This is a genomic window from Rhodococcus sp. IEGM 1372, assembly GCF_030056835.1.
Lineage (GTDB): Bacteria > Actinomycetota > Actinomycetes > Mycobacteriales > Mycobacteriaceae > Rhodococcoides.
In genome coordinates this window covers 1-56649 of sequence record NZ_JASHKS010000004.1, presented here as the reverse complement: position 1 = coordinate 56649, position 56649 = coordinate 1, and the positions used below count along the sequence as shown (strand labels likewise).

Genomic DNA, 56649 nt, shown 5'->3' with positions numbered 1-56649 from the left:
GTCGGCTCGCGGTCTCGACCGCGCACTGGACGCAGCTCGCGCTACCCCGGACCGCCTCGCCGGGCTTCTGGGCCGCGGCGCGCACGCCGGTGACGTGGCAGTCAAGACGCTGACGGCAAGTCGCGATGCAGCACTCGAAGCAGCCGAGGACGTCACCCGCAGCGAGGGCGTCGATACCGTCGCCGACGCGATTCACACCGCGCGGTCGGCCAGCGGGACCCTGGACGCCGACGAGCTGCCGATCGCGGATTACGACGACCTGAACGTCTCGGACGCCGTCGCCGCCATCAAGGACCTCACGAACCCGACCGACGTTCGCACCGTCGTGACGTACGAAGAGGCACACAAGAACCGCCACGGAGTCGTGTCCGCAGGACAGACGCGCGTGGCAGCAATCGCCAAGGACGTCATCTCCATCGACTGACGAAGATGGATTGATCCTTCTGCGAATACCGATGCGGCCCGTGAACTTCCGGGCCGCATCGCTGTATTCGAAGGTGGTCTCTAGGGCTTCAGCAGCACCTTGATGGCACCGTCCTGCTTCTTCTGGAAGATGTCGTACGCATGCGGAGCCTCCTCGAGCGAAAGCTCGTGCGTGGCGAACGAGTCGACGCCGAGGGGATCGTCGTCACCGAGCAACGGCATGATGTCGTCGACCCATCTCTTGACGTTCGCCTGCCCCATCCGCAGCTGAATCTGCTTGTCGAACATGGTCATCAGCGGTAGCGGATCGGCCATACCGCCGTACACCCCGATGATCGAGATGGTTCCGCCGCGGCGGACTATGTCGATTGCCGAGTACAGCGCGCCGAGACGATCGACGCCGGCCTTCTGCATCATCGGCGCGGCCACGGCGTCCGGAAGCATTCCGACGATCTGCTGTGCGAGTTTGCCGACCGGCGATCCGTGCGCTTCCATACCCACCGCATCGATGACCGAGTCCGTGCCCCGGCCGTCGGTCATCTCGCGGATGACGTCGCCGACGCCACCGCTGTGCTCGGCAAGGTTCACCGTCTCGATTCCCCGTGCTGCGGCGCGGGCGAGTCGCTCGGGTACGAGGTCGACGGCGATCACTCGCGCGCCCTTGTGCTGTGCGATGCGCGCTGCCATGTCTCCGATGGGCCCGAGACCGAGGATCGTCACCGATCCCCCGTCCGGAATTGCCGCGTATTCGACGGACTGCCATGCGGTGGGCAACACATCGGAGAGGTAGACGAATCGCGAATCCGGCGGTCCCTCCGGAACTTTGATGTGAGTGAACTGCGCCTGCGGGACGCGGAGGTACTCGGCCTGACCGCCGGGAACTTGCCCGTAGAGCTTGGAGAAGCCGAACAGTGCTGCACCCGTTCCCTGATCGCGGACCTGCGTGGTCTCGCACTGGGTGTAGAGACTCGAATCGCACATGTAGCAGTGCCCGCAGGAGATCTGGAACGGGATGACCACTCGGTCTCCGACTGCCAGATCGCCGGTCTGCGAACCGACTTCCTCGACGATGCCCATCGGCTCGTGGCCAAGGATGTCACCTTCGTCCATGAAGGCACCGAGTGTTTCGTACAAATGCAGGTCCGAACCGCAGATGTTGGTCGTCGTGATCTTCACGATCGCGTCTGTCGGCAGTTCTATCCGCGGGTCGGGAACGGTGTCCACGCCGACTTTCCTCTTGCCTTGCCAGGTCACTGCGCGCATGTGGTCCTTCCGATGGAACGACCTCGAAGTTCGATGTCGTGCACTGCGCATTGCCTGTTGTGACAGGTCACAAACACAGAGGTCGTGAGTGGTTGGTACCGAGCGTCAGCGGGTAGCCACCACTATGACCGCGTTGTTCTCAGTCGATCCGTCCACCGCCCGCTCCCCTGCGCTGCCCACTCCCTGTGGGCCGATCTCCGATGCCATCACTCGGTGCCTGACCGCGGGTGAGCCGAACGGGACTGCGATCGTGCCGACACCGACCGAGGTCGATCCCACGTCACGAGACGTGCAACTGTCACTCCTGATCTGCTACGAACTGCACTACCGCGGATTCGAGGGTGTCGCCGACGCCTGGGAATGGGATCCCGAACTCCTTCGACTGCGAGGAGCTCTCGAATCCGCCTTCCTGGCCTACGTACGGGAGAACGTGGAACCCGGCACCGACGCGGTTGCAGAGATGGACGCACTGTCCATCGAGGCCACTTCGGGAACCGGCCCGTCCTGGTTTCTGCGCGACGAGGGGTCGTGGGAGCAGATGCGCGAATACTTCGTGCACCGATCCGTCTACCACCTGAAGGAAGCCGATCCGCATGCCTGGGCCATTCCCCGCTTGACGGGTCAGACCAAGGCTTCCTACGTAGCAGTGGAATTCGACGAGTACGGCGGCGGCAAGGGCGACCGCCTGCACCAGCATCTGTGGGCCGAATCGATGGTGGCCGCCGACCTCGATGCAACGTACCTCGGGTACGTCGACCGCGTCCCGGCGCAAACATTGGCGTGGGTCAATCTCATGTCGCTCTTCGGCCTGCACCGTGGTCTGCGCGGTGCCACCGTGGGCCACCTCGCGGCAACCGAGATCACCTCGTCTCCGGGCTCACAGCGTTACGTCCAGGGACTGCAGAGGCTCGATGCCCCCGCAGCATGCATCGCGTTCTACGCCGAGCACGTCGAGGCGGACGCCGTGCACGAGCAGGTACTACGTCACGATGTGGTCGGCACGCTCCTCCGCGACGAGCCCGAACTGGAGGCAGATGTGGTGTTCGGAATGCGTGCGCTCGATTTCGTCGAGAACGAGCTCGCCGACCACGTGATGAAGCGGTGGTCTGCCAGTCAGTCCTCGCTGGACTGAGAGGGTCGCCGCTTGGCGCGGTGGCTCGTGTCGCACAGGGGATAGTTCTTGCTGCGCCGACACGTGCACACTGCGACGACAAAGCGATCCGATTCCACCCGCGTACCGTCGTCGAGTTCGATGTCCACCGGTCCGTCGATCAGCATCGGTCCGCCGCGGACGATTCTCACCGTGGTGCGCGCACCTGCCGCGTCATCGCTTGTCGCCACGAACGACCACCAACTCCTCTGTTCGGCACCCCGGAGCCAATGCTCCGCGAGCTTCCAGCCATTCTGCGCGCCGGTGCATCACAGGCCCGAAATCGATGGTCTGCCGGCCCGCTTCCGTCACCGAGAATCCGTTGTCGGAGAGCATTCTCACGGTGCGGTGGGGGCCGGAGAACTCCGAATGGACGACGAGCAGCACGCCACCCGGCGCGAGCAGGTCGGCCGAGGCGCGACACAGCGGATCGAGCACCGTCCGGCCGTCCTCGCCCGCATCCCAGGCGCGGTGCAGGCCCATCCCCGTCGGAGGAAGCTCGGACGGCACGTACGGGGGATTGCACAGCAGTACGTCGAACGGTTCGAGCTCGGCGGCCTCTGCCAGGGAACCCAACCTGACGTCCACCTCGACGCCTACCGAGCGCGCGTTCCGCTCGGCGCAGTCGACAGCGCGGGGCGAGATGTCGAATGCCACCACTTCGCGCGCGCCCAACAGTGCGGCTGTGATCGCCACGGCACCACTGCCGGTGCACATGTCCAACACTCGCGCGCCGGGGACGATGCCCGTCGTGGCCGCGATGTCACACAGCAGAAGCGAATCCTCCTGCGGTTCGTACACCCCTGGATCGGCGTGCACGGATGTCAATGCTCGGATGGAATCGGATTCGGCTGTCGTCATCGGCGTGCCTCCCACGGTGTAGCGATCGTTGTCGTATTCCCGTCGGACCCGCAGTCAAACCCGTTGCCGTTTCGAGGCTTACGAACACCCCACCCCGGGTAGTCCTGTGAAGCGTGGTTGAGGAGTAGCCCGCGGTCCCCGAATGTCGACTGTCGATTCCCCCGTGCGCCGGGCGAGGAGTTCGGCTGCTCAGGAGTGTGTTCATGATCGTCGTACCGTCCATCACGCCCCCGCTCGCCGAAGTGATTCCGTCGCTGAACGCCTCGCGGAGCTTCGATACCGAGATGATGCTGTCGGTCGACGAGAGCGCGGGTTCAGACATCGTCGTCCGAGTGACCGGCACGATCGGCGACTCGGATGTCCCCCTCCTGGCCGAAACGCTCGGTGAGGCGGCCGAGCGAGGGCGCGCGTTGATACTCGACCTGTCGTCGGTGGCCGGAGCCTCGGCCGGTGTCCACTCCGTACTCGACGCCACCGCCATCCGACTCGGCCGGTGGAATCAGCAACTGTCAGTGGTACTTTCGCCGGCACTGCAGCAGTCCGGCATCGGTCTCGTACCCGATCGAGTCGAGGTACGAGGATCGACGACCGAATCCGTGCTCGCGCCGACAGCAGACACCCGGTGATCCGTTCGATGACGACGAGGGCACGCACCGAAGCACGGCAGGTGTCTCTGTGACCACTCCGAACACGACCTTCGACGTGCTCGTCGTCGGCGGCGGCAACGCGGGCATCAGCGCGGCAGCGCGACTGCTGAAGAAGGGCATCTCCGACGTCGCGGTGCTCGAACCCAAGAAGGTGCACACCTATCGCCCACTGCTCTCGTACGTGGGCTCCGGTCAAGCGGCGCTGACCGAGGCCGAGCGCACCCAGCGTTCGGTGATTCCTACCGGATGCGTCTGGCTGGAAGATTCGGCGACAGCGATCGACCCGGTGAATCGTCTGGTGCGCTGCGCGTCGGGCACCGAGTACGGCTACCGGGATCTCGTACTCGGACAGGGTCTCGTCGTCGACACCGACGCGCTGCCCGGAGTGTGGGCCGCGCTCCGATCCCCCGCCGTCACCAGCAATTACCTCGACCGAGCCGAACGCACCTGGCAGCTGGTACGCGATCTGCCAGCCCATAGCAGCGTGGTGTTCACCGTGCCGCGGCCACCGGTCGGGTGCACCGGCACCACCCTCAAGCCGCTGTTCCTCGCGGCAGACCATTGGACCCGCACCGGCCGCATGCCGGGAATGGACATCACGCTGGTGGTGGATCGACACCGACTACTGGGTGTGCCGCAACTCGACAGCATCGTGATCGCACGACTACGCGAGCTCGGCGTGCGCATTCTGACCCGCACTGCGGTGACGGCACTGCACCCGGAGAGCGGACACATCACCGTCACGGACCACGACGGCATCGACGAGCGGATCGGCTACGACATGCTGCACCTCGTACCGCCGTTCCGCGGTCCGAAGTGGCTGGAGGAATCGAACCTGACCGGGTCTGCCTCGCACGGTGTCGTCGACATCGACGGACGAACTCTGCGCCACCGGATCCATCCGGAGATCTGGGCCGCAGGTGACGGCGCAGCCATCGACACAGATTCCTCGGGTGGCGCACTGCGCAAACAGATTTCGATTCTCGTCGACAATGTGATCGCAGCGCGCAGCGGCACTCCGTTGTCGGAGTACGACGGCTACACCGTGGCCCCCATCCCGGTCGACGCACACCGCCTGATCGCTGCCGAGTTCGATCGCACCGGAACCCTGACGCCATCGTTGCCGTCGTTCGTCGATCCGCTGAAACCCCGGCGCTCCGCCTGGGCGTTCGACCGTTACGGCCTACCGCTGTCGTACTGGAACATGATTCTCGCCGGCCGACTCTGACCGATCGGGCGAGCCCATGAACCCGTCGGGGTCACGGGCGACCACCCGGTGACCGTCGTCCTCCAGGGCGCGAAACGCATCATGCAGGAGCCGTCGAGCCGTGCCGTCGATTGCCCGTACCTCACTGAAATCGACTGTCGTACTGTCATTTTCGCCGAAACCGTGGACCATCCGGGCGATGATCGCCTCGGCACCCGCGAACCGAAGATCACCCTGCAGCTCCACTGTGGTCACACCCTCCGCCTCGGTCACGCTGCGGATGGCCGATTCGCCGCTGGGTGCCACATGCATCATGTGCAGACCCAGATCGCGCGAGAGCCTCTCGAACACCGCCACCCCACGGACGCTGTTGCCGTGCTCGTTCAGCCTCGGAGACAGCACAGCAATCCCCACCTGACCGGGCAACACACCGATGATCGCCCCGGCAACCCCGCTCTTGGCCGGAATACCCACGGACGCGAGCCAGCTGCCGCTGCCGTCGTACATTCCACAGGTGGCCATGACCGCCAACACGTGTCGATCGATCGCCGGGTCGACCACCTGTTCGCCCGTGCCGGGATCCTTCCCACCGTTCGCCAACACCGCGGCGATCCGGGCCAGATCGTTGCAGGTCACGGTCACCGCGCACTGACGTGCATAACCGTCGACGACATCGGCGGGCTCGGCTCCGAGATGGCCGACCGACTTCAACAGGTGCGCGATCGCGGTGTTCCGGTCGTCGGATTCGAGTTCTGCCTCGTACACCTGACGGTCGACGGAGAGTCCGCGGCCGGCCATCCGGCTCAGAAGGTCCGTCAATCGCTCTGCACGCTCTTCGCTTCCCTGGCCTCGAATCATCGAATGCACCGCCAGCGCACCGGCATTGATCAACGGGTTCCGCGGTCTTCCGGTCTCCGCTTCGAGGGAGATCTCGTTGAACGAGTCTCCCGACGGCTCGACGTCGACGGCCTCGAGCACCGCCTCGATGCCGTTGTCCTCGATGGCCAGCGCGTACGCGACCGCTTTGGCGATCGATTGGATCGAGAATTCGGTGTCGGTGTCGCCCGCTCCGTGCAGCGATCCCCCGACGGTGGCGAGTGCGACCGCGAACGTGTCGGGATCCGCCGAGGCCACTACCGGGTTCCCCTCGGTCACCGTCCCTCCGTCGAACTGTCTGCAGTCCTCCAACACGGAGGCGAGGTATTCGGGAACAGGCGATCTCATGTGTCCACGCTAGTCCTCGGCGAACAGGTCTTGACATCACGGCCGTACTGCCGCTTACACTCCTGGTTCCTCAACCGTTGTAGGGCCCCCTCCCGCAAAGATCGGATTCCTGACGTGCGATTGCGACGCCTGATCGCTGCCGACTCGACAGATCGTCTGGCCGTGTACGCACCCGAGTCGGGATCGTGGGTCGACCTCGATACCGCCGTGTCGACATTGGGTGCCGACGAGTCTCTACGCCCGCTCACCCGCACCGTGCTCGGATTTCTCGATGCCGGCGAACGCGTGCGCGACGCGGCCTCTGCCGTGGTGCAGCGCGCCGTGTCCGAGGGAGTCGCGGTGATCGACCGACCGGCACCGACACTTCCGGTGATCCCGGCGTCGCTTCGCTGCTTCCTCGGCTGGGAGGCTCACTGGGATCTGGCCGCGCACAACCTGGTTCGCCGCAACCTGCCGAAAGCTCTCCCGTTCATCCGCGGATTCGAAGCCGTCACTCGATCGACGTTTCCGGCGCTCCGTCCGGGGCCTGGGTTCGACGACCATCCGGTCTACTACACCGGCAACCACCTCACCGTCGTAGCCGACGAAGCTCCGGTCGAATGGCCGTCCTACAGCCGGGCACTGGATTTCGAGCTCGAGTTCGGAGCCGTGGTGACCAGGCCCGTCCGCGACGTATCCGAGCGGCAGGCCACTGCTGCGATCGGTGGGTACGTGGTGTTCGACGACATCAGCGCCCGCGACACCCAGTGGGAGGAGCAGCGTCGCACCCCGTTCGGTCCGGTGGTCAAGACCAAGACATTTGCCAGCTCCATGGGAGCCGACATCGTGAGCGCCGACGAGATCACGCCGCATCTGGATTCGTTGACGGCCACCGTCACGGTCAACGAGGAATTGTGGTCGACGACCGGCACCGCCGGTATGCGGTACTCGGTCGGCGAATCGCTCGCATACGCCAGCCGCGGCGAAAACGTCTATCCCAGTGAATTGTTGACATCCGGCACGCTTCCGCGCGGATGCGGCCTGGAACTCGACCGATGGATAGCCCCGGGCGATCGCGTCGAACTGAGTATTCAACGGATCGGATCGGTCACCAACACGATCGGCACTCGCTGAACTCAGCGCTCGGTATCGGACTTGTCGGTGGAGGCATCCTGGAACATCTCCAGGAACGATCCGAAGCCGGATGCTCCCTTGCGTGGTTCGTCCATGTTGTGGTCGACGGCTCCCGCCGCCCCCTCGTCGTGTGTCATGTCTTGTAGCTTGCCGCTCGCAAATTTCAGCGAATCAGGGACCGAGGACACGAATCGGCAACGAAAGATAACGGACCGATAACGACGAACTCGAAGCTATGGATGGATCGAGCACGGTTTCCATCCATAGCTTCGAGTTCGGTGGAGAGAGTTAAGCCAGCTCGAAGCGATCGAGCATCATGACCTTGTCCCAGGCAGCGACGAAGTCCGCGACGAACTTGTCCTTGGCGTCGTCGCAGGCGTAAACCTCTGCGAGAGCGCGCAATTCGGAGTTCGATCCGAACACCAGGTCGTTGCGAGTTCCGGTCCACTTCTTCTCACCGGTCGCCGCATCCTTGGCTTCGTAGATGCCTTCCTCCGCGGCGGGGACCCATTCGGTGCCCATGTCGAGGAGGTTGACGAAGAAGTCGTTGGTGAGCGTTCCGACCTTGTCGGTCAGGACGCCGTGCGACGACTTTCCGAAGTTGGCTCCGAGCACACGCAGTCCGCCGACGAGCACGGTCATCTCGGGTGCACTGAGCGACAACAGGTTCGCCCGATCGACGAGGGAGTACTCGGCCGGAAGCTTCTGACCCTTGCCGAGGAAGTTGCGGAATCCATCGGCCTTCGGCTCGAGATCGGAGAACGAATCGACGTCCGTCTGCTCCTGCGTCGCGTCCATGCGGCCCGGAGTGAACGGCACGCTGACACCCGACGCCTGCTCGAGCGCTGCGACGCCACCGAGAACGACGAGGTCGGCGAACGACACCGTTCCGGAGAACGACTGCTGGATTCCCTCGAGCACACGAATGACCTGTGCGAGCTCGTCGGGCTCGTTGACCTCCCAGCCTGCCTGCGGCTGCAGGCGCAGACGGCCACCGTTGGCACCGCCGCGCTTGTCGCTGACTCGGAACGACGACGCCGCGGCCCAGGCAGCCGAAATGAGCTGCTGCTGAGTCAGTTCGGAGTCGAGGATCGTCTTCTTGAGCTCGGCGATCTGCGCCTCACCGATCAGTTCGTGATCGACGGCCGGGATCGGGTCCTGCCAGAGCAGAGTCTCGGACGGGACCTCGGGGCCGAGGTAGCGCGATACCGGTCCCATGTCGCGGTGGGTGAGCTTGAACCACGCCTTCTGGAATTCTTCGGCGAGCTCCTCGGGATGGTCGAGCCAGCGACGAGTGATCTGCTCGTAGATCGGGTCGACGCGCATCGCGATGTCGGACGTGAGCATCGACGGGTGGCGACGCTTGGTGGGATCGGCGGGGTCGGGAACGAGATCCGCGCCCTCACCGTTCTTCGGGCGCCACTGGTGCGCACCTGCGGGGCTCTTGTAGAGCTCCCACTCGAATCCGTACAGCGTCTCGAGGAAGCTGTTGTCCCACTGGGTTGGTGTGGGGGTCCAGATGACTTCGAGACCACTGGTGATCGCGTCCGCGCCGACGCCACTCTGGTAGCTGTTCTTCCAGCCCAGACCCATCTGCTCGATGGGTGCACCCTCGGGCTCGGCACCGATGTGCTCGTCGGGATCCGCCGCACCGTGCGTCTTGCCGAACGTGTGCCCACCGACGGCGAGTGCCGCGGTCTCGATGTCGTTCATGGCCATCCGGCCGAAGGTCTCGCGAATGTCCAGTGCGGACTGCACCGGATCCGGGTTGCCGTTGGGGCCTTCGGGGTTGACGTAGATCAGACCCATCTGCACTGCAGCCAAGGGGTTTTCGAGACTGGTGCGGTCACCGTTGTAGCGCTCGTCGCCCAGCCAGGTCTGCTCGGGGCCCCAGTAGACGTCCTCGTCCGGCTCCCAGGCGTCGACGCGTCCGCCGGCGAAGCCGTAGGTCGGCAGACCCATGGACTCGATGGCCACGTTGCCGGTGAGCACGATCAGGTCGGCCCAGGAGAGCTTGCGGCCGTACTTCTGCTTGACCGGCCAGATCAGACGACGAGCCTTGTCCAGGCTGGCATTGTCCGGCCAGCTGTTCAGGGGGGCGAAGCGCTGCATGCCCGCTCCGGCTCCACCGCGTCCGTCCTGCTTGCGGTACGTGCCTGCGGCGTGCCACGCCATGCGAATGAAGAAGGGGCCGTAGTGACCGAAGTCGGCAGGCCACCATGGCTGCGAGTTGGTCATGAGGGCTTCGATGTCGCGCTTGACCTCGGCGAGGTCGAGGGAGTTGAACTCGGCGGCGTAGTCGTAATCTGCACCCATCGGGTCGCCGACGGCCGGGTTCTTCTTGAGAATCTTGAGGTTCAGAGCCTTGGGCCACCACTCACGGTTGCCGCCACCCTCGACGGGCATCGGCATCGAATCGTGCATGACCGGACACTTGCCACCCGACTCCTGTGGCTGATCCTCGTTCATCTCTTTTTCGCGTGTTGTGTGATCTTGTGACACGTGCTTCCTTCCGAAGTGTGACGATCGGGCTGTGATCGAGGTCGATTCACGAACTCTGCTGTGTTCGAGAACCGGGAGGGAACGAAACAGGAGCTGTCGACTGCCCTCGAGCAGCCGAACACTGTGCGCAGAAGCCCCAGTAGATGACTTCCGCCTCGTCGATCGTGAAACCGACGGAGTCCGATGCGGTGAGACACGGCGTTTCGCCGACCGCGCAGTCCACGTCGGCGATGACACCGCAGGAGCGGCACACCGCGTGGTGATGGTTGTCGCCGACACGAGATTCGTACCGAGCAGGAGATCCTGCCGGTTCGATTCGCCGTACCAGGCGCGCCGCGGTCAACGCATTGAGCACGTCGTACACGGTTTGCCGCGACACCTCGGGCAACACCGATCGCACGAGCCCGAGGATCGTGTCGGTGTCTGCATGAGGATTGGATCCGACGACCTCGAGCACCGCGACCCGCGGACGGGTCACGCGCATGTCGGCGGTGCGTAACAGCTCCGCGTACGGTGAGATCGGCATCACAGCAATACTATCCTCCGCTTTTCTGGACAAAGTCAAGTATGCAGACGAATTCGCCGAATGTCGACCGCAACGACGCTCGACGCGTCACCTCGGAGCCGACACGACTCCCACTGTTCGTTTTTCGGTCACTCCCCCGTGGCCTCGAACCCGATCTCAGGCCGGGTCGGAGACAGCCGCACCTGTGCGGCCTCGATCAGCGCCTGCCGTTCCACTGCTTCTCGATGCCGCGCAACACCTCGAGCGTCCGAGCAGAATCGGCATCGACAGCCATCCTCGACCGGGCGCGCTCGAGCGCACGCTCGGCCCGCGTCACCGCACGGTGCCCCGAGTCGGTGGCCTCGACCATGTACTGCTGCCGATTTCGCGGATTGACGCTCCGCGCCAGCAGCCCCGCCTCGACCAGACTTGCCGTCGTGGCGGTGATACTCGTCCGGTGTCGCACCAACTCCCGCGACAGCGCACTGTAGGACATCGGCCCTCGTCTGCACACCAGTTCCAGTACCTCGTACCTCGCCCAGCTGAGCCCCTGCGCATCCAATGCCTCTGCCAGACGAACCCGCGCGGCCGACGCCATGCGCAGCACCGTGGACACGATTTCGAGCTCGGTCGAATGCACCGGCGAGCTACCACCGTCGAACGATTCAGCGAGGGCAGTCATCGAACACCCCTACTTGATCTCTGCGAGGACGGTGCCTTGGGTGATGGCGTCGCCTGCGGTGACGGTCAGGCCGGTGATGGTGCCTGCTTTGTGGGCGTTGACGGGGTTTTCCATTTTCATTGCTTCGAGGACGGCAATGAGGTCACCGACCTCGACGGTTTGGCCTTCGGTGACGGCGACTTTGACCACGGTGCCCTGCATCGGTGCGGTGACCGAGTCTCCGGATGCGGCACCGGCTCCGGCACCACCACGGGTGCGGGCTTTGGGCTTGCGCCGTACCGCGCCCGCGGGCCCGCCGCCGTTGCCGCCGCCGCCGAGGGACAGTTCCCCGGGCAAGGAGACCTCGACGCGGCGGCCACCGACCTCGACGACCACGGACTGCCGCGGCAGGACCTCCTCGTCGTCGAGGGGTTGTCCGGCGGTGAACGGGGGAACCTGGTTGTCCCATTCGGTTTCGATCCAGCGGGTGTGGACGTCGAAGGGATCACCGTCGCCGATGAACGCCGGATCGGAGACCACCGCGGCATGGAACGGAATCACCGTCGCAAGTCCTTGGACATCGAATTCGGCGAGCGCTCGACGTGAACGGGCGAGGGCTTCCTCGCGGGTCGCGCCGGTGACGATGAGCTTGGCGAGCATCGAGTCGAACTGGCCACCGATCACCGAGCCGGATTCGACACCGGAATCGACCCGCACACCCGGTCCCGACGGCGCACGGAAGGTGGTGACCGGACCGGGGGCGGGCAGGAAGCCGCGTCCGGCGTCTTCGCCGTTGATCCGGAACTCGAACGAATGCCCGCGTGGTTCGGGGTCGTCGGTGATGGACAGTTCTTCACCGTTGGCGATCTTGAACTGCTGCAGCACCAGGTCGATGCCGGAGGTTTCCTCGGTGACGGGATGCTCGACCTGCAGACGGGTGTTCACTTCCAGGAACGACACGAGGCCGTCCTGGCCGACGAGGTATTCGACCGTGCCGGCACCGTAGTAGCCGGCTTCGAGGCAGATGGCCTTGGCCGAGGAGTGGATTTCTTTGCGTTGGGCGTCGGTGAGGAACGGTGCGGGTGCTTCTTCGACGAGTTTCTGGAAGCGGCGTTGCAGGGAGCAGTCGCGGGTGCCGGCGACGATGACGTTGCCGTGCTGGTCGGCGATGACCTGAGCTTCGACGTGGCGGGGCTTGTCGAGGTAGCGCTCGACGAAGCATTCTCCGCGGCCGAACGCCGCGACGGCTTCGCGGGTGGCGGAGTCGAACAGTTCGGGGATTTCCTCGCGGGTGCGGGCGACTTTCATGCCGCGTCCGCCGCCACCGAACGCGGCTTTGATCGCGATCGGCAGGCCGTGTTCGTCGACGAACGCGAGGATCTCGTCGGCGTCCTTGACCGGTTCGGAGGTGCCGGGGACCGAGGGGGCTTTGGCGCGGGCGGCGATGTGGCGGGCGGTGACCTTGTCGCCGAGGTCGCGGATCGACTGTGGGGACGGGCCGATCCAGATCAGGCCGGCGTCGATGACGGCTTGGGCGAAGTCGGCGTTCTCGGAGAGGAATCCGTAGCCGGGGTGGATGGCGTCGGCCCCGGACTTGGTGGCGGCGTCGATGATCTTGTCGATCACCAGATACGACTCCGCGGAGGTCTGACCGCCGAGCGCGAACGCTTCGTCGGCCAGACGGACGAACGGGGCGTCGGCGTCGGGTTCGGCGTACACAGCGACACTGGCCAACCCGGCATCGGCCGCAGCCCGGATCACCCGCACCGCGATCTCACCACGATTGGCGACAAGAACCTTCGAGATTTTCTTATGGGAAGTCGAGGTAGTCATGTACTGAAATTCCTTCACTGGCCATATCGGGCATTGACGAAAAGAGCTGGGGCACTTGCAAGTCCGTAGCGATGCATGTCTTCCGGGCGACCCCACAGATCGATCGGGGCCGGCAATTCCTCGGCCACCGACGGCTGCGCGGCAGTCAAAACCGCAACGACAGCAGCGATCTCGGCGTCCGTCGGACTTCCGCGAAACGACCAATCAGTCGATGTAGCAACACGATTCGCTTCGCTCATAGTGGGATGTTTCCGTGTTTCTTGGGTGGGAGGGTGACTTGTTTGCGTTCGAGTAGTCGTAGTGCGGTGACGATCTGGCCGCGGGTGTGGCTGGGGGGTATGACGGCGTCGAGGTAGCCGCGTTCGGCGGCGATGTAGGGATTGACGAGGGTGTCTTCGTATTCCTGCTGCAACCTCAGGCGCAGGGCGTCGACATCTTCCCCGTTCTTCGCGGCTTCGAGCAACTGTTTGCGGTAGACGAACCCGACAGCGCCGGAGGCTCCCATGACGGCGATCTGCGCGGTCGGCCAGGCGAGGTTGACGTCGGCTCCCATGTGCTTGGAACCCATCACGTCGTAGGCGCCGCCGTACGCTTTGCGGGTGATGACGGTGATCTTGCCGACGGTCGCTTCGCCGTAGGCGTAGAGCAGTTTCGCGCCGCGTCGGATGATGCCGTTGTATTCCTGCCCGGTGCCGGGCAGGAACCCGGGAACATCGACCAGGGTGATGATCGGGACGTTGAAGCAGTCGCAGGTGCGCACGAACCGGGCTGCCTTCTCGGAAGCATCGATGTCGAGGGTGCCCGCGAACTGGGTGGGTTGGTTGGCCACGATCCCCACCGAGCGGCCGTCGATGCGCCCGAACCCGACGATGATGTTGCGGGCCCGGCCTTGTTGGACTTCGAGGAATTCGTCGTCGTCGAGGATCCGGGTGATGACCTCGTGCATGTCGTACGGGGTGTTCGGTGAGTCGGGGATCAGGGTGTCGAGTTCGAGGTCCTCGGCGGTCAGATTGTCTTCGATGGACCCGGCGATCGGGTCCGAGGGTGCGGTGCGGGGGGCGTCGGCGCGATTGTTGCTCGGTAGGTAGGACAGGAGGTCGCGGACGTAGTCGAGGGCGTCCTGTTCTCCGGATGCGACGTAGTGCGCGACACCGGACTTTTCCATGTGGGTGTGCGCGCCACCGAGTTCTTCCATGGTGACGTTCTCGCCGGTGACGGTTTTGATGACGTCGGGTCCGGTGACGAACATCTGGGAGGTGCCGTCGACCATGACCACGAAGTCGGTCAGGGCCGGGGAGTAGACGTGCCCGCCGGCGGCGGGTCCCATGATCACCGAGATCTGGGGGATGACCCCGGAGGCGCGGACGTTGCGGTGGAAGATCTCGCCGTACAACCCGAGGGAGACGACACCTTCCTGGATGCGGGCTCCGGCACCTTCGTTGATCCCCACCAACGGTCGTCCGGTCTTGACGGCCAGGTCCATGACCTTGACGATCTTCTCGCCGTAGATTTCGCCCAGGGAGCCGCCGAAGACGGTTGCGTCCTGGGAGAACACGCACACATCGCGGCCGTCGACGGTGCCGTAGCCGGTGACGACACCGTCACCGAAGGGCCGGTTGTCCCCGAGCCCGAAGTTCTGCGACCGGTGCCGGGCGAGGGCGTCGAGTTCGACGAACGAGCCCTCGTCGAGCAACGCGGTGATCCGTTCGCGGGCGGTGAGCTTGCCTTTGGCGTGGACCTTGTCCACCGCTGCCTCACCGGACGGAATCTCCGCAACCGCGAGACGTTTACGAAGATCGGCCAATTTACCCGCAGTGGTATGGATATCGGGTTCGGTCGTGGTCATGAAGGTGTCCCCTACGGTTGCTTGTTCGGGCGTGTCGAGCGGATTCTGATGTCAGCTGGTTGCGAGCGATCGGGCGATCACCAGACGCTGAATCTGGTTGGTGCCCTCGAAGATCTGGGTGATCTTGGCGTCGCGCATGTATCGCTCGACGCGGAAGTCGCGGGTGTAGCCGTAGCCGCCGAAGACCTGCACCGCGTCGGTGGTCACCTTCATGGCCGCATCGGTGGCGATCAGCTTTGCCACGGAAGCGTTGCGCGAGTAGGGAAGTCCGGCGTCACGCCGACGGGCGGCGTCGAGGTAGGTGGCGCGGGCGGAGTCCACTGCGGCCGCCATGTCCGCCAATACGAAACCGAGGCCCTGGTGGTCGATGATCTTCTTGCCGAACGCCGTACGCTCCTGGGCGTACTTCAACGCGTCGTCGAGTGCCGCCTGAGCGATTCCCACTGCTACAGCGGCGATTCCGAGCCGTCCGGCGTCGAGCGCGCTGAAGGCGATCTGCAGCCCCTGCCCCTCCGCACCGATTCGCCACTCGGTGGGGACGTGCACGTTGTCGTAGTGCGCCGAGGTCGTCGGGACGGCGTGCAGCCCCATCTTCTCCTCGGGCCTACCGAAGCTCAGGCCGTCGGTTCCGTCCGGAACGAGGAAGCACGAGATTCCCTTGGATCCTTCACCTGTTCGGGCGAACAGGTTGTAGAAGTCCGCCACTCCACCGTGCGTGATCCACGCCTTCGAACCGTTCACCGTGTAGCCGCCCTCGGTCGGGGTGGCCTTGCAACTGAGTGCGGCAGCGTCCGAACCGGCCTGCGCCTCGGACAACGAGTAGGCACCGATCTGAGCCCCACCGAGCATGTCGGGAAGCTTGTCGGCTTTCTGTTGGTCGGTACCGAAGGCCATCACGGGATAGCAGGCCAGACCGTGCACGCTCACTGCAACGGCCACTGCCGCCCAGCGCGACGCCAGTTCTTCGAGGACCTGGAGGTAGACCTCGTACGGTTGGCCACCACCGCCCCATTCCTCCGCGTACGGCAGGCTCAGCAGTCCTGCCTCACCCAGGGTGGCGAACACATGGTCCGGGTACGCCTCACGCCGCTCGTGATCGTCGACGATCGGGTCGAGCACCTTGTCTGCCACGTCGCGGGTCAGCGCGATGAGGTCGCGCGCTTCGGCAGTGGGCAACAGACGATCGACGGGCACGTGAAAAACCTCCGGGAAGTTCGGATCAGTACTGCCGGATGATCCGCAGTACTGATGCACAGTACTGCACAAGGCGATGCAGTACCATCCCTGATGTGAACGCACCCGTGACCTCGCATGCCACGGCACGCCGTTCCGAGCTCTTCGACCAGCTCGTGAGCCTGTTTCTGGAAGAGGGCTTCGCCCACCTGACGCTCGACACCATCGCGGCCCGCCTCCGATGCTCCAAGTCCACGCTGTACACACTGGCGTCGAGCAAGGATCAACTCGTCGGCGGCGCCACAGTGCACTACTTCAAGTCCATGACCACCCAGGTCGAGAACGCGGTCGCCGAGGTGGACGGCACCCGCAATCGCATCACCACGTATCTCACCGCCGTCGGCGCAGCCCTGGAATCGGCGTCCGAGCAGTTCATGACCGATCTGGCGTCTCTCGAATCCGCTCGTTCGGTGTACGAGCGCAATACCGCGATCGCCGCTCGGCGTGTTCAGGAGTTGATCAGCGAAGGTGTGGCCAGCGGTGAAGTACGAGACGTGCACGCCGCATTCGTCGGCGATGTCGCCTCCTCGGTCATGGTGCGCATCCAGACGCGTGAGGTGTTTCGCCTGACGGGGTTGAGCGACGGCGACGCCTATCTCGAATTGGCGAAGCTCTTGACCGCCGGAATCGGTGCCTAGCCGGAGCCGGGAATGAATCCACCTCGACACACGCTGCAGTACAGTGAACTTAGTTGATCCTTCAACGAAAGAGCGCGTGATGAAAAAGATCGGATTCTTGTCCTTCGGACATTGGTCGGCATCCCCACAGTCGCAGACGAGGTCCGCGTCGGACGTGCTGCTGCAGTCCATCGACCTCGCGGTCGCAGCCGAAGAACTCGGTGCCGACGGCGCGTACTACCGCGTCCATCACTTCGCCAACCAACTCGCGTCGCCGTTCCCTCTGCTCGCTGCCGTCGGTGCCAAGACGAGCACCATCGAGATCGGCACCGGCGTCATCGACATGCGCTACGAGAACCCGTTCTACATGGCCGAGGACTCGGGCTCTGCCGACCTCATCTCCGGCGGACGGCTGCAACTCGGTATCAGTCGAGGATCGCCCGAGCAGGTCATCGAGGGTTACCGCTACTTCGGCTACGCACCCGCCGACGGCTCGGATCATGCCGATATGGCGCGTGAGCACACCCGCATCTACCTCGATCTTCTCGAGGGCAGGGGCTTCGCGGAGCCGAATCCACGGCCGATGTTCCCCAACCCACCCGGCCTGCTGCGCCTCGAACCGCACTCCCCCGGTTTGCGTCAGCGCATCTGGTGGGGTGCCGGAACTCGCGAGACCGCCGAGTGGACCGCGCGGCAGGGTATGAACCTGATGAGCTCGACACTCCTGAGCGAAGACACCGGCGTGCCGTTCCATCAACTGCAGGCCGAGCAGATCGAACGTTTCCACAAGACGTGGAGCGATGCCGGTCACGATTTCGCGCCGCGAACGTCCGTGAGCCGCAGCATCTTTCCGATCGTCAGCGATCTCGATCGGGCCTACTTCGGCCGGGAGGGCACCGGCGACGACCAAGTCGGCTACCTCGACGGCGGCAAAGCACGGTTCGGCAAGACCTACGCGGGCGAGCCCGACCGGCTGATCGAGGAACTGGCCACCGACGAAGCGATCGCTGCCGCAGACACTCTGCTGCTCACCGTCCCCAACCAACTGGGCGTCGATTACTGCGCTCACGTGCTCGAGACACTGCTGCGCGACGTCGCTCCCGCCCTCGGGTGGCGTTGATCACCTGCTGAGCAGCGGCGTTTGGCTTCGGTGAACGTGGGTACTGGCAGCAGGTTCACCCACCCCACCTGCCAGGAGTTCCCATGCTCAAACGCGACGTATCCGCGCGCCTCGATGTAGACATCACCGCAGCCACCACGCTCGAATTTCAGATCGCAGTCGCACCGCACCCAGGTACGACGGTCACCGAGTCACTGTCCTTCGTCCTCGACGGTAACCCCATCGAGGCCAAGGAAGTGAGCGGACCGCACGGCAACCGGATCCACGTCATGCCTGCCGACGTCGGCAATCTGCAGGTCTCGTACGACGCCACCATTCTGGGCAACACCACCCCGGCTCCGGTCACCGACTACGACATGTCGCTCTACCTCCGGCCGAGCCGATACGCCGAAGCAGACAAGTTCTACGGGTTCGCCGCAACCGAATTCGGCGACTACGCGGACTCCGAGGAACTGCTGGCGAAGATCTCCGCATGGGTGGGCGCACGTCTGAATTACGTTCCGGGAAGCAGCGATCCGATCGACGGAGCCGTCGACACACTGCTCGCCGGACAGGGTGTCTGCCGGGACTACTCGCACCTCGTGGTCGCCATGCTGCGTGCGGTCAACGTTCCGGCTCGACTGGTGGCGGTGTACGCACCCGGCTGCGATCCGATGGACTTCCATGCCGTCGCCGAGGCGTTCGTGGGCGGCCAGTGGCGTGTTGTCGATGCCACCTGCCTCGCCCCTCGCTCGACGCTGGTACGAATCTCGGTCGGTCGCGATGCTGCCGACACCGCATTCCTGGACAACCACAAGGGTGCGATCGCCCTGAACAGTTCGGTCGTGACCGCCGTGGTCGACGGCGAGCTGCCTCAGGACGACATCACCGAGCTGGTCTCCCTCACCTGATGTTCCGAGCGAACACCGCAGTGATATGAGCTACATCACAGCGGCGTTTGTTTTCGGGGGCGGAAACCGACTAAGTATCCGTTACCAACAATCACAGCCACCTGAAAGGGCAACACCATGAGCTTCATCGACAAGGCCAAGAACGCTGCAGAAGACGCCATCGGCAAGGCCAAGGAGGTTGTGGGCGACGCCACCGACAACAAGGACCTCGAGGCCGAGGGCAAGAAGGACCAGGGTTCGGCAGGCGTGAAGAAGGTCGGCGAGAACATCAAGGACACCTTCAAGTAACCACCCTCCATCACATCGAGTGCCGCCGATCTCGATGATCGGCGGCACTCGCCTTTCACTTCCACTTTTCCTCACACCAGAGAACGGATTCCCCTCATGACCACATCGACAGACACGACCAAGGCCCCCAAGCGACGCGGCGGATTCGCCTCGAAGTTCGCCCTCCTGATCACGCTCGTCCTGGTCGCAGCGCTGGTGATCTTCGTGCTGCAGAACACCGTGCACACCACGATCAACTTCCTGGGTTGGAACTTCGATCTCGGCCAGGGTGTCTCTCTGCTCGGTGCAGCCGTCGTCGGTGCCGTCATCACGCTGACCGCGACCGCAGCGCTCAAGGTTCGACGCGCAGTCCGCTGACCGACTTCGACCCCAGAAGGAATGTCCGATGCTTCCCCTGCTTGCCCGTAAGTACCTCTACCGCTACCTGATCGTCGCGATCGGGCTACCCATCCTCGCCCGACTGCTGGCCTTCGCCGGTCAGAGCCTCGAAAAGCGAACGGGGAACGACAACTTCGTGTCCAGGGGCCTGAAATCGGCCGGCCGATTCGCGCAGAAGCGAGCCGACAAGTCGCAGGGCAAGCAGGACCGCAAGTCCCGCCGCGTCGGTCGCTAGCGCCGGTCGCCGGTTTCTCGGCCGAGGTCCTTCAGCACTTCTCGGAGCACGACCCGATCGTCGAATTCGACGATGTCGTGGCCGTAGGCCTGCTCGGTATCGCAGCCGCGGCCCGCGACCACGACCACATCGTCGGGTTCGGCCATCTGCACTGCGAGCGCGAGCGCAGTACGACGGTCCGGCTCGACGACGACCGATGCCGACCGTGCAGCTCGCGCACCTTCCGCCACCGCAGCTCGGATGGTGTCGGCATCCTCGGACAGCGGACTTTCGTCGCTGACGATCACCACGTCGGCGAGTTCGGCTGCGGTGGCTCCGAGCGGGAAGCGTTTGCCCGGATCGCGTTCACCCGTTGCCCCGACGACCACGATCACCCGACCGGTCACCAGAGTCCGTACGAACGGCAACAATCGGCGTTGTCCCGCGGTGTTGTGCATGTAGTCCACCAATGCCAGAAACGGCTGCCCGGCATCGACCTTCTCGAGCCGTCCGGGAACGGATCGAACGCTCTCCAATCCTGCGGCGACCTCCACAGGATCCTTGCCTGCGGCCAGCGCTGTGGCAAGCGCAGCAAGCGCGTTACCGGCCTGGTGCGGACCGAGAAGGGGCAGTCGAACGTCGATCGAACCCGTGGGTGTTCGGACAGTCATCGATGTCTCGACGCCGGTGCATTCGATGTGCTCACCGAACACCTCCGCACGGGTGTCGAGTACCGACCACCTCCAGCACGGAACGTCCACGAGCTGGGCCAGTCTTCTGCCGTACACGTCGTCGATACCCACCGCCGCGGCTGCTGTTCGGTGGGCTGCGAACAGCTCCGCTTTGGCGGCGAAATATCTGTCCATGGTGCCGTGATAATCGAGGTGATCGGGACCGAGATTGGTGAACCCGACCACGGAGAAGCGCATACCGTCGATGCGGTGTTCGGACACTGCATGAGAGGACACCTCCAGCGCGACAGCCGTTGCGCCCTCGTCTCGAAAGCGGCCGAGCGTGCGCTGGACCGTCGCAGCCTCGGGTGTCGTTCGCGCAGTGGGTGACCATGTCGCCGGCCCGGCCAGTCCGATGCCGGTCATCGTGCCGACCGTCTCGCCCGAGGCCTCGAGCCCCGCAGCGAGCAGCAGTGCAGTGCTGGTCTTTCCATTGGTTCCGGTCACCCCGTAGACGTCCATGTCGTCCGCGGGGAAATCGTGGATCAGTGCGCAGACCGCGCCGGCGCTTCGGCGCGGATGGTCTACGACGACGGTCGGCAGCACGGTCGACGGCCTGTCGGACAGGACGGCCACCGCTCCGCGCTCGTACGCCTCGAGTTCGTGGTTCAGTCCGTGGCCGTGAGAGCCCGGAAACGCCAAGTACAGGTCTCCGGGCCGGACCGTCCGGGAATCGTCGCTCGCCCCGGTCACGCGCACGGATTCGATGGGTACAGGTGATCCGATCGTGCGAGCGATATCGGCGAGCGCCGTTCCGAGACCTAGGCCTGGCGACTCCCAGGATCCGTCGGCCGCGGACTCGGTCAATGACCCGCCGGGTCGGTGAGGGATTTGCCTTCCCGAGCCTTGACGCGCTTCCGCTCCAGAAGGACCAGGGCAATCCCTGCCACCAGTAGAAGCGGCGCGGCAATCGCCCCGATCCACACCCACCCGGTGAATCCGTAACCTGCCGCGGTGAGAGTGAGACCGAGACTCACCAATGCCACTCCGATGCAGATGTACCCGGGCCAGTTGCGTGTGTCGACGATTGCCTCACCCGCGTGCCCGCGCGTCGTCCGATCGTCGTCGGTTGCCCCGGCGTCGGCTTCGCTCGTGTTCTCGTCTGCCATGTGGATCCTCTCCGGATACGGACCGTTCGTCCATTCGAGACAAGCGGTTCGTATCGGCTGCCCGCTAGTCACCGGCGGTAAACCTGAGGTCGGATCGGAGGATCAGTCGTGCCAACTCACTGCCGCGAACGGAGCGTGGCTGGCGAGTCGGCCGACGATGCCGGCGTGCGCGAAATCCTTGGCCGTCGCGACGGCGTCGAGCACGTCCGTTCCTTTCGCGAGCTCAGCGGTGATGGCTGCGGCGAACACGCAGCCGGCACCCGACACGCGCTCTTCGCCCACCTTGGGGGCGCGCAGCACGGTCAGTTCGGACCCGTCGTAGACGACGTCGACGGCCTCGTCGCCGGGCAGACCCGTGCCACCCTTGACCACCACGAAACGAGGCCCGAGATCGGCGATTCTCTTGGCGGCCTCACCCAGATCGTCGACGGTGTCGATGGCGTCCATTCCGGACAAGGTCTGCGCCTCGAACAGATTGGGGGTGATCACGGTGGCCAACGGAAGGATCTCGCGCCGCAGGGCATTGTCGGTGTCGAGTGCGGCACCCGGCTCCTGGCCCTTGCAGATCAGGACCGGATCGACGACCACGTGCCGCCACGGCTGCAGGCGCAGCGACGCCGCTACCGTGTCCACGGTGACGGGGGTGCCGAGCATGCCGATCTTGACGACATCGAGATCGTGTGCGGCAGTGGCCACTTCGATCTGATCGGCGATGACCGTGCTGTCGATGGGCACGAATCGGTGCCCCCAGCCCGCCTTCGGATCGAACGAGACGATGCACGTGATCGTGCCGACTCCGTGGACCCCGAGCCGCTCGAATGTCTTGAGATCTGCTTGCAGACCGGCTCCGCCGGTGGCTTCCGAACCAGCGATGACGTACGCGATTGTCGACATGGTCTCAGTATGACAATCGCAGATCGGCACCGACGCGAGTGGTCACCACGGGATTGGGTCCGGCGGTTTCGGGGCATACGTCGAAGTCGGTGCGTTTTCGCGAGCAACCGACGACACCGCGCAGTACATCGACTTCGAGCCCAGGAGTAGCGGCGCACGATCAAAGATCGTGCTTTCACGCACAACGACGAGAGTTCGGAGGCCGAATCGTGCCCACCAGCAGAAATACGTCAGCCACCTGCGAGGACGTCTGGAACGTCCTGGCGAACGGATGGAGCTATGCGACCTGGGTCGTCGGTGCGTCCCGCATCCGCGCGGTCGACGGCAACTGGCCCGAAGTCGGCAGCTCCATTCATCATTCGGTGGGTGCGTGGCCGGCGGTACTCAGTGACGTCACGCGGTCGGTGGGACTCCATGCCGGTCGCGAACTGGTGCTCGAAGCCCGTGCACTGCCGTTCGGGAAGGCCTCGATAACAGTGCGGCTGCATCCTCTCGCCTCGGGCTGCCGCATCGAAATCATCGAGCACGCAATCACGGCACCCTTCGATCTGGTTCCCGACCGGGTCCAACATCTTCTGGCGCATCCACGCAATGCCGAGGCGCTGCGCAGGCTTGCACTCCTGGCCGAGCGGTCCACTGCACCGTGAGCAATACCCCACTGCGACAAGCAGTTTCGGGAAAGATGCTGTTCGTGTTCATTCTCGGCGATGTGCTCGGTGCCGGAATCTATGCTCTCGTCGGTGAGATCGCAGGTGAGGTCGGCGGAGCGATCTGGCTCCCTATGCTCGTCGCGCTACTGATGGCGCTGCTGACCGCGGCGTCGTACGCGGAGTTGGTCACCAAGTATCCGAGAGCGGGCGGCGCAGCGGTTTTCGCCCAACAGGCGTACGGCAAACCGATGGTGTCGTTCCTCGTCGGATTCTCGATGCTCGCCGCGGGTGTCACCAGTGCGGCCGGGCTGGCACTCGCCTTTTCGGGTGACTATCTGGGCGTGTTCCTGGACGTGCCTGCCGTACCCGCTGCAGCGGTCTTCCTGCTGTTGATCGGGTTGCTCAACGCGCGCGGCATCACCGAGTCACTCCGCGCCAATCTCGTGATGACGGTGGTCGAGGTGACCGGGCTGGTCGTCGTCATCGCCCTTGCCGGACTGGTGTTGAGCCGCGGCGACGGTGTGCCCTCTCGCGTCCTCGAATTCACCGACGAGACGACACCGACCTTGGCGGTTCTCGGCGCGGCTCTGCTGGCCTTCTATTCGTTCGTGGGTTTCGAGACGTCCGCGAACATCGCCGAGGAGGTCGAGGACGTGCGCCGGGCCTACCCACGAGCTCTCCTCGGTGCCGTCACCGTGGCCGGTGTGGTGTACGTGCTCGTCGGACTTGCTGTGTCGACGGTCGTGCCTGCCGACACACTGTCGCAGTCCACCGGTCCACTGCTCGAGGTCGTCGCTGCCGCGGATGCCGGCATTCCGCCGTGGGTCTTCAGTCTGATCGCACTGGTCGCTGTCGCCAACGGCGCGTTGCTGACGATGATCATGGCATCGCGGCTGACGTTCGGAATGGCGCGCGACGGTCTGCTTCCCGGAGTGCTCGCCGAAGTTCTGCCGGGACGCAAGACACCGTGGACCGCCATCGTCGCGACCACAGCTGTTGCGATGGTCCTGGCCACCACCGGTTCTGTTGCGGCACTGGCCGAAACCGTTGTGCTACTGCTGCTGTTCGTCTTCGTCAGTACCAACGTTGCCGTGCTCGTACTACGCCGAGACCGGGCCGAGACCGACCATTTCCGAACGCCCACAGCACTTCCCGTCCTGGCGCTGATCACCTGTGCCGTACTGCTGACCCAGCAGTCCGGAGCAACGTGGCTCCGCGCCGGACTGCTTCTTGCGGTAGGCGTAGCGCTGTACTTCGTCGGTACCGTGCTGACCGGCAGGACGAAGACCGAGCAGAGGAGTACATCCCGATGACCACGACCGAAGTAGACGCGATCGTGATCGGCAGTGGCCACAACGGCTTGGTCGCGGCGACAGCGATGGCAGACGCCGGCTGGGACGTCGTGGTCCTCGAGGCCGCCGAACATCCCGGCGGCGCTGTGCGCAGCGCCGAGCTCGTTCCCGGTTTCACCAGTGACCTCTTCAGCGCGTTCTACCCGCTGGCGCTCGCCTCGCCTGCCATGAAGGCACTCGAGTTGGAAAGCCATGGGCTGCAGTGGTCCCACTCCCCCGCGGTGTACGGCCATGCGCGGTCGCCGCAGGACACCGACGCTCCGGTCGTCCACCACGATGTCGAGACCACCGCCGCGCGGCTGTCGGAACACGACGCGCGAGACGGCCGCACCTGGTTGCGACTCTTCGAGCAGTGGGAGCGCATTCGCGAGCCCTTCATGAACTCGCTGTTCGGACCGTTTCCACCCGTCGTCCCCGCGGCACGCCTCGTCCACGCCTTGGGCGTTCCCGAGACGCTGCGCTTCGCACGATTCGCCGCCCTCCCCGCCCGCGTGATGGCTCACGAACTCTTCCACAGCGAGGCCGCTCGCTGCCTCCTGCTGGGCAACGCCATGCACGGTGACGTCCCGACCGACGCCCCCGTGAGCGGGATGATGGGCTGGCTGCTCACGATGCTGGCCCAGGACGTCGGGTTTCCGACCCCCGTGGGCGGATCCTCTGCGTTGACGTCCGCGTTGATTCGGCGTGGCGCCGCATCGGGTGCGGTGCTCGAGTGCGGTCAGGCGGTCGAGCACATCGAGGTGCGCGGCGGTCGAGCTCGGGCGGTGCACACCGCCGCCGGAGACACGTTTCGGGCGCGCCGAGCGATCGTGGCCGACGTGTCCGCACCGGCGCTCTACGGATCGCTGCTTCCGTACGACGCCGTGCCGCGCCGTGTGCACGACGACCTGCGCACCTTCGAGTGGGACACCCCTGTGGTCAAGGTCAACTACGCGCTCGATCGTAGAATCCCTTGGAATTCACCGTCTCTGGCCGATGCCGGCACCGTTCATCTCGGTGCGGACGACAACGGTCTCGTGCATTGGGCAGCCGATCTCACGACCGGAGTCCTTCCCGCGAGTCCGTTCATGCTGTTCGGTCAGATGACCACTGCCGATCGGAGCAGATCACCGGAGGGCACCGAAAGCGCTTGGGCCTACACGCATCTGCCGAGAGGCGTCGTCGACGACGCGGCCGCCGACACCGTGGCTGATCGGGTGGACGAAGTCCTCGACGCCCACGCACCGGGGTTCCTCGATTCGGTCGTCGGGCGGGTCGTACAGCGACCGAGCGATCTGTACGGTGCCGACGCGAATCTGCACGGCGGTGCGGTGAACGGCGGAACCGCACAGCTGCAGCAGCAGTTGATATTTCGCCCGACACCGGGTCTGGGTCGGTCGGAGACGCCGGTGGAGGGTCTGTTCCTGGGTTCTGCATCGGCGCACCCCGGTGGCGGAGTGCACGGAGCGGCCGGGCTCAATGCCGCCCGGGCAGCGCTCGGCCAGCGAGGTGTCACCGGCTGGGTGAAGAAGAAAGTCACCGGTTCACTCATCGACATGTTGACCCGGTGAACGCCGTTATCGAAGTGAGATCTTTCGTTACCGGTTCGAGACCTCGGGCGAGGTCTACCGAAATCGGACACTGACATTGTTGAAAGCACAACAACTCAGCGCCGTGCACCGTGCGGGCAAACCGACCGGTCCGAGCGCTTCGGGGAAGAGGTAAAGACATGTTGACCAGCACCGCAACCATGGAACGCTCCCTTCGCGACGACGAGGGCGTGTTCCGACTCGAGACCGTCGTTCGACCGGACCGCCACAACACACTGCGCGCGTTCGGCGAACTGGACATGTCCACCAGGGCCGAGTTCGTACACAGCCTCGACCGCCTGGCATCGGCGTCCGTGCAGGTGACGGTCGACTTGTCGGAGGTCTCGTTCATGTACTCCGGCGTCGCCAACGCGATCATCGACTTCACGTACGTACATCCGGGCAAGATCGCCGTGTTCGCGCCTGCACGCTCGGTGCGCATGGTCCTGGAAGTATTGGGCGCAGGTGACCTGTTCGCCGACACGTTTCGGTCGTGAATCCGACTCGACAACAGGTAACGTCGAGAACATGTCAGAGGAGCCGACCGGAGGACCGTTCGAGATCGTGGCAGCCGAGCACGACTCGGCCACCGTACTCACCGTTCGAGGTGAACTGGATCTCGACACCATCCCCGAACTGTCCGCCACTGCGTTTCCAGCGGCCGACAGTGCAGCAGGAGGTCTCGTCGTCGATCTGACCGACGTCAGCTTCCTGTCGTCGAGTGCGATCACAGTGCTGGTGCGAGTGTGCGATCGGCTACCCGATGCCTCACGTATGGCGCTGGTAGCGGTCGACGGAGTCGTTGTTCGGCCGGTGCAACTCAGCGGAATCGATCGGGTGATGGCGACCTTCACGACCGTGCCCGACGCGGTTGCCCACGTTCGGTCGGCTGCGCTCGATGCAGAGGTCGACCGATGACCGGCCGACACCGAGTCGGGCTTCCGCGATGACCGAAAGCAGTCTCGCTCCCAGTCGTTGGACCCACACCGCGTCGGCCGAACCGGCCGTGGCGACAGCCCTTCGGCGTCGGTTGCACCAGTGGGTCGTCGAACTCGGAGTGAGGAACGATCTGGTGGACGACATCGTCCTCGGGGTCTACGAGGCCCTCGCGAACGTGGTCGAACACGCGTACCACTCGGCGCCCGAGGCCGGAACGATGACGATCACCGCCGCCTACGAACACCGGGCGCTGACGGTGACGATCTCCGACACCGGGACGTGGCGTCCACCGAATCCGACGACCAATCGCAGTCACGGCCTGCAACTCGCAGCCGCGGTGGCCGACGATCTCCTGGTCGACCACCGACCCGGTCTCGGCACAATGGTCACTGCTGTATGGACCGACCCGATACCAACCGACCGATCGAGATCCGCCACCCGCTCGTCATGACCGAAGGGAGTCCCCATGTCCGCTACGGCTGCTGATCTACTCGACACTGCACCGTGCGGCGTGTTCTCGGTCGACGTCGCCACCTCGCAAATCCTCTACGCCAACGCGGCCGCCGCGCGGATCACAGCGCGCAGCCGCGAGACGCTCGTCGGAATGTCGGTCACCGACCTGTTCACGGTCGAGTTCGAGCCGATCCTGGCGGCTCTGATGGATGTCGTGTCGACGTCGGAATCGGACTCGCCGGTCGGAGCGGACGCGAAATTGACCGTCGCATCCGATCGACGTGCCGCAATAGCCGTGTCGATCCTGGCCAACAGTCTGCGCACGCCCGAGGGGGCCGTGACGGTGACGATGACGCTGCACAACGAAACCGAACGCCATGTGCGCGAGAAGGATCTGGTCGACGCCCGCCACAACGCGGAGGCCGCCCAGGACGATGCCGAGGCCGCTCTGGACAGATCGCAGGACGCACTGGGGGCCTCGGAAGAAGCACGCAAGCAGGCCGAGGCGGAGAAAACCCAGGTACAGATTCTGGCGTCGACGCTGCAACGCACCCTGCTGCCGCCGATCCTGTCGGCTCCGACGGGCATGAACGTGGCAGCGCACTATCACCCCGCATCCATCGACGAGGTCGGCGGCGACTTCTACGACGTGTTTCCGCTCGACAAACAGACGTGGGGTTTCTTCCTCGGTGACGTGAGCGGTAAGGGCGCGGGTGCCGCCGCCGTGACCTCACTGACCCGGTACACCCTCCGCGCCGCCGCAGTGTTCGACCGCAACCCGATCGCGGTGCTCGACAACCTCAATACCGTTCTGCACCACGAGTTCCACGGAGACGACCCACGTTTCTGCACGGTGGTTTTCGGCACCATCACTCCGGGACCGGACGGCGCAGTGGTGGACCTCGCCAGCGGCGGACATCCGCCGGCACTGCGTATCACGCACGACGCCGTCGTCGACTTCGTCGACACCACAGGTGGCCAGTTGGTCGGAGCGTTGGCCGAGCCGCACTTCGCATCGGCATCGGTGACCCTGCGCCCCGGCGACGTCATGGCGTTCTACACCGACGGATTGACCGAAGCGATCGTCGGACCCGGGCGGACGCGCTTCGACGACGACGGTGGCCTCGAATCCTTCGCTGCGAGAAAGGGTGCGACCACTGCACCGAAGATCGTCGACGATCTCACGTCACTGTTGGCATCCTTCGGGGACGGCCTGCAGGACGATGTCGCACTGCTCGCCTTCGAGGTACCCCGGCCCGAGGCCGACTCGTAGCAATCGACGCCGGAGCCGCGAGTTCGCTCACCGAGCGAAATCGCGGTACTCTGTGCATCGCATTCGACTCCGCGCCACTGTCACGCTTGCGCAGCGAGCGCGCGTCCGGCCTGCCGGCCGCCGAAGATGCACCCACCCAGGAACGTTCCCTCCAACGAGCGGTACCCGTGCACACCGCCGCCACCGAACCCGGCGATCTCACCTGCCGCCCACAATCCGTCTATCGCCTGTCCGTCGCCGTCGAGGACACGGCCCTGCAGGTCGGTTTGAATGCCGCCCAATGTTTTTCGCGTGATGATGTTCAACCGCACGGCGATCAACGGACCCGATTTGGGATCGAGAATCTTGTGCGGTGAGGCGGTACGCGCGATGCGCTCTCCGCGCGATCGACGCGAATTGTGGATCGCGGAGATCTGCAGGTCCTTGGTGAACGGGTTGTCGACCTCGCGGTCGCGGGCCTCGATCTGCCGCTTCAGATCGGCGAGGTCGATCAGATCTTCGCCGGAGACCCTGTTCATTCCCTGGACGAGTTCGGCGAGTGTGTCGGCGACGACGAAATCCTCTCCGTTCTTCTTGAACGCCTCCACCGGTTCGCTGGCACCGGGCAACACCCGGCCGAGAACGAGCTTGAGGTTCTTTCCGGTGATGTCCGGGTTCTGCTCCGATCCCGAGAGTGCGAACTCCTTCTCGATGATCTTCTGCGTCAGAACGAACCAGGAGTACTCGAATCCACTGTCCTGGATGGCTTTCAACGTTCCGAGAGTATCGAATCCCGGAAAGTTCGGAACCGGGAACCGTCGCCCCCGCGCGTCGAACCACATGGACGACGGGCCGGGAATGATTCTGATTCCGTGGTTCTTCCAGATCGGATTCCAGTTCTTGATGCCCTCGGTGTAATGCCACATGCGGTCTTTGTTGACCAGACGGCCACCGACTTTCTCGGTGATGCCGAGCATGCGTCCGTCGACGTGTTCGGGGACTCCCGAGATCAGGGACTTCGGAGCCGTTCCCAGCCGTGCCGGCCAGTTCTCCCGTACCAGGTCGTGGTTGGCTCCGATGCCGCCCGCCGTCACGAGCACGGCTCCGGCATGCAACTCGAACTCGCCGACCTCGACGCGGCTACTGCCCGAACCTCGCTCTGCGGCACTGGGTTCGAGAAGTGCGCCGCGGACTCCCTCGACTGTGCCGGCACTGACGATGAACTCGTCGACGCGGTGACGAAAACCGAAGCGCACCAACCCTTTGTCGACGGCCTCACGTACGCGTCGCTCGAACGGCGCAACGACCCCGGGACCGGTACCCCAGGTCAGGTGAAATCGCGGAACCGAATTGCCGTGCCCCTCGGCGAGGTAGCCACCACGTTCGGCCCACCCGACGATGGGAACCCACCGCACACCCTGCGCGTGCAGCCAGGACCGCTTCTCCCCCGCCGCGAAGTCGAGGTACGCGCGCGCCCACTGGTGCCCCCAGTAATCCTCGCCCGCGGGATCGTCGATGCCGCGGTCGAAGGTCGCGGTTCCGAGCCAGTCCTGCCACGCGAGCTCTGCGGAATCCTTGATGCCCATGCGTCGCTGCTCCGGGGTGTCCACCATGAACAGACCGCCCAACGACCAGAACGCTTGACCGCCCAAGTTCTGCTCGGGCTCCTGGTCGAGGAGCAGCACCCGCTTTCCGGCGTCGGCCAGTTCGGCGGTCGCCACCAGTCCAGCCAAGCCTGCACCCACCACGATCACGTCTGCGTCCATTGCCCCACTGTGCTGTCGTCGGTGCCGGATCTCAAGGAAACCGCCTCAAATGACTATAGGATTTATCAGATACTGACAAAGAGTGGGAGGTAGGTCGATGCACCCAGCGCGGGTCGCCGTAGTCGCGAAGATCGAATCGGAGCTGGGCCCCGTCGTCGCATCCGCAGTACACGCGATTCGCGACGCGATCCCGGTCTACCGATCACTGCAGGGTGCGCAGTTGGCCGATGTCGAGGCCATCGCCTACTGGTCGTTGCGTCGTCTGATGACGCTGTGGGCGGGCGGCGATTCGGCTATCGACGAACGCGATCACAGTCGATTCCGTGCGATAGGTGCCGCGCGCGCAGCGGACGGACGCCCGCTGGCCGATGTGCTGCGTGCGTATCGAGTCGCGTCGAGCGTGTTCGTTCGGCACGTGACAACCGAGTATCTCGATGTACTCGAACCACCGGACATTGCCGAACTCGGCCTCGGCGTGCTCGACGCCATCGACGCAATCTCCGAGGAAATCATCGGCGCATACGTCATTGCGCGCGAACAGCTCACATCCAACCGTGCGCAGGCGCATGCCGCGCTGCTCGACGACCTGCTGGCTGCCAGACACAACTCACCCGGGACGGTGTCGGATCGTTCTCGCGAACTCGACCTGAAGCTGCCCACGCACCCGAATCTGCTTGTGGTGCAATCGACAGATCCGGGCCGACCCATGTCCGACGACACCGTCGAATCGCTGGTCCTCGCAATAGGACTCGTTCCGCCGGACCGCACCGCGCCGTCGGGTCAGCGGAGCCACTTGTGCACTCGGCGCGAGCAACGCGCGATCGTGTTGTTGCCACCGTCGATCCACCGCGCCGAGGCGGACCTCGCGTGTCGAGACCTGATGCTGCGCGGATGCCTCGTGGAGCGATCCACCATTGCCGGTATCAGCAGTTCGTGGCGACTCGCATCGGAAGCGCTGGATACTGCACCGGATCACGCGTTCGACGACCGGGCACTGCTCGATCAGGGTGACGGTCAGCTGCTGGCACTGCTGACCGCGCGCCCCACCGCGGACACGAGCGAGGTGGTACGTAGCGTGCTCGGTCCGCTGACCGAGGCGGCGAACGAACATATTCTGCAGGGCCTTTCGGCCTTCATCGCCACCGGTACGGCAACGGCTGCCGCCACCCGACTACAGGTACACCCGCAGACTCTGCGCTACCGACTGCGCCGAGCCCAGGAACTGACCGGCCGAGATCCCCGATCTGCGTGGCATCGCCTCGCGTTGGACACTGCGATTCAACTGCGGCAACTCGGTTGATCCGGTCTTCGGCAATGCCGGGCACATCGAAAACCCGGACACCCAGGCATGAACCCACACGCGGTCTCGTCACCTGAATGGGACGGTGATCGAGCGATTCAGTTGATGTTCCACGACTCGACAGCATCGAGTCGCCGGCCGTCGGAGTCGTACGTGTAGAAGCCTTCACCGTCCCCGAGACCGGTCTTTCCCGCGTCGATACCCTTTTGCAGTATGTCGGCAAATTTGACCTGATCCTCGCCACCGTGTGCGCGCGCGATGTGTGCAGCGACGTTGAAGCCGACAGTGTCGTAAATCTGGAACGGACCGGCGGGTGCCCCGGTGGCTATGCGCCACACGTTGTCGATGTCCGCCGGATTGGCAACGCCGCCGACGTAAAGGTTGGCTCCTGCTTGCAGCAGCGGGATCAGAAGACTGTTCAGCACGTATCCCGGAATTTCCTTACGGACCGGAACGGGAACGAGACCGATCTCCGACGCGAAGCTCAATACGACATCGAAGTAGACAGGATCTGTTGCAGCAGTTGCCATCACCTCACCGGTGTTGTACCGCCACACGAGATTGGCGAAGTGCAATGCAAGAAACTTTTCCGGTCGCCCGGTGGCCTCGGCGAAACTGCTGGGCAGTAGCGACGACGAGTTGGTCACGAAGATAGTTTTCGGCGGAGCGGACGCGCCGATATCCGACCAGACCTTCTTCTTCAGGTCGAGATCCTCCGGAACTGCTTCGATCACCAGGTCGGCGTCCGAAACGGCCTCGGCGACGCTGGTGGTGGTCGTGATGGATTCGATGGCCTCGTCGAATCGCTCCTCGTCGAAAGTCTTCAGGTCACGCTTGTAGTATCCGCGCATCCATTCCCAGCGACCCGGCAGCTTGGCAAGCAGTTCGTCGGAAATGTCGTATCCCACAACGGTTTTTCCGTGGTAGGCAGCCTGCATCATGATCTGCGAACCGAGCACTCCGGTTCCGAATACGGTCACGTTATCGACTTCGGTCATGGACGACACACTTCCCTCTATGGAGTCACTGATTTCCCGCTCTCCAAGTTCTACCGCTGAGCGCGAAGCCATCGTCTCGTGGGGTCCAACAGTGGACCGACTCGACCGACGACAGCGCTTTACACTCCACAGGATCGACGGTTCACGCATACTCGAACAATGGCTGTCGATCCCCGCGGAAGAGACCTGAAGCGCTACCTCGAAGAAGATCCCGGCGGTCCGGTGGTGATGCTCAACCTGCTTCGGTTCGCCGAGGGTGGTCGCGACTCCTACGCGGAATATGCGAAAGCACTGGACGAGACTTTCCTCCCGCGCTACGGCGCGACGGTGCTGTACGCGGGCGACGGTTCGACCGCACTTGCCGCCGAGGAAGGGCAGGCCTGGGATGCAGTGCTCCTGGTCCAGTACCCGTCACGTAAGGCGTTCAGCGAGATGGTGGCCGATCCCGAGTATCAGACGGTGACGGCGTTACGGACCGCCGCGTTGAAAGAGGCGGTTCTGCAGGCCACCATTCCGTGGTCGTGAATTCGACCTTCGGCTTCGCATCGTGTTCGCGAAGAGGGACTTCACGGCGTTGCGAGCAACTTACTGCGGAACAGGTCGAGTACCTGGTCCAAAGCCTGCCGTGTCGGCTGCCCTGGTTCGTCGATGAGTCCCTCCGTGACAACGGAATGCGGTGGTCCGAAGGCTTCCGGGTTGAAGGAGGAATCGGGTAGTTCCACCGAGACGAATGCGTCGCCGAGCTGCTCTCGCAGCCATTGGAATCGCGCAGGCGGGCACATCTTGTCGCCCTCGAAGCGCATCCCCAGGACCGTGAGCTCTCCTGCTGCACAACGACTTTTCACCTTGTCGAGATCGCCCTGGGTGATATCGATGGATCGAGCGCGAGACTTCGATGCCGCGAACGGAAGCGACGGCTGCGAGAGCACCGGTGCGATCAGACGGTCGTCTGCCGCCATAGCGAGAGCGAATCCGCCGGTGAAGCACATCCCGATGGCACCGACGCCTGGTCCGCCGCAGCGCTCGTGCTCCTGCGCCGCCAGAGCCCGCAACCACACCACGATGCGCGACGACTTGCCGGTGGCGAGGATGGTGAATTCGCGACTGATGCACGCCGGCACCATGGCGCGGGACATGGTGGCAACGGTGCCGAGCGCTCCCAGCGGCGCGGCCAGCGGATCCTTGCCGTCGACTCCGAACAGGTGCGGAACGACGGCCGTACAACCGATTCCGGCGACGGTTCTCGCGAAGTCCGCCACCCTGGGAGTGATGCCCGGCATCTCCGACATCACGATCACAGCCGGTCCGGTTCCGATGCGATAGACGGGCGCTGTCCGCCCGTCCGCGGTGAATTCGGATCGCTCGAAGTCGGCCAGCGTGTCATCGGTCATGGGAGTGCGTCCTTCTGCCAGAGGTCCACCGCGCCGAGCCGACGCTTGCGATCAAAGCTAGATCATCGTGGGTCGACACGACGTCGATCGAACACGTGTCGCTTACGCGATCACCACGAGTCCGTGTCGGCCAGAATTGTCACACCAAGCGCGACGAAAAGCGTGGCGCCGGCCGCAACTCCGAACAGACTCGCGGCAGGCGCGCCCGCACGTCGGCCGAGCAGGCTCGCCGCGACATCGAGGGCATCGATCCCGACCCCGGCCGCCACCGCTGCCTTACGAACCTCCGAGGACGGGTGATGCAAGGCCATTCCGAGTGCCACATCGCGCACTCCGAAGAGGCGGGTCGCCACCCCCGCGCTTCCGGGTTCGCGCATGGGTCCGAGACCGAAGGCGCGCCACGAGTGCGCAGGACTCACCCACGACACCAATCCGGCAGTCGATCGCAGAACCGAGAGTGCGAGCAACGGGGTGGACTGTGAACGCATAACGTCTCCTCAGGTTTTGTAGTGGTTACTACTCTCCTCAGGTTTTGTAGTGGTTACTACACCGACGCTACCTGTAGTGGCCACTACAATCAAGGTGTGGCCACCAAACATTCGCGCGAAGAGATGCTGTCCGGCGCATTGGACGCCGCCCTGGAAGGCGGCCTGAGCCGCTTGACCTTCGGCCGACTCGCGTCGCGTCTGCAGATCAGCGATCGCATGGTCGTCTACTACTTCCCCACGAAGGACGACCTCGTGACGTCCGTTCTGTCGGTGGTGGGAGACCGATTGCAGCACGTGCTGTCCGCGGCGTTCCCGACGCCGATGAACGACCACCGCTCCCTCGTCGCGGCGGCGTGGCCGGTCGTGGCAAAACCTGAATACGATCCGTTGTTCGGTCTGTATTTCGAGGCGATAGGACAAGCCACTGCAGGACTGGAGCCCTACCGGTCGGTGGCCTCACTCTTGGTGGAGGGCTGGATCGAGTGGCTCAGCAGCTTTGTCGTCGGTAGTCCGGACTACCGACGGATGGAGGCCACAGCTGCAGTGGCACTGCTCGACGGCCTGCTGCTCATGCGTCTGTTGGGAGGCAGCGATCTCGCCGCCACAGCATCGACGTCTCTGCTGCACACCGGTGGATCCACGAAGGAACGACCGAGTTCATGACGACGTCTGTTCTTCGATCGGCGACTGGAACGACCACAGATGTCCTTCGGGGTCGCGAACACTGTATTCACGAACGCCGTAGGGCATGTCGGTGGGCGGGTAGTCGATCGATGCCCCGGTTGCCGCCACGCGAGCGTGGTGGGCATCGACGTCGTCGACGAGGATCGCAAGCGATGCCGTGACCGATCCGGTTGTCAGCGGCGACACCATCCGGTGTTCGGGGGCCTCGCGGTGAAGCCACACCACACCGTCACCGGCATGCACTTCACCGTGCACCGCTCTGTCGCCGTCGTATTCGATTGGTCCGGGAGCCAGTCCGAACACGTCGACGAGGTAGGAATGGGCTGCTGCGATGTCGCGATAGACCAGCAACGTGGTGCGGCGAGTGACCGCGGGCTCGTCGGTCGACAGACCCGAGAGCAGGTCCAGCAGGGCGTCGTCGCCCGGGCGAGCACCGTGAAGGAGTCGGTCCTCCACGGCCCGAACGCGCTCTCGCACACGAGCGAGCTCGGCCATCCGTTGGTCCAGGTCGGCCAGATGCTGCCGCGTCAGGTGCAGGAGATCCGCTGCGTCCGGATCCACATCGCCCAGCGGGGTGCCCAGTTCTCGGAGCAGTCGAATCCGGTACAGCCGGTCGAGGTCACCCCCGTCGTAGCGACGCCTGCCCCCTCCGTCTCGGTCGGGAGCGAGCAAACCGAGTTCTTCGTAGTAACGCAACGTACGCTCGGTGACGCCGGTTCTACGGGCCACGTCACCGATGCCCCATGTGCTGGAATCGCTGCTGTTCATGCAGGCAACGGTAGAACCTCACGCCACGTCAGGAGCAAACTCGGCCGGTTCGGATCACACGTCTTCGAGTCGAATTCCCTTGGTTTCCTTCATGAAGAAGCAGGCGACACCGGTCAGAGCGGCCAGGAACATGATGTACACACCGAACACCCAGCCCAAGTCGAGGCCGAGGAAGAGCTGGTTGAGATACGGCGCAGTTCCGCCGAACACCGCTACCGAGAACGAATAGGCGAATCCGATTGCCTGCGTGCGGAGTCGGGTGGGAAAGCTTTCCGAGAGAGTCGAGGAAAGGATGGATGCCGGGACGGCGATGACGAGCAGCGCCACTGTCGACGGGAGCAGCAGTGACCACCATTGCGTCGAGATCATCATCGTCAGCGGGATCTGCAGCACGAACATCAGCACGGCGAAGGCGGCCAGCATCGGCCGTCGACCGATCGAATCCGAGAGACGACCGAAGAACGGCAGGGACACCAGCGCTATCAACTGAGCGACGACGAGCATCCAGTACGCGGTGTCCGGGTTCATCCCCCGCTGTGTGATGGCGAACGTCGAGACGTAGGAGGTCCAGGTGTAGTGCGCCGCAGTGATTCCCGACGTCATCCCGATCATCAGCACGATCGCCTTGACGACGGTCTTGCGTGCGATCGGTGCGTGTTCCACCTTGTTCTGCTCCGAATCGAAGACCTCGCTCTCGTCCATGTTCTTGCGCAGGTAGAGCGCGAACAACGCCAGGAGCGCTCCCAGCAGGAACGGGATACGCCAACCCCACTGGCCGACAGCCGATTCCGACAGCGTCGAGGTGATGACGCCACCGACCGTGTACGCCAGGGCAGACCCGCCGAAGATAGCGACGAACGCGACGCTTCCCCACATGCCCCGACGGTTCGGCGGTGCGATCTCGCCGACGTAAGAGTACGCCGTCGCCGACTCACCGCCGTGCGCGAATCCCTGCATGACGCGTGCGAGCAAGAGCAGCACCGAGGCCCAGGCACCGATCGCACCGTAGGTGGGCATGATGCCGATCAGCAGGCTGCCGGTCGCCATCATGAGCATCGTGGTGACGAGAACGAACTTGCGGCCCTTCTTGTCCGCGATCCGGCCGAACACGATGCCGCCGAGGGGCCGCATCAGGAATCCGACGGCGAACACTGCCAACGTCGACAGCAGTGCCGAGACCGGATCTGCCTGGCTGAACATCGCCGCCGCGATGAACGGTGCGAACACCGCGTAGGCGCTCCACTCGTACCATTCGAGAACGTTGCCTACGGTGCTGGCGAACAGCGATTTCTTCCGCGAGGAGATATCGGGTGCCGAGCGGGTATCGCGTGATGATCCGACGGTCATGGAGTGTCGCTTTCGGTCGAATGAGTTTGCACTGGAACAGGTTTGAGTGCTGCACGCCGAATCTTCCCGGTCTGGGTCTTGGGAAGTTCGTCGATGATGTGAATGACCTTCGGGCGTTTGTAGGCCGCCAGTCGGTCGCGTGCGAAATCCACCAGCGCATCCGGCGTCACCGTGGTGCCGTTGCGCAGAGATACGTAGGCCACCACCGATTCGCCCTGGTAGTCGTCGGGCCTGCCCACCACGGCGGCCTCGAACACCGCGGGATGTTCGTAGAGGGTGTCCTCGACCTCTCGGGGCCAGACCTTGTACCCCGACACGTTGATCTGATCCTTGAGTCGGTCGACGAGATACACCCATCCGCCGTCGTCGATGATCGCCACGTCTCCCGTACGAAGACGACCTTCGGGCATCGTCGACGCGGTCGCATCGGGATTGCGCCAGTAGCCCGAGACCACCTGCGGACCCGAGATCTCCAGTTCCCCCGCGATTCCCGCGGCCGTCGGCTCCCCGGAGGAGTCCAACGTACGCAACGTCACTCGCGGCAACGGCAGCCCGACGGACAGCGACCCACTGGCGGAGTCCACCGGCGCTCGGGTGCCGGGCGGCACCGCGATGACGCCCGCTGTCGTTTCGGTCATGCCGTACGCGTTGTGGATGTAGCACCCGAATGCGGACTCGAAAGCGGTGACCGTTGCGGGCGGGATGGGCGCGCCGCCGGAGTACAAGGCCTTCACCGACTCGAAGTGGGCACGCGTCGCACCTTCGGTCTCGGAGATCGCGTTGAACACCGTGATCGACCCGATGGTGTACGTGACGCGGTGCTCGACGAAGGCGTCGAGAGTGACTGCCGCATGGAAACGGTGAGCGAAGACGAGCACACAGTCGCGTATCAGAGCAACCGCCGCGTCGAGCATCGCGCCGGTGATGTGAAACAGCGGCGCGACGGCGAACACGACGTCCCCGTCGGCGAGACCGGCCTGTTCCCCGAAATCCAGAGCCGTCGCGAATGCGTTCGCATGCGAGATCTGCGCACCCTTCGGCGGTCCCGTGGTTCCGGACGTGTAGGCCAGGAGCGCGAGATCGTCCGGGTGCGGGGCGAATTCGGGAACGGTCCGGCCACGGTACAGATCGATCAGGCCCATCAGATCGTCGTCGGGTCGGGGCGTCATACGAGACGTCGAGGAGAAGACGCGCGGGTCGTTGCGAGCCTGCAGGTCCAGTCCGCTGGTGCTCACGAATAGCCGAACCGTACTACCCCGCAGTGTCGAACCGAGGGCTTCGAGATCGTGTTCGTCGCAGACGAGCGCGATCGGTTCTGCGTCGTCGATCAGTGTTCGCAGTTCGCGATTGCGGTACATCGGGTTGAGGATCAACACGACCGCCCCGATCTTCCACAGCGCGAGAAAGGTCAGAGGGTACTGCGGAATGTTCTGCAGATAGATGCCGACACGGTCGCCGCGCGTCACTCCGCGGTCGATCATGGCGGCCGCAAGGGCGTCGGATGCCTCGTCCGCCTCGCGGGCGGTGAGCACGGAGTCGAAGTACGCCAGCGCCGGCCGGTCCGGGGCGTCGGACACTCTCCTGCGCCATCCGTCGAGGACGGTCGCAGGCCCGATCGCTCTGTCGAGGGTCATGGACGGCCCTTTCGGTTGACCGGAATCTCGGCCCAGGAGGACCGACCGAACACTCGCTCGGTGATGGTGTTCACAGTGTTACGGATCACAACTTCGGTGTCAACCCGGTGCGTAGCGGCCGGTGACACCCCGGTCGACCTCTACGGTAAGCGCATGACCGCGACCCACATCTGGCGCACGTACGAGGGATCGAACCTCTCCCCAGCATTGGCGTCGGCGTTGAACACGTTCGTCGAGCAGGGGTACCACGGCACATCGGTGCGGCAGATCGCTGCAGGTGCCGGCCTGTCCGTTCCCGGCCTGTACCACCACTTTCCATCGAAGCAGGCGCTGCTGGTCGGCATCATGGACGCGTCGATGGACGAACTGCTGGATCGGACTCGATCGGCCGAGAACGAAGCAGGTCCGTTGCCGAGCGATCGGTTCGACGCGGTCGTGGAGTCCCTGCTGCTGTTCCACATTCACCGACGCGACGCCGCCTTCGTGTGTTCGACGGAGATCCGCAGCCTCGAATCCGCGAATCGCGCCGCGTACATCGCGAAGCGGGACGAGGAACAACGACTGCTCGACGCCATCGTCGTCGACGGCGTCGAGTCCGGCGTCTTCGACACTCCGCACCCGGCGGATGCCAGCCGAGCCGTCACGACGATGTGCGTCGGTGTCGCAACGTGGTATCGACCCGACGGGCCGCTGTCTCCGAGCGAGCTGGTGGCGGTGTATCTCGACATTGCCCGTCGCACGGTCGGAGCTACGACCGGGGCGCGGGAGTAGCTGCCCCGCGATCCTTGACCCGACCGAGTGATTGTGCCAACCTTCCAGTGACCGAGCGAGTGTTCGGTCGGCACCGGAATGGGAGCGCATCGTGGCCATCGATCTGACATTCGACCCCGACATCGAGAAGTTGATCGAGAGGACGCGCACGTTCACTCGCGAACACGTGCTTCCCATCGAGGACCGATTTCTGGGGAACGTCGCCGATGCCGGCGGCGACCGACTTCGCGTCGAAATGCAGGCAGCCGCCAAGGATGCCGGCGTGTTCGCCCCACATGCCCCCGTCGAATACGGCGGCCACGGTCTGTCCATGAGTGACCGCGCTCCGGTGTTCGAGGAAGCCGGTTACTCACTGTTCGGACCGATCGCTCTCAACCTCGGCGCACCCGACGAGGGCAACGTGCACATGCTCGCCCACATCGCATCGACGACGCAGAAGGAGCAGTTTCTCGCTCCCCTGGCGCGCGGTGACATGCGCTCGGCATTCGCCATGACCGAACCTGCCCCGGGTGCCGGGTCCGATCCCTCGGCCCTGACCACTGCGGCCGAGCGGGTCGACGGTGGCTGGAAGATCAACGGACACAAGTGGTTCATCACCGGTGCCGATGGTGCAGGTTTCTTCATCATCATGGCCCGTACCTCCGGTAAGCCAGGAGATCGAGGCGGCGCGACGATGTTCCTGGCCCCTGCGGACACCGCGGGGATCACGGTCGGCCGTCACATCGGCACCCTGGACAAAGCCATGATCGGCGGGCACTGCGAGGTGTTCTTCGAGAACGTGTTCGTGCCCGACGACAACGTTCTCGGGGCCGTCGACGAGGGATTCGCCTACGCCCAGGTGCGTTTGGGACCCGCCCGCATGACTCACGTGATGCGGTGGCTCGGAGCTTCCAGGCGGGCCCACGACATCGCCGTGGCTCAGGTCGCTCAGCGTGAGGGATTCGGCGGCAAGCTCGGCGATCTTGGCATGGTGCAGAAGATGGTCGCGGACAACGAGATCGACATCGCGGCCACCCGCGCGCTGCTGATCAAGGCCTGCTTCGAGCTGGATCGGGGTGGGCACGCGAGCAACGAGACCTCCATTGCCAAGACGTTCGCCGCCGAGGCGATCTTCCGCATCGTCGACCGCAGCATTCAGATGTGCGGGGGGCTCGGCGTATCGGACGATCTTCCGCTGGCGAGGCTCTCACGCGAGGTGCGTCCGTTCCGTGTGTACGACGGCCCGTCCGAGGTACACCGCTGGGCCATCGCCAAGCGGACGATCGGTGCAGCCAAGCGCGCAGCGCGGGAGGCACAGTCGTGAGCGAACTTCCGGGCATGAATCGCGATGCGCTCGAGCAGTTCCTGCGAGGGAACGGCATCGAGGTCGACGGTGAACTGTCGGTCGAGATGATCAGCGGGGGTCGCTCCAATCTCACCTACAAGGCATTCGACGACTCCTCGACATGGGTTGTTCGCCGCCCTCCCACGAGTGGGCTCACCCCCTCGGCGCACGACATGGCCCGCGAGTGGGCCGTCACGGAAGCCCTTGCATCCACCGACGTTCCGGTCGCTGGGACCATTGCGTTCGATCGGGAGGGTTCGGTGCTCGGTGCACCCATGACCGTCGTCGACTTCGTACCCGGCCGAGTCGTTCGTAGCCGCGAGGATCTTCGCGATCTGACGGACGCGCAGGTCACCGAGAACGCCGCCGAGTTGGTCCGAGTGCTCGCCAGGCTGCATGCGGTCGATCCCGACGCCGTGGGCCTCGGCAGCTTCGGCCGTCCCGACGGGTTCGTCTCGCGACAGGTCGCGACGTGGGCTCGGCAGTGGGAACGAGTCAAGACTCGTGATCTACCCGATGTCGAACGATTGCATCGCGCGCTGGAAGCAGCAGTACCGGCGGGATCTGCGTCGTCCATCGTGCACGGCGACTATCGCGTCGACAACACCATTCTCGACACCCATGACGTCGGTTCCGTTGCCGCGGTGGTGGACTGGGAGATGTCCACGCTCGGCGATCCGCTGACCGACGTGGCGCTGATGTGCATCTACCGCCAACCGGTCTTCGATGCGGTCCTCGGCGCGGACGCTGCCTGGACGAGCGATCGGTACCCCTCCGCAGCAGACCTCGCGCAACACTACGCAGTGGAATCCGGTCGAGAACTTCATGATTGGAGCTTCTACCTCGCCCTCGCCAATTTCAAACTCGGAGTGATCGGCGAGGGAATCACCTACCGTGCGGTGTCGGGCTCCGACACCGGGGCCGGTGCAGGCAAGGCCGCCGAGGCCACCGGGGAGTTCATCGCGGCCGGGCTGCGAGCACTCGCAGGAACCACCGACTGACGCGAACCCCGCTGTCAGGCAGGTTCTCTCATCACACCGACGTGGCGGACGGTGCCGGACACACCCGGAAGCTCCTGTGGCTCGGACCAGGTGTTCAGCCCGTCCGTGCTGTCGGAGTAGAAGTACTTTCGGTTGGTGTAATCGTCGTAGTACAACCGCCAGGTGCCGTCGGGCAACTCGATGACTGCCGGGCCTTCTTTCAGTGGTCCGAAATCGCGGGTCGGAACGACGGTGTACGGCCCGATCAACGACGGTGCCGTCCAGTGCTCGATCACCTTGTGGGTCTCGTTCTTGGTGAACGCGTGGTAGGTCGGCCCTACCTTGACCACCGTGGTGTCGATGTGGTCCGCTCCGATGCCGACGAACGGAACCGGGAAGCTCCACATCCGCAGCCCTGGATCCATCGCCGTCATCAGATACGGCACGAACCCGCCGCCGGTCGACAGCGAGACGATGATGCTGACGCGGTCACCCTCGACGAACCACTCGGGTGCCCACGCCTTCGTGGTGAACGGAGACAACGACGGTCCGTCCGAGAAGCCGGCCGACCCACTGAATCCGGAAGGGCTGGCAGATCCGGTTCCGGCTCCGGTGCCCGGTAGGAAAGCGCAGCAGAACGGGATCGGGAAGTTCTGCAGGAACGTCCAGTTCACGCGGTCACTGCTGCGCGCGAAGCCGATGTTCGCACCGCCGCCGGTCGTGTACGTCACGTAGTACATACCGTCGGTGTGCCGGAAGATGCTCGCGTCGCGCACCACCCCGGACGGAGGTCGGTACGCCGATGTCTGCAGTGCTGTGAAATCGGTGCCGTCGCTGGACTGGTAGACATCCATGTCTCGATCGCTGTCGTTGCTGAACGCCACCATCGTGTAGCGCCACGCGGAGGGTGCAGCGGCACCTGTACCTGCGGCGGAGAACAGCAGTCCGGCGACAGCCAGAATCACCATCGGGACGACGAACAGGAACCTACGTGCGGTCGATATCACCGAGGAAGTATGTCCGACCCGTTCGCACCATGCGTAACTTTGGTAACAGCTACAACAGATCGTTACCGATGTTGTCATGAATGCGAAATGTACTGAGTCGTGGGCTTGGCCTGGTACATCTCGTGATCGGCATCGTCGAGTATGTCCAATGCACTTCGGGTGTCGTCGCGGTCGACGGTGACGACACCGATGCTCGCCGTCACCGTCAACACCCGCCCCGCGGCGGTGATGGGAGTGGCCAGTTCGGCGCGAACGTCGTCGGCCTCGGTGCCGATGCACCGCGAAACGACCGCCACGAACTCGTCACCCCCGATGCGACCCACAAAGGCATCGGCGGGGAGAGCGCGTGTCAGTCGGTCTGCGACCACGCCCAGAACGGCGTCGCCGACAGTATGACCGTGTAGATCGTTGATGGTCTTGAAGTTGTCGAGGTCGATGAACAGCACGGCCATGGAGTCCTCGCGATCGGGCATCGCCAGTTGTTCGTCCAGGCGAGCCAGAATCAAGGGCCTGTTCGGCAGGCCGGTCAGGTCGTCGTGCGTCGCCGCATGCTCGAGCTTCATGCTCATCCGGTAGGTGTCGGTGATGTCGACGAACGTCGCCACCACTGAGGGGGTCGGATCGACCGGGGTGAGCATCGTCGCCGTCAAGGACAACCAGAAGTTCCGACCGTCTCGGCGACGTTCGACCCCGATCACCGCCTGGCAGGGCTCACCGGTTTTCCTGGTGACGGCGACCGGATGCTCGAACGGGTGAATCGGCTCTTCGTCGGTGCCGTACACCCGAAACGGAAGAACGGATGCCTGTCCTGCGGTCGCCAACCCGACCTGGATGTCGAGAATGGTCTTCGCAGCCAGGTTTGCCGATTCGATACGGCCGGTGTGATCGAGAACGACGACACCGGCCTCCAGCGATTCCACGACCGCGGTGAAATGATCCTCGACTCTGCGTACTGCGCTCTGGTCGGCGCAGACCAACACGTAGCCGTCGGGCATCTGAGCAGCCGACACGATCACCGGAAGAGCCGTCCCGTCGGCATGTCGATGGGAATCGGTCAGTCGGCCGCCGACAGCGAGAATCGAGGCCGGATCGCAGGGCACCCCGACGGCCGCCGAAACGGCAACGCCGAGCACGTCCGCTGCCGGTCGACCGTAGACCGACTCTGCAGCGGGATTCCAACTCGACACCAGACCGTCGGCGGACACACCGATGATGGCATCGCTGACGTGCTCGACCAGAGCGGCTTGCTTCTGCAGCGCCTTCTGCGCAGCCTTGTGTTCGGTGAGATCGCGAAGAATGACCTGAAACGCCGGCTCACCGTTCCACACCGTGCGCACCGATACCGCTTCCATCGCCAGTGTCGTCCCGTCGAGGGCCAGCACCGTCGCTTCCGACGCGGCGCTGGCGGTGCCGTGTGTGTCGAGCGCGGCGATCCGCGCGAGCATGGGGCCCACCGATTCGGCGGCGATGAACTTCGTGATCGGATGCCCGATGACGTCCGTTGCTGCCTCGGCACGCAGAAACCGCATCCCAGCGGGGTTGAGGTAGACGAGGATGCCCCGTCGATGGACACCGATGGCGTCCGGCGAATGTTCGACGAGAACCCGGTAGCGATCGGCGAGTCCGGGCAACGCGGGACTCGATCGGGGGTCGCCGACGCCATCACGCTCCCCTGGAGCCATGCTCGGTCCTCGCGATCGTAGACGGATGGTCAACACCCGATTGAACCACTTACAAACGTGCCGTTGGCGACCCATGTCTGTTTTGAGCTTTATGTCCGGTTTCTCGGCTGGACCTGACGCCTGTTTGCGGGGCTAAATCGAGGAGCGAGCCGAATCCGGTTCGCGTAACTCGACAAGAAACGGATTTCGACGTGAGCTCTCTCGGCATCGACATCACCGGTATCGGCGCACTGTCCGGCTACGGCTGGGGCGCAGCCGCCCTCTGGGACGGCCTGTCCACGGGCAAGGCGGCGGCCACGCTGCACCACGACCACACCCGACCGGGGCAGAACCCGGTGTGGCTGGCGAAAGTCCCCGACGGCGGGGACCAGAGCGATGGCACCAGCCGATTCGGGCGGGCACTTCGCGGGGCAGCGCGGGAGGCCATCGACGACGCGATGGCGCGGGGCTGGCAACCCGGTCGACGAGTGGGTCTGATCCACGCCGTCGTCCTGGGCGAAGTGGACGAGTGGCGCAACTTCTATCTGCACGACGGCGGCGAACGCCGGGTTCGTGACTATCTCACGCTGATGCCGTCGACTCCGGTGTCCCTACTGATGCAGGAATACGGCTTTCACGGGCCGGCCATGAACGTCTCGGCGATGTGCGCGTCGGGCAATGCAGGGCTGCTCACCGCCAAGATGTGGCTCGATACAGGTTTCGTCGACGACGTGGTGTTCGTGGCCACCGATCTGTCTCTGACTCCGGAGAACATCGACCACTTCGTGAAACTGGGCGTCGGCATCGTGGACGTGGAGCCCCAGGACGGCTGCCGACCCTTCCAGGAGGGCAGCCGCGGATTCGGAATGGGCGAGGCCGCAACGGCATTCGTTCTGTCGACGCGGAGCTCGGCCTCGTATGCGCGGGTACTGGGCGGTTCGATGACACACGACGCGTTTCATGCAACGTCGATCGACCCTGCGCTCACCCAGGTGCGAGCCTGCTTCGAGCAGGCGTTGGTCGACGCCGACGTCACTGCCCGGCAGGTGCGGTATCTCAACGCTCATGGCCCCGGCACCGCACAGTGCGATGCGGCCGAAACTACGATGTTGGAGACGGTGCTTCGATCACACGCACAGGTGTACTCGGTGAAGCCACTGACGGGACATTGCCAGGGGGCGGCCTCGGCAATCGAAACCGTATCGGCAGTCATGGGATTCGAGCGCGGACTCGTTCCGGCGGCCCCGCAGGTCTCTGATGCTCATCCCCTGCTGCTCGACGGATTCACCACCGCCGAAGCAGGATTGACCGTGAAAACGTCATTGGGAATGGGCGGACACAACTCGGTGGTGGTGTTGGCTCCGGCGTGAGCTGCACTCGTCGGTCCGGCAGCCCGCGTGGTCGCGGGCTGCCGGCTCGGCGTGCAGACTTCAGACCTGAGCTGCGTTACCGCAGATTCCGCATTCCTCGAATTCGACGCGCTTCCAGCGTGCGACCGGAACGAAGAACAGCGTGAATTGCTGATACTGCTTCATCCGCGCCCACTGGGTGGTGTTGTGGCACCGCGGACAGTTTCGAGTTGCCCCTGGGCCGATGTGTTTGCGCTTGCTGCCGAAACCGAAGAGAAGAAACATGACACCAGCCTAGGGGGCCGGACGGCGTCAACTCGCGATCATGCCGTGGGGATCGATGACGAACTTCTGTGCGACTCCGCTGTCGAATTCGCGGTAGCCGCGTGGTGCGTCGTCGAGCGAGATGACGGTGGCGTTCACTGCCTTGGCGATCGAGACTCGTTCCGTGAGAATCGCATTCATCAACTCACGGTGGTAGCTCATCACCGGGCACTGACCGGTGGCGAACGACAGCGACTTCGCCCAACCGGTGCCGAGACTCAACGACAGCGCGCCGCGCTGGGCCGCCTCGTCCACGCCACCGGGGTCTCCGGTGACGTACAGCCCGGGGATGCCGATTCCGCCGCCGGCCGTGGTGATGTCCATCAACGAGTTGAGAACCGTCGCAGGCGCTTCACGAGACGAATCTCCGCCGTGTCCACGGGCTTCGAATCCCACCGCATCGACGGCCGCGTCGACCTCGGGGACTCCGAGGATCTGGTCGATCTGATCCTGGGGAGCTCCCTTGCCCACGTCGACGGTCTCGCAACCGAACGTTCGCGCTTGGGCGAGCCTGTCCGCGTTCATGTCACCGACGATCACCACCGACGCTCCCAGTAGTTGTGCGCCGACAGCAGCGGCGAGGCCCACCGGGCCCGCACCCGCGATGTACACCGTCGCACCGGGTTTCACCCCTGCGGTCACCGCACCGTGGAACCCGGTGGGAAAGATGTCCGACAGCATGGTCAGGTCCAGAATCTTCTCCAGAGCCTGGTCACGATCGGGAAACTTGAGCAGATTGAAATCTGCGTACGGTGCCATGACGTATTCGGCTTGGCCGCCGACCCAACCGCCCATGTCCACGTAGCCGAATGCCGAGCCCGGTCGATCGGGGTTGACGTTGAGACAGATTCCGGTCTTGCGCTCCTTGCAGTTACGACACCGGCCGCAGGCGATGTTGAACGGTACGGAGCAGATGTCACCGACCTTCAGAAACTCGACGTCTCTACCGACCTCGACGATCTCACCGGTGATCTCGTGACCGAGCACGAGCCCCTCGGGTGCAGTGGTTCGCCCGCGAACCATGTGCTGATCACTACCGCAGATGTTGGTCGAGACAACCTTGAGGATCACTCCGTGCTCGCACTTGCGGCCGATGTTCGCCGGGTTCACTCCGGGGCCGTCGGTCAACTCCAGCCCGGGGTAGGCGATGTCCTGGACCTCCACCTTGCCCGGTCCTGCGTACGTCACTGCGCGGTTGTCTGCCATGAGTTCTCCTCTTCGTCGAGTGAGTTGTGTGCTCATCGAGCCGAGATCATCGATTCGATCGCATCTGTGGCCTGCCTCACACCAGTATGCACAGTTGCGAATAGGTGCGTTGACGAGAAACTCGAATCGGCGCGAGTGAACGCTCTCGCCTCGCACTCGATGTACCGATGCATTCCACACACTTGACTCGACCGATGTTAGCGCTCACACTATGTTGCACACGTCACAGCGAGTGGCACCGCGAAGGAGTTCTGCATGCCGGTTGACCAGTACACGGTAGGTGTCGATTTCGGCACCCTGTCCGGACGCGCCGTCGTCGTTCGCGTGTCCGACGGTGCCGAAATTGCCTCGGCAGTCCACGATTACCGACACGCGGTGCTCGAGGAGACGCTGCCCGGAGGCACGGTCCGGTTGCCCGACGCGTGGGCACTACAGGTGCCCGACGACTATCGCGACGTCCTGCGCCGCGCGGTGCCTGCCGCTCTGGCGGCCGCGGGCATCGAACCCGACCAGGTCGTCGGCATCGGTACCGACTTCACCGCGTGCACCATGGTGCCCACCTACGCCGACGGCACCCCGCTGTGTGAGGATCCGCGCTTCGCCGATCGACCGCACTCGTACGTGAAATTGTGGAAACACCATGCAGCACAGGGACAGGCGGACCGCATCAACGACCTGGCAGAACAGCGCGGCGAAAGTTGGCTCCCTCGCTACGGCGGACTGATCTCCTCGGAATGGGAGTTCGCCAAGGCGCTGCAGATCCACGAAGAAGACGCCGAGATCTACGACGCGATGGACCGATGGGTCGAAGCGGCCGATTGGATCGTCTGGCAGCTCTGCGGACACTACGTGCGCAATGCGTGCACTGCCGGATACAAGGGCATCTATCAGGACGGGCACTACCCGTCCGCGGACTTTCTAAGCGAGCTGGCACCGGGCTTCGGTTCCTTCATCGCCGACAAACTCGATCAGCCGTTGGGCGAGTTGGGCTCTCGCGCAAATACGTTGACCGCCGAGGCCGCGCACTGGACCGGGCTGCCCGAGGGCATCGCCGTCGCGGTCGGCAACGTCGACGCGCACGTGACGGCCCCCGCGGCCGGAGCGGTGGAACCGGGCCGGATGGTGGCCATCATGGGGACCTCGACCTGCCACGTGATGAGCTCGACCGTCCTGAAGGAAGTTCCCGGCATGTGCGGGGTGGTGGACGGTGGAATCGTCGCGGGATCATTCGGCTACGAAGCCGGACAGAGCGGCGTCGGCGACATCTTCGGATGGTTCACCCGGACCTCGGTTCCCGCGTCGTACAGCGAGGCGGCGGAAGCGGCAGGTGAGTCGGTACACGAGCACCTGACTCGCCTCGCGCAGACGCAGGACGTGGGTGAGCACGGGCTCGTCGCGCTCGACTGGCACAGCGGAAACCGATCGGTCCTGGTCGATCACGAGCTCTCCGGGTTGGTCATCGGAACCACGCTGGCGACGCGGCCCGAGGACACCTACCGCGCGCTGCTCGAGGCAACGGCGTTCGGAACTCGCGTCATCGTGGAGACGTTCCGCGACAGCGGCGTTCCGGTCGAGGAGTTCGTGGTGGCAGGAGGGTTGGCACGCAACCCGCTCCTGATGCAGATATACGCCGACGTGCTGCGAATGCCGTTGTCGGTCATAGCTTCTGCACAGGGACCGGCACTGGGATCGGCCATCCATGCCGCGGTGGCAGCCGGGTGCTATCCCGATGTACCCGTCGCGGCGAAATCGATGGGCAAGGTACGTCGCGGCGCATTCGTGCCCGACGAATCGCGCTCGGCGGCCTACGATTCCCTGTTCGAGATCTATCTGGAGTTACACGATCGATTCGGCCGAGACGTGCCGACCATGCGCCGACTGCGGGCGCTTCGACGTGACGCACTGACTCGAAAGGGGGACGCGTCATGACGGTCGTCGACGATGTGCGCGAGGTCATCGAGGAAGTGCGTCGTGACGTGTGTACGTTGCACGCCGAGTTGGTGCGCTACGGACTGGTGGTCTGGACGGCAGGCAACGTCTCGGCGAGGGTCCCCGGCCGGGACCTCATGGTCATCAAGCCCAGCGGAGTCTCCTACGACGACCTCACGCCCGGCAACATGGTGGTGTGCGATCTGTACGGCAGGGTGGTCGAGGGTGACCATGCACCCTCCTCGGACACCGAGGCGCAGGCCTATGTCTACCGGCATCTCGACCACATCGGCGGTGTGGTGCACACACATTCGCCGTACGCGGTGGCGTGGGCGGCCCGAGGAGAACCCATCCCTGTGGTCACCACCATGTGCGCGGACGAGTTCGGCGGAGACATTCCGGTCGGCCCCTTCGCCGTCATCGGCGACGACTCGATCGGACGCGGCATCGTCGATACCCTCGCCGACAGTCGATCTCCGGCGATCCTCATGCAGAACCACGGTGTCTTCGCGGTCGGCCCATCCGCCCGATCTGCGGTGAAAGCCGCGGTCATGTGCGAGGACGTCGCGAGGTCGGTACACCTGGCTTGTCAACTGGGACAGCCTCTTCCCATTCCGAGCTCGAAGGTCGACGCACTCTACGACCGCTATCAGAACGTCTACGGCCAGCGCTGACCGGCGCGCCCGATCTTCTCTCCACGGAGGTACTCCCATGTCCGAAATTTGGTTTCTCACCGGCAGCCAAAGCCTCTACGGCCCCGAGACCCTCGAGCAGGTAGCAGTTCAGTCTCGCGAGATCGCAGACAAACTCGATGCGGCACTGCCCATCTCGGTGGTCTGGAAGCCGGTGCTGCTCGACGCGTCGTCGATCCTGCGCTGCATGCGCGAGGCGAACGCCGCCGACGAATGTGTGGGCGTCGTGACCTGGATGCACACCTTCTCCCCCGCCAAGATGTGGATTGCCGGCCTCGACGCGTTGGACGTCCCGCTGCTGCACCTGCACACGCAGGCCGGAATGTCGTTGCCGTGGTCGACGATCGACATGGAGTTCATGAATCTCAATCAGGCCGCCCACGGCGACCGCGAGTTCGGACACGTCGAATCTCGGGTGGGTGTTCTGCGCACGATCGTGGCAGGCCACGTCGACAACCCCGCGGTGATCGAGCGTGCGGAGCAGTGGGTGCGAGCAGCTCTCGGCCGCGCGGAGTTGAAGTCACTGTGCCTGGCACGTTTCGGCGACAACATGCGCGACGTCGCAGTGACGGAGGGCGACAAGGTCGAAGCCCAACTGCGATTCGGAGTCTCCGTCAACACGTACGGCGTCAACGATCTGGTCGAGGTCGTGGACGGCGTGAGCGATTCGGCCGTGTCCGACCTGATCGACGAATACCGGTCGTCGTACGACATCGCACCGAGTCTCGACAAGGGTGGTGACCGCCACGAATCGCTCCGCTACGGTGCCCGGGTCGAGGCCGGGCTGCGGAAGTTCCTCACCGACGGTGGATTCACGGCCTTCACCACGAACTTCGAGGATCTCGGTGGGCTTCGCCAGTTGCCAGGACTCGCGGTGCAGCGCCTGATGGCCGACGGGTACGGGTTCGGCGGTGAGGGCGACTGGAAGACCTCGATGTTGTTGCGCGCCATGAAGGTGATGGCCGAGGGACTCGACGGTGGAACGTCGTTCATGGAGGACTACACCTACAACCTCGTCCCGGGGGCCGAGAAGATCCTCGGCGCACACATGCTCGAAGTGTGCCCGTCGATCACGACCTCGCGGCCCACGCTCGAGATCCATCCGCTCTCCATCGGCGGCCGCGAAGACCCGGTGCGCCTGCGCTTCACCGCCGATCCCGGCCACGGCGTCGTCGTCGGACTCTCGGATGTCGGTGAACGATTCCGATTGACGGCCAACGTGATCGACGTCGTCGAGCCCGACGAGGCGCTACCGAATCTGCCGGTGGCCTGCGCTGTGTGGGAACCGCAGCCCTCACTGTCGGTATCGGCCGAGTCGTGGCTGACCGCAGGGGCACCCCACCACACGGTTCTCAGTACCGCGATCGGCCTGCCCGTGCTGGAGGCATTCTCGGACATGATCGGCGTCGAGCTGCTCACCATCGACTCCGAAACCACCACACGAGGATTCCAACAGACACTGCGATGGAACGCGGCATACCACCGACTCGCGGCGAAGTTGTGAGGTCGTTGCTCCGGCCGCCGGCTCACCCGTGACGTCTTCGGTATTCCTGTTCGGCTCCGGGGTGGAGGGGGATGCTTCCGGTCATGACCAATGACCGCGCGTCGAGAAATTGGCTGCCGATCGCCTGACCGGGTACCAGCGCGGACGACTGATCGAGAAGCACACTCACCAGTGCAGCGACCACGCGGTCCGGCACGTCCGGATGTGCCAGCAGAAGATTTGGAATACCGACGGTGGTGACCTCCGGATGCTCGCCGTACACGTTCGGCGGTACCAGCACCGCCTCGTACGCGGTACCGAATTCGCGTCTGAGATCGGCGACGACGGCACCCAGATCGAGCAGACGAATCGCGGCTCGCGGCTGGGCAAATGCCGGAGTCGGCAACCCGCCCGCCCACATCACGGCGTCGACTTCGTTGGCCGTCAACGCATCTGCCGCGGAGCTCATCGACAGCTGAACCTGATCGACAGCACCGCCTTCCGCCACACCCGCTGCACGGAGGACTCGCTGCGACACTTCGGTGGCACCGGATCCCGGGGCACCGATGCTCACCTTTCTCCCTCGCAGACCGTCCATGGACTCGATATCCGAGTCCGCTCGTACAGCCACTTGGAAGTAGTTCTCGTAGACGCACCCGACCGCCGCCAGCTCTCCGCTCGGATGGCTGTAGGCGGCGTCCATGAGCGTCAGGGCCAGCTCGGCCTGCCGTGAACCCAACGCCTCGAGGTTGTCGACGGAGCCGGCCGTCGTGAGTGGAACGACCTCGGCGACATCGGTGTTCGCGGCAGCGTCGGACAGCAATCCGGCGAACTCCCAGAAGAAGCCGCCGACCTCGCCTGCCGCGAGGCGCAGCTGCATCGGCGGGTCCGAGGCGCAGCCACCCACGACGGCAGTGCTCAGGGCCAACAGACCGGCCTGCAGCGCCGTTCTACGTGAGAACGACGCTGCAGGCTCGGCCATGCCAGTCACTGTAAGGCGTAGCCGGTCACTGGAACGCTCGACCCTGCTCTCGGTCGAGCACGGTCTCGGACTTGTTGCGCAGTACGAAGATGTACACCAGCAGCGAGATGGCGATCACGACCGTCACGTACAGAATGAACCAACCCACGTGCCCACCGTTCTTCGCGGCTTGATAGATCAGTGGTGCCGTGCCACCGAAGGCCGAGTTCGCGAGTGCGTACCCCAAGCCGACGCCGAGTGCGCGGACGTGCGAGGGGAACAGCTCCGCTTTGACGATCGCATTGATCGAGGTGTATCCGGTGAGGATGACGTAGCCGACGCACACCAGGGCAAGTGACTGCACCACCGACGTCGCCGTCGGAAGGTACGTGATGAGTACGTAGGTGTACAGCACGCCTCCGATGCCGAAGAAGACGAGCAGCGGCTTGCGACCCACCTTGTCGCTGATCATTCCGCCGATGGGCTGCAGCAGCATGAGGAAGACCAGACCGGCGAGGTTGATCCAGGTACCGGTCATCCCCCGGTCCTCGTATGCGGTCTTGACCATCGAGGGTGCATTGACGCTGTAGGTGTAGAACGCGATGGTGCCACCGGCCGTCACCATGAAGCAGATCAGCAACGCCCGCCAGTGGTTGGCGACCAATTCCTTCAAGGAGCCGGAGGCTTTGTCCGCACCGCTGCGCACTGCATCGAGTTGATCCTCGGTCAAGGATTCGTCCATGCTGCGGCGGAGCCAGAAGACCACCACTGCCGCGACTCCGCCGATGAAGAAGGCTATGCGCCAACCGAAGTCCTCGATCTGCTCGCGCTCGAGGAACACCTGCATCAGCAGCAGAGTCACCTGTGCGAGTACATACCCACCGACGAGGGTGACGTACTGGAACGACGAGAAGAATCCCCGACGCTCACGGGTGGCGGCCTCGGGCATGTACGTCGCCGACGCACCGTACTCACCGCCGGTGGCGAAGCCCTGAACGAGACGGCACAGGATCAGGATCACGGCGGCCCAGACGCCGATGCTCTCCCGTCCCGGAGTGAGCGCGATGACCAGCGAGCACGCGGCCATCATCGAGACACTGAACGTCAGCGCAGCCCTGCGCCCGTTGCGGTCCGCGTAGCGGCCGAAGAACCACGACCCGACCGGGCGCATCAAGAACGTGACCGCAAAGATCCCGTACACGTAGATGGTGGAATTCTTGTCGGCGGAGTCGAAGAACTGATTCTCGAAATACGTCGCGAAGACGGTGTAGACGTACACGTCGTACCACTCGACCAGGTTTCCGGACGACCCCCGCAACGTGTTGAAGACGGCACGGCGGGTGGCAGCGCGCGAGGAGACGGGTGGACTCGGGAGCGTCGAACCGGTGAGCGAGGTGGCCTCGTTGGCCATGGTTTGGTCCTTCCACATTCAGCGGGCAATTGGGCTGCCGGGCAACGATCGGCAACCGAAGCCTCCCTACTGTGACGGCAAGCACAACCTGGAACCAAGCCGTTTCGGATTTCCTAACACTCCCTTAGGAAACGCCCCTCGGAAGCCGCAGCTCGATCCGAAGCCCCACTGGTCGACCCGCCATGACTCGAAGTGATCCACCGGCTCGCTCGGTCAGGGCGTGGACGATCGACAGACCGAGACCGGTACCGTCGCCGTGCGCACCCGACGCTCGATAGAACCGGTCGACGACCTTGGCGAGCTCCTCTGCGGGCACACCGGGTCCGTTGTCGGACAACCACATCGTGACGTCCGCGTCTCCGGTTCGGTAGCCGACCTCGATGCCGGCACCGGCGCCGGCGTACTTGGTTGCATTGCTCAGCAGAGCGTCGAGAATTCGAGTCAGGTCGTCCTCGGACATGGCAACGCGACACTCCGTGTCGGCTTCCGGCTCCGAGACGTGCACGGTCATGTCGGCCACGGCTATCGAGGCCGACCAGAATCCGACTCGATCGGCGACGACCGCAGCGAGGTCACACCCTGGGGATCGAGTGGTCGTCGGGGTTTCGGCAGCTGCGAGAACGAGCAGGTCTTCCACAACGGAGCTCAGACGATCGACCTCGAGCGTGGTCCGCAGGTGCGCATCGGTTGCCGAATCCGGAACCCGCATTCCCAGAACATCCATCCGAATTCGCAACGCTGCCAGTGGGTTCCGGAGAGCATGGGCGGTGTCGGCCACCAATCGGCGTTGCGCAGCGGTGGCGGCCTCGACGTCGTCGGCCATTGCCTCGAAGGCACTGGACAGCTCACGCACCTCCGGTGGCCCGACATAGGGCACCGGTTCGAGTCGTTGCGAACCTTCGATCGACGCCTGATCGTGGAACTTGTCGCCGAACGAGTGGACTCGCGAGGACAATGCGGTGAGCGGACGAACGACCCAGCGCGACAACGCAACAGCGATCACCGCGACCGTTGCGAGAATCAGCATGGCACCGACGGCGATGACCACCCAAGTGATCGCGACGTCCCTGCGCGCAGAATCGGTGGACGCCTCGAGCACCACTGCGCCGTCCACTTGGGTGCCCCCACCGACCGGTGCGGCAATCAACACCGAGGAATCCGACCACGGCGTCAGACTCGACGGTAGGTCACCACGCTGATTGCGCAACGCTCCTGCCACCGCCTGCTGGACCTCGTCGCGCTGCAGGTCCAGGCCGGACACAGCGCGTGCCTCTCCGGTGCGGTCGACGACCGCAACGCCCTCCTCGTACAGATTGTTATAGCGCTGCACCGATTCTCGGATACGGGCCACGCCGGATTCGTCTTCTCGTGAGCTGAGTTCGGCAAAGAACGATGCTGCCGCGGCCCTGTTCTCGCCGAACCGTTGGGCCCGTTCGCGACCGACCAGGAGCGCGAGAGGAACCGACAGCGCAAGCACGACGACGGTGGAGTAGATCATCAACACCAACAGGACACGCCGTCGCACGTCAGGTGTCCCAGCGGTAGCCGAAGCCGCGGATGGTGACGATTGCGCCCGGGCGATCGAGCTTGGAACGCAACGCCGTCATATGGACGTCGAGAGTTCGTGAGATCGCGACGTAGGCGTCGCCCCAGATGGCGTCCATCAACTGTTCCCGGCTCACCGCTTCGCCGCGACGCGTCACGAGATGCGCCAACAGGTCGAACTCCTTGGTAGTCAGTGCAACAGCGCGTCCACCGACTTCCACGGCACGCCCGGAGAGATCGACGACGACGTCCCCGAGTGTCAGCCTGTCCGCCGCGGGTCCCGTCGCCGAACTTCGACGATGTGCGGCCACCTCGAGTCTCGCGTGTAGTTCACCCAATCGAGCAGGCTTGACGACGTAGTCGTCTGCGCCGCCGCGCAGAGCACGTACCACCGAGCGCTCGTCGTCCCGCGCCGTCAGCACCACCACCGGAACCGAACTCAGTGTCCGGAGCTTCCGCAGAACCTCGAGGCCGTCCATGTCGGGCAGCCCGAGATCGAGCAGCACGACGTCCATGTCGTGGTAGCCGAGCAGGGCGTCGGCGCCGCGGCGCATACGGACAGGCGTGTGCCCCACCTCGGTCAACGCGTCCACCAACGCGTCGCCGAGTCCGTCGTCGTCTTCCACCACCGCTATTCGCATCGAACTCAAGAGGGACTGTCTGAATAACGGTTGATCCGGTCCTTGGTTCGACACGCCGAGCTCAGC

58 protein-coding genes (1 of these 58 only partly in view) are annotated in these 56649 nt (G+C 64.4%); 28 read left to right on the top strand and 30 right to left on the bottom strand.

All coding sequences use genetic code 11. The annotated features are described in order from the left end of the window. On the top strand, window positions 1–424 hold the 3' end of the coding sequence (locus tag QM590_RS06775) for a hypothetical protein (protein ID WP_068050324.1). It extends 530 nt beyond the left edge of the window; only the last 424 of its 954 coding nucleotides appear in the window; its start codon lies beyond the left edge, outside the window; it ends in the stop codon at window positions 422–424. Window positions 425–504: 80 nt separating this feature from the next. On the opposite strand, the gene QM590_RS06770 is transcribed toward QM590_RS06775, so the two are convergent. Continuing rightward, complete coding sequence (locus QM590_RS06770; RefSeq protein WP_269594291.1) at window positions 505–1686, bottom strand: zinc-dependent alcohol dehydrogenase; 1182 nt, start codon at window positions 1684–1686, stop codon at window positions 505–507. A 124-nt stretch (window positions 1687–1810) separates the two neighbouring features. On the opposite strand from QM590_RS06770, the gene QM590_RS06765 reads away from it, so the two are divergent. After that, a complete protein-coding gene (locus QM590_RS06765) occupies window positions 1811–2818 on the top strand; it encodes an iron-containing redox enzyme family protein (RefSeq protein ID WP_269594290.1) in 1008 nt (335 codons plus the stop codon). Here the strand turns inward: QM590_RS06765 and QM590_RS06760 are convergent. Together QM590_RS06760 and QM590_RS06755 are read right to left on the bottom strand one after the other, a co-directional pair. Beyond that, a complete protein-coding gene (locus QM590_RS06760) occupies window positions 2800–2964 on the bottom strand; it encodes a CDGSH iron-sulfur domain-containing protein (RefSeq protein ID WP_269594448.1) in 165 nt (54 codons plus the stop codon). The two genes, QM590_RS06765 and QM590_RS06760, sit on opposite strands and share 19 nt — an antisense overlap. 46 nt (window positions 2965–3010) lie before the next feature. Next, window positions 3011–3697 (bottom strand): HemK2/MTQ2 family protein methyltransferase, encoded by a 687-nt coding sequence (locus tag QM590_RS06755; protein WP_068050316.1) that lies wholly within the window; start codon window positions 3695–3697, stop codon window positions 3011–3013. Window positions 3698–3900: 203 nt separating this feature from the next. On the opposite strand from QM590_RS06755, the gene QM590_RS06750 reads away from it, so the two are divergent. Both QM590_RS06750 and QM590_RS06745 read left to right on the top strand, forming a co-directional pair. Further along, complete coding sequence (locus QM590_RS06750) at window positions 3901–4323, top strand: hypothetical protein (protein ID WP_269594288.1); 423 nt, start codon at window positions 3901–3903, stop codon at window positions 4321–4323. Window positions 4324–4372: 49 nt separating this feature from the next. Further along, window positions 4373–5572, top strand: coding sequence for an NAD(P)/FAD-dependent oxidoreductase (locus QM590_RS06745; protein WP_269594287.1), 1200 nt, complete (start codon window positions 4373–4375; stop codon window positions 5570–5572). On the opposite strand, the gene glsA is transcribed toward QM590_RS06745, so the two are convergent. Further along, on the bottom strand, window positions 5528–6775 hold the full coding sequence (glsA, locus tag QM590_RS06740; protein WP_269594286.1) for a glutaminase A: 1248 nt from the start codon (window positions 6773–6775) through the stop codon (window positions 5528–5530). The genes QM590_RS06745 and glsA overlap by 45 nt on opposite strands. Window positions 6776–6889: 114 nt before the next feature. Here glsA and QM590_RS06735 point away from each other — a divergent pair, with 114 nt between their 5' ends. Continuing rightward, window positions 6890–7888 (top strand): fumarylacetoacetate hydrolase family protein, encoded by a 999-nt coding sequence (locus tag QM590_RS06735; RefSeq protein WP_269594285.1) that lies wholly within the window; start codon window positions 6890–6892, stop codon window positions 7886–7888. A 2-nt stretch (window positions 7889–7890) separates the two neighbouring features. Here QM590_RS06735 and QM590_RS06730 read toward each other — a convergent pair whose 3' ends face one another. The 8 genes from QM590_RS06730 to QM590_RS06695 form a co-directional block, all read right to left on the bottom strand. Further along, window positions 7891–8025 (bottom strand): hypothetical protein, encoded by a 135-nt coding sequence (locus tag QM590_RS06730; protein WP_255183086.1) that lies wholly within the window; start codon window positions 8023–8025, stop codon window positions 7891–7893. A 151-nt stretch (window positions 8026–8176) separates the two neighbouring features. After that, window positions 8177–10357 carry a catalase/peroxidase HPI gene (gene katG, locus QM590_RS06725; RefSeq protein ID WP_269594447.1) on the bottom strand — a complete coding sequence of 727 codons (2181 nt, stop codon included), beginning with the start codon at window positions 10355–10357 and terminating at the stop codon, window positions 8177–8179. Between the two features lie 79 nt (window positions 10358–10436). Continuing rightward, window positions 10437–10916 (bottom strand): Fur family transcriptional regulator, encoded by a 480-nt coding sequence (locus tag QM590_RS06720; protein ID WP_068050305.1) that lies wholly within the window; start codon window positions 10914–10916, stop codon window positions 10437–10439. 196 nt (window positions 10917–11112) lie between these two features. Further along, window positions 11113–11577 (bottom strand): MarR family transcriptional regulator, encoded by a 465-nt coding sequence (locus QM590_RS06715; RefSeq protein WP_068050303.1) that lies wholly within the window; start codon window positions 11575–11577, stop codon window positions 11113–11115. A gap of 9 nt (window positions 11578–11586) precedes the next feature. Then, entirely contained in the window at window positions 11587–13389 is a 1803-nt protein-coding gene (locus QM590_RS06710; protein ID WP_269594284.1) for an acetyl/propionyl/methylcrotonyl-CoA carboxylase subunit alpha, read from the bottom strand. A 14-nt stretch (window positions 13390–13403) separates the two neighbouring features. Beyond that, window positions 13404–13628 carry an acyl-CoA carboxylase epsilon subunit gene (locus QM590_RS06705; RefSeq protein WP_269594283.1) on the bottom strand — a complete coding sequence of 75 codons (225 nt, stop codon included), beginning with the start codon at window positions 13626–13628 and terminating at the stop codon, window positions 13404–13406. After that, window positions 13625–15235, bottom strand: coding sequence for an acyl-CoA carboxylase subunit beta (locus tag QM590_RS06700; protein ID WP_269594282.1), 1611 nt, complete (start codon window positions 15233–15235; stop codon window positions 13625–13627). Before QM590_RS06700 ends, QM590_RS06705 begins: the two co-directional genes overlap by 4 nt. 51 nt (window positions 15236–15286) lie before the next feature. Further along, on the bottom strand, window positions 15287–16429 hold the full coding sequence (locus tag QM590_RS06695) for an acyl-CoA dehydrogenase family protein (RefSeq protein WP_269594281.1): 1143 nt from the start codon (window positions 16427–16429) through the stop codon (window positions 15287–15289). A 95-nt stretch (window positions 16430–16524) separates the two neighbouring features. On the opposite strand from QM590_RS06695, the gene QM590_RS06690 reads away from it, so the two are divergent. The 6 genes from QM590_RS06690 to QM590_RS06665 all read left to right on the top strand — a co-directional run bounded on the left by QM590_RS06690 (window position 16525) and on the right by QM590_RS06665 (window position 19996). Then, the gene (locus tag QM590_RS06690; protein WP_269594280.1) at window positions 16525–17106 is read left to right on the top strand and encodes a TetR/AcrR family transcriptional regulator; all 582 of its coding nucleotides are present in this window, start codon (window positions 16525–16527) and stop codon (window positions 17104–17106) included. Window positions 17107–17185: 79 nt separating this feature from the next. After that, the gene (locus QM590_RS06685; RefSeq protein WP_094668772.1) at window positions 17186–18205 is read left to right on the top strand and encodes an LLM class flavin-dependent oxidoreductase; all 1020 of its coding nucleotides are present in this window, start codon (window positions 17186–17188) and stop codon (window positions 18203–18205) included. Window positions 18206–18288: 83 nt separating this feature from the next. Then, window positions 18289–19095 (top strand): transglutaminase-like domain-containing protein, encoded by an 807-nt coding sequence (locus QM590_RS06680; RefSeq protein WP_269594279.1) that lies wholly within the window; start codon window positions 18289–18291, stop codon window positions 19093–19095. A 117-nt stretch (window positions 19096–19212) separates the two neighbouring features. Then, complete coding sequence (locus QM590_RS06675) at window positions 19213–19383, top strand: CsbD family protein (RefSeq protein ID WP_008718579.1); 171 nt, start codon at window positions 19213–19215, stop codon at window positions 19381–19383. A gap of 96 nt (window positions 19384–19479) precedes the next feature. Beyond that, window positions 19480–19740 carry a lipopolysaccharide assembly protein LapA domain-containing protein gene (locus QM590_RS06670; RefSeq protein ID WP_068046905.1) on the top strand — a complete coding sequence of 87 codons (261 nt, stop codon included), beginning with the start codon at window positions 19480–19482 and terminating at the stop codon, window positions 19738–19740. A 28-nt stretch (window positions 19741–19768) separates the two neighbouring features. Continuing rightward, on the top strand, window positions 19769–19996 hold the full coding sequence (locus tag QM590_RS06665) for a hypothetical protein (RefSeq protein WP_269594278.1): 228 nt from the start codon (window positions 19769–19771) through the stop codon (window positions 19994–19996). Here QM590_RS06665 and QM590_RS06660 read toward each other — a convergent pair. From QM590_RS06660 to thiD, 3 genes are all read right to left on the bottom strand, one after another. Continuing rightward, the gene (locus tag QM590_RS06660; RefSeq protein WP_269594277.1) at window positions 19993–21513 is read right to left on the bottom strand and encodes a Mur ligase family protein; all 1521 of its coding nucleotides are present in this window, start codon (window positions 21511–21513) and stop codon (window positions 19993–19995) included. The genes QM590_RS06665 and QM590_RS06660 overlap by 4 nt on opposite strands. Beyond that, the gene (locus tag QM590_RS06655; RefSeq protein WP_269594276.1) at window positions 21510–21815 is read right to left on the bottom strand and encodes a hypothetical protein; all 306 of its coding nucleotides are present in this window, start codon (window positions 21813–21815) and stop codon (window positions 21510–21512) included. Before QM590_RS06655 ends, QM590_RS06660 begins: the two co-directional genes overlap by 4 nt. Before the next feature lie 102 nt (window positions 21816–21917). Then, entirely contained in the window at window positions 21918–22709 is a 792-nt protein-coding gene (thiD, locus tag QM590_RS06650; RefSeq protein ID WP_269594275.1) for a bifunctional hydroxymethylpyrimidine kinase/phosphomethylpyrimidine kinase, read from the bottom strand. Window positions 22710–22918: 209 nt separating this feature from the next. Between thiD and QM590_RS06645 the strand changes: the two genes are divergently transcribed. The 7 genes from QM590_RS06645 (at window position 22919) to QM590_RS06615 (ending at window position 28944) form a co-directional block, all read left to right on the top strand. Next, entirely contained in the window at window positions 22919–23356 is a 438-nt protein-coding gene (locus QM590_RS06645) for an SRPBCC family protein (RefSeq protein ID WP_269594274.1), read from the top strand. Further along, window positions 23353–24672 carry an APC family permease gene (locus QM590_RS06640; protein ID WP_269594273.1) on the top strand — a complete coding sequence of 440 codons (1320 nt, stop codon included), beginning with the start codon at window positions 23353–23355 and terminating at the stop codon, window positions 24670–24672. The genes QM590_RS06645 and QM590_RS06640 overlap by 4 nt, the downstream gene beginning before the upstream one ends. Beyond that, window positions 24669–26261: a phytoene desaturase family protein gene (locus QM590_RS06635; RefSeq protein WP_269594272.1), complete on the top strand. Its 1593-nt coding sequence runs from the start codon at window positions 24669–24671 to the stop codon at window positions 26259–26261. The genes QM590_RS06640 and QM590_RS06635 overlap by 4 nt, the downstream gene beginning before the upstream one ends. A gap of 158 nt (window positions 26262–26419) precedes the next feature. Continuing rightward, complete coding sequence (locus QM590_RS06630; protein ID WP_269594271.1) at window positions 26420–26776, top strand: STAS domain-containing protein; 357 nt, start codon at window positions 26420–26422, stop codon at window positions 26774–26776. A 31-nt stretch (window positions 26777–26807) separates the two neighbouring features. After that, a complete protein-coding gene (locus QM590_RS06625) occupies window positions 26808–27197 on the top strand; it encodes an anti-sigma factor antagonist (protein WP_269594270.1) in 390 nt (129 codons plus the stop codon). Between the two features lie 28 nt (window positions 27198–27225). Then, window positions 27226–27669, top strand: coding sequence for an ATP-binding protein (locus QM590_RS06620; RefSeq protein ID WP_269594269.1), 444 nt, complete (start codon window positions 27226–27228; stop codon window positions 27667–27669). A 15-nt stretch (window positions 27670–27684) separates the two neighbouring features. Next, a complete protein-coding gene (locus tag QM590_RS06615; protein WP_082898875.1) occupies window positions 27685–28944 on the top strand; it encodes a PP2C family protein-serine/threonine phosphatase in 1260 nt (419 codons plus the stop codon). An 80-nt stretch (window positions 28945–29024) separates the two neighbouring features. Here the strand turns inward: QM590_RS06615 and QM590_RS06610 are convergent, their stop codons facing one another. Next, window positions 29025–30689, bottom strand: a complete 1665-nt coding sequence (locus QM590_RS06610) for an FAD-binding dehydrogenase (protein WP_269594268.1) — start codon at window positions 30687–30689, stop codon at window positions 29025–29027. A 97-nt stretch (window positions 30690–30786) separates the two neighbouring features. Here QM590_RS06610 and QM590_RS06605 point away from each other — a divergent pair, with 97 nt between their 5' ends. Next, window positions 30787–31989, top strand: coding sequence for an RsbRD N-terminal domain-containing protein (locus tag QM590_RS06605; RefSeq protein ID WP_269594267.1), 1203 nt, complete (start codon window positions 30787–30789; stop codon window positions 31987–31989). A gap of 98 nt (window positions 31990–32087) precedes the next feature. On the opposite strand, the gene QM590_RS06600 is transcribed toward QM590_RS06605, so the two are convergent. Then, window positions 32088–32987 (bottom strand): 3-hydroxyacyl-CoA dehydrogenase, encoded by a 900-nt coding sequence (locus QM590_RS06600; RefSeq protein ID WP_269594266.1) that lies wholly within the window; start codon window positions 32985–32987, stop codon window positions 32088–32090. 159 nt (window positions 32988–33146) lie between these two features. On the opposite strand from QM590_RS06600, the gene QM590_RS06595 reads away from it, so the two are divergent. Next, a complete protein-coding gene (locus QM590_RS06595) occupies window positions 33147–33512 on the top strand; it encodes a DUF1330 domain-containing protein (protein WP_269594265.1) in 366 nt (121 codons plus the stop codon). Between the two features lie 41 nt (window positions 33513–33553). Here QM590_RS06595 and QM590_RS06590 read toward each other — a convergent pair whose 3' ends face one another. After that, window positions 33554–34378, bottom strand: coding sequence for a dienelactone hydrolase family protein (locus tag QM590_RS06590; protein WP_269594264.1), 825 nt, complete (start codon window positions 34376–34378; stop codon window positions 33554–33556). Window positions 34379–34488: 110 nt separating this feature from the next. After that, window positions 34489–34866, bottom strand: a complete 378-nt coding sequence (locus QM590_RS06585; RefSeq protein WP_269594263.1) for a hypothetical protein — start codon at window positions 34864–34866, stop codon at window positions 34489–34491. A gap of 96 nt (window positions 34867–34962) precedes the next feature. On the opposite strand from QM590_RS06585, the gene QM590_RS06580 reads away from it, so the two are divergent. Continuing rightward, entirely contained in the window at window positions 34963–35529 is a 567-nt protein-coding gene (locus QM590_RS06580) for a TetR/AcrR family transcriptional regulator (protein ID WP_269594262.1), read from the top strand. On the opposite strand, the gene QM590_RS06575 is transcribed toward QM590_RS06580, so the two are convergent. From QM590_RS06575 to QM590_RS06565, 3 genes are read right to left on the bottom strand one after another with little or no spacing between them, the layout of a single operon-like run. After that, window positions 35524–36318, bottom strand: a complete 795-nt coding sequence (locus QM590_RS06575) for a MerR family transcriptional regulator (RefSeq protein ID WP_269594261.1) — start codon at window positions 36316–36318, stop codon at window positions 35524–35526. The two genes, QM590_RS06580 and QM590_RS06575, sit on opposite strands and share 6 nt — an antisense overlap. A gap of 54 nt (window positions 36319–36372) precedes the next feature. After that, on the bottom strand, window positions 36373–37665 hold the full coding sequence (locus QM590_RS06570) for an MFS transporter (RefSeq protein WP_269594260.1): 1293 nt from the start codon (window positions 37663–37665) through the stop codon (window positions 36373–36375). Continuing rightward, a complete protein-coding gene (locus QM590_RS06565) occupies window positions 37662–39299 on the bottom strand; it encodes a class I adenylate-forming enzyme family protein (protein ID WP_269594259.1) in 1638 nt (545 codons plus the stop codon). Before QM590_RS06565 ends, QM590_RS06570 begins: the two co-directional genes overlap by 4 nt. Before the next feature lie 153 nt (window positions 39300–39452). Between QM590_RS06565 and QM590_RS06560 the strand changes: the two genes are divergently transcribed. The 3 genes from QM590_RS06560 (at window position 39453) to QM590_RS06550 (ending at window position 42395) form a co-directional block, all read left to right on the top strand. Next, window positions 39453–40070 (top strand): TetR/AcrR family transcriptional regulator, encoded by a 618-nt coding sequence (locus QM590_RS06560; RefSeq protein ID WP_269594258.1) that lies wholly within the window; start codon window positions 39453–39455, stop codon window positions 40068–40070. 91 nt (window positions 40071–40161) lie between these two features. After that, window positions 40162–41373, top strand: coding sequence for an acyl-CoA dehydrogenase family protein (locus QM590_RS06555; protein ID WP_094671447.1), 1212 nt, complete (start codon window positions 40162–40164; stop codon window positions 41371–41373). Next, entirely contained in the window at window positions 41370–42395 is a 1026-nt protein-coding gene (locus tag QM590_RS06550; RefSeq protein WP_269594257.1) for a phosphotransferase family protein, read from the top strand. Before QM590_RS06555 ends, QM590_RS06550 begins: the two co-directional genes overlap by 4 nt. Before the next feature lie 14 nt (window positions 42396–42409). On the opposite strand, the gene QM590_RS06545 is transcribed toward QM590_RS06550, so the two are convergent. Together QM590_RS06545 and QM590_RS06540 are read right to left on the bottom strand one after the other, a co-directional pair. Beyond that, the gene (locus tag QM590_RS06545; protein ID WP_269594446.1) at window positions 42410–43342 is read right to left on the bottom strand and encodes a glycoside hydrolase family protein; all 933 of its coding nucleotides are present in this window, start codon (window positions 43340–43342) and stop codon (window positions 42410–42412) included. Between the two features lie 113 nt (window positions 43343–43455). Beyond that, entirely contained in the window at window positions 43456–45063 is a 1608-nt protein-coding gene (locus QM590_RS06540) for a sensor domain-containing protein (protein WP_269594256.1), read from the bottom strand. Between the two features lie 191 nt (window positions 45064–45254). Between QM590_RS06540 and QM590_RS06535 the strand changes: the two genes are divergently transcribed. Beyond that, window positions 45255–46412 carry a beta-ketoacyl synthase N-terminal-like domain-containing protein gene (locus QM590_RS06535; protein ID WP_269594255.1) on the top strand — a complete coding sequence of 386 codons (1158 nt, stop codon included), beginning with the start codon at window positions 45255–45257 and terminating at the stop codon, window positions 46410–46412. Window positions 46413–46472: 60 nt separating this feature from the next. Here the strand turns inward: QM590_RS06535 and QM590_RS06530 are convergent, their stop codons facing one another. Together QM590_RS06530 and fdhA are read right to left on the bottom strand one after the other, a co-directional pair. Continuing rightward, entirely contained in the window at window positions 46473–46676 is a 204-nt protein-coding gene (locus QM590_RS06530) for a zinc-ribbon domain-containing protein (protein ID WP_068046830.1), read from the bottom strand. Window positions 46677–46703: 27 nt separating this feature from the next. After that, window positions 46704–47921, bottom strand: coding sequence for a formaldehyde dehydrogenase, glutathione-independent (gene fdhA / locus QM590_RS06525; RefSeq protein ID WP_269594254.1), 1218 nt, complete (start codon window positions 47919–47921; stop codon window positions 46704–46706). Window positions 47922–48176: 255 nt separating this feature from the next. On the opposite strand from fdhA, the gene araB reads away from it, so the two are divergent. Genes araB through araA form a run of 3 tightly spaced genes read left to right on the top strand, consistent with a single transcriptional unit; the run spans window position 48177 to window position 52046 of the window. After that, window positions 48177–49850 carry a ribulokinase gene (gene araB, locus QM590_RS06520; RefSeq protein WP_269594253.1) on the top strand — a complete coding sequence of 558 codons (1674 nt, stop codon included), beginning with the start codon at window positions 48177–48179 and terminating at the stop codon, window positions 49848–49850. Beyond that, on the top strand, window positions 49847–50524 hold the full coding sequence (locus QM590_RS06515) for an L-ribulose-5-phosphate 4-epimerase (protein WP_269594252.1): 678 nt from the start codon (window positions 49847–49849) through the stop codon (window positions 50522–50524). Before araB ends, QM590_RS06515 begins: the two co-directional genes overlap by 4 nt. A 37-nt stretch (window positions 50525–50561) precedes the next feature. Beyond that, window positions 50562–52046, top strand: a complete 1485-nt coding sequence (gene araA / locus QM590_RS06510; protein WP_269594251.1) for an L-arabinose isomerase — start codon at window positions 50562–50564, stop codon at window positions 52044–52046. Window positions 52047–52068: 22 nt separating this feature from the next. On the opposite strand, the gene QM590_RS06505 is transcribed toward araA, so the two are convergent. The 4 genes from QM590_RS06505 to QM590_RS06490 all read right to left on the bottom strand — a co-directional run bounded on the left by QM590_RS06505 (window position 52069) and on the right by QM590_RS06490 (window position 56583). After that, on the bottom strand, window positions 52069–53007 hold the full coding sequence (locus tag QM590_RS06505; protein WP_269594250.1) for a TAXI family TRAP transporter solute-binding subunit: 939 nt from the start codon (window positions 53005–53007) through the stop codon (window positions 52069–52071). A gap of 25 nt (window positions 53008–53032) precedes the next feature. Then, window positions 53033–54397: an MFS transporter gene (locus QM590_RS06500; protein WP_269594249.1), complete on the bottom strand. Its 1365-nt coding sequence runs from the start codon at window positions 54395–54397 to the stop codon at window positions 53033–53035. A 124-nt stretch (window positions 54398–54521) separates the two neighbouring features. After that, entirely contained in the window at window positions 54522–55922 is a 1401-nt protein-coding gene (locus QM590_RS06495) for a sensor histidine kinase (RefSeq protein WP_269594248.1), read from the bottom strand. Between the two features lies 1 nt (window position 55923). Beyond that, entirely contained in the window at window positions 55924–56583 is a 660-nt protein-coding gene (locus QM590_RS06490) for a response regulator transcription factor (RefSeq protein ID WP_269594445.1), read from the bottom strand. Window positions 56584–56649: the final 66 nt, after the last annotated feature.

Excerpts from the sequence above, each read along its gene's own strand:
- katG (WP_269594447.1), bottom strand. The coding sequence starts at position 10,357 with ATGAACGAGGATCAGCCACAGGAGTCGGGTGGCAAGTGTCCGGTCATG.
- QM590_RS06575 (WP_269594261.1), bottom strand. The coding sequence starts at position 36,318 with ATGAACAGCAGCGATTCCAGCACATGGGGCATCGGTGACGTGGCCCGT.
- QM590_RS06710 (WP_269594284.1), bottom strand. The coding sequence starts at position 13,389 with ATGACTACCTCGACTTCCCATAAGAAAATCTCGAAGGTTCTTGTCGCC.
- QM590_RS06770 (WP_269594291.1), bottom strand. The coding sequence starts at position 1,686 with ATGCGCGCAGTGACCTGGCAAGGCAAGAGGAAAGTCGGCGTGGACACC.
- QM590_RS06760 (WP_269594448.1), bottom strand. The coding sequence starts at position 2,964 with ATGCTGATCGACGGACCGGTGGACATCGAACTCGACGACGGTACGCGG.
- QM590_RS06505 (WP_269594250.1), bottom strand. The coding sequence starts at position 53,007 with ATGGCCGAGCCTGCAGCGTCGTTCTCACGTAGAACGGCGCTGCAGGCC.
- QM590_RS06605 (WP_269594267.1), top strand. The coding sequence starts at position 30,787 with ATGCACCCAGCGCGGGTCGCCGTAGTCGCGAAGATCGAATCGGAGCTG.
- QM590_RS06630 (WP_269594271.1), top strand. The coding sequence starts at position 26,420 with ATGTTGACCAGCACCGCAACCATGGAACGCTCCCTTCGCGACGACGAG.
- QM590_RS06715 (WP_068050303.1), bottom strand. The coding sequence starts at position 11,577 with ATGACTGCCCTCGCTGAATCGTTCGACGGTGGTAGCTCGCCGGTGCAT.
- QM590_RS06545 (WP_269594446.1), bottom strand. The coding sequence starts at position 43,342 with ATGGTGATTCTGGCTGTCGCCGGACTGCTGTTCTCCGCCGCAGGTACA.
- QM590_RS06680 (WP_269594279.1), top strand. The coding sequence starts at position 18,289 with ATGCTCAAACGCGACGTATCCGCGCGCCTCGATGTAGACATCACCGCA.
- QM590_RS06515 (WP_269594252.1), top strand. The coding sequence starts at position 49,847 with ATGACGGTCGTCGACGATGTGCGCGAGGTCATCGAGGAAGTGCGTCGT.
- QM590_RS06765 (WP_269594290.1), top strand. The coding sequence starts at position 1,811 with ATGACCGCGTTGTTCTCAGTCGATCCGTCCACCGCCCGCTCCCCTGCG.
- QM590_RS06540 (WP_269594256.1), bottom strand. The coding sequence starts at position 45,063 with ATGGCTCCAGGGGAGCGTGATGGCGTCGGCGACCCCCGATCGAGTCCC.
- QM590_RS06700 (WP_269594282.1), bottom strand. The coding sequence starts at position 15,235 with ATGACCACGACCGAACCCGATATCCATACCACTGCGGGTAAATTGGCC.
- QM590_RS06685 (WP_094668772.1), top strand. The coding sequence starts at position 17,186 with ATGAAAAAGATCGGATTCTTGTCCTTCGGACATTGGTCGGCATCCCCA.
- QM590_RS06590 (WP_269594264.1), bottom strand. The coding sequence starts at position 34,378 with ATGACCGATGACACGCTGGCCGACTTCGAGCGATCCGAATTCACCGCG.
- QM590_RS06565 (WP_269594259.1), bottom strand. The coding sequence starts at position 39,299 with ATGACCCTCGACAGAGCGATCGGGCCTGCGACCGTCCTCGACGGATGG.
- QM590_RS06600 (WP_269594266.1), bottom strand. The coding sequence starts at position 32,987 with ATGACCGAAGTCGATAACGTGACCGTATTCGGAACCGGAGTGCTCGGT.
- araB (WP_269594253.1), top strand. The coding sequence starts at position 48,177 with ATGCCGGTTGACCAGTACACGGTAGGTGTCGATTTCGGCACCCTGTCC.
- QM590_RS06720 (WP_068050305.1), bottom strand. The coding sequence starts at position 10,916 with ATGCCGATCTCACCGTACGCGGAGCTGTTACGCACCGCCGACATGCGC.
- QM590_RS06610 (WP_269594268.1), bottom strand. The coding sequence starts at position 30,689 with ATGGACGCAGACGTGATCGTGGTGGGTGCAGGCTTGGCTGGACTGGTG.
- araA (WP_269594251.1), top strand. The coding sequence starts at position 50,562 with ATGTCCGAAATTTGGTTTCTCACCGGCAGCCAAAGCCTCTACGGCCCC.
- QM590_RS06705 (WP_269594283.1), bottom strand. The coding sequence starts at position 13,628 with ATGAGCGAAGCGAATCGTGTTGCTACATCGACTGATTGGTCGTTTCGC.
- QM590_RS06655 (WP_269594276.1), bottom strand. The coding sequence starts at position 21,815 with ATGGCAGACGAGAACACGAGCGAAGCCGACGCCGGGGCAACCGACGAC.
- thiD (WP_269594275.1), bottom strand. The coding sequence starts at position 22,709 with ATGTCGACAATCGCGTACGTCATCGCTGGTTCGGAAGCCACCGGCGGA.
- QM590_RS06665 (WP_269594278.1), top strand. The coding sequence starts at position 19,769 with ATGCTTCCCCTGCTTGCCCGTAAGTACCTCTACCGCTACCTGATCGTC.
- QM590_RS06585 (WP_269594263.1), bottom strand. The coding sequence starts at position 34,866 with ATGCGTTCACAGTCCACCCCGTTGCTCGCACTCTCGGTTCTGCGATCG.
- fdhA (WP_269594254.1), bottom strand. The coding sequence starts at position 47,921 with ATGGCAGACAACCGCGCAGTGACGTACGCAGGACCGGGCAAGGTGGAG.
- QM590_RS06490 (WP_269594445.1), bottom strand. The coding sequence starts at position 56,583 with ATGCGAATAGCGGTGGTGGAAGACGACGACGGACTCGGCGACGCGTTG.
- QM590_RS06625 (WP_269594270.1), top strand. The coding sequence starts at position 26,808 with ATGTCAGAGGAGCCGACCGGAGGACCGTTCGAGATCGTGGCAGCCGAG.
- QM590_RS06755 (WP_068050316.1), bottom strand. The coding sequence starts at position 3,697 with ATGACGACAGCCGAATCCGATTCCATCCGAGCATTGACATCCGTGCAC.
- QM590_RS06675 (WP_008718579.1), top strand. The coding sequence starts at position 19,213 with ATGAGCTTCATCGACAAGGCCAAGAACGCTGCAGAAGACGCCATCGGC.
- QM590_RS06615 (WP_082898875.1), top strand. The coding sequence starts at position 27,685 with ATGTCCGCTACGGCTGCTGATCTACTCGACACTGCACCGTGCGGCGTG.
- QM590_RS06670 (WP_068046905.1), top strand. The coding sequence starts at position 19,480 with ATGACCACATCGACAGACACGACCAAGGCCCCCAAGCGACGCGGCGGA.
- QM590_RS06635 (WP_269594272.1), top strand. The coding sequence starts at position 24,669 with ATGACCACGACCGAAGTAGACGCGATCGTGATCGGCAGTGGCCACAAC.
- QM590_RS06530 (WP_068046830.1), bottom strand. The coding sequence starts at position 46,676 with ATGTTTCTTCTCTTCGGTTTCGGCAGCAAGCGCAAACACATCGGCCCA.
- QM590_RS06730 (WP_255183086.1), bottom strand. The coding sequence starts at position 8,025 with ATGACACACGACGAGGGGGCGGCGGGAGCCGTCGACCACAACATGGAC.
- QM590_RS06570 (WP_269594260.1), bottom strand. The coding sequence starts at position 37,665 with ATGACCGTCGGATCATCACGCGATACCCGCTCGGCACCCGATATCTCC.
- QM590_RS06620 (WP_269594269.1), top strand. The coding sequence starts at position 27,226 with ATGACCGAAAGCAGTCTCGCTCCCAGTCGTTGGACCCACACCGCGTCG.
- QM590_RS06595 (WP_269594265.1), top strand. The coding sequence starts at position 33,147 with ATGGCTGTCGATCCCCGCGGAAGAGACCTGAAGCGCTACCTCGAAGAA.
- QM590_RS06560 (WP_269594258.1), top strand. The coding sequence starts at position 39,453 with ATGACCGCGACCCACATCTGGCGCACGTACGAGGGATCGAACCTCTCC.
- glsA (WP_269594286.1), bottom strand. The coding sequence starts at position 6,775 with ATGAGATCGCCTGTTCCCGAATACCTCGCCTCCGTGTTGGAGGACTGC.
- QM590_RS06750 (WP_269594288.1), top strand. The coding sequence starts at position 3,901 with ATGATCGTCGTACCGTCCATCACGCCCCCGCTCGCCGAAGTGATTCCG.
- QM590_RS06500 (WP_269594249.1), bottom strand. The coding sequence starts at position 54,397 with ATGGCCAACGAGGCCACCTCGCTCACCGGTTCGACGCTCCCGAGTCCA.